The sequence below is a fragment of the Mycobacterium sp. ACS1612 genome, from assembly GCF_001667505.1.
Lineage (GTDB): Bacteria > Actinomycetota > Actinomycetes > Mycobacteriales > Mycobacteriaceae > Mycobacterium.
On the sequence record NZ_LZHZ01000018.1, the window covers coordinates 1 to 53351 of the forward strand.

Genomic DNA, 53351 nt, shown 5'->3' on the forward strand with positions numbered 1-53351 from the left:
TTGGCCAGTTTCTTGACGATCTCGGCGTCGGTTTTGAGCGCCTCACCCACCAGCGAGGCTTCCACCTCGTCACGATCAGCCACCGAGACGTGGCACGGCAGCGCGTTGATGGCGTTGGCGATGGCCGTGACGTGGTCTTCGCCGATTTGCCCGCCCGCCAGCGCGGCGGCCACATAGGGCAATACCGGCGGCAGCGGTGGGCCGCACAGTTGGCGGCGCTCGGTGAGTTTGGCCGCGGTTTTCATCCGGGCTTTGACCTGACCGGGGGTGATCCGCAACCGCGCGGCCAGACTGTTGACCATCCTCGGCGCCATCCTCGGTTCATCGGGCGGGTCAGCGATCTGACCGAAGAACCGATACATCAATCCCCGATTGGTCCGCTGCTGAGTTTCCAACCGTTCGCTGAACCCGGCCCTGAAATCATTGCCGACTTCAGCCGAGCACAACTCCCGCATCTGGGCATAGGCAGCATCAACCTGATCAGCCAACGCGTCAAACCGCTGCCGCGCCGCCTCCCCGCTGATGAATTCGCCCATGACCCAACGCTATCCACCCCCGCCGACCAACCACAGTGCTCAACCCACCACCTGTGGACGAACGCGCACCTGGGGACAACCATCCAAAAATGTCACACCCCAGTGCTAGGCCGCGCAGGGGATGCTCGCCGCCAGCGAGGTGCCGACACCAACCGGGCTGTTCACCCAGAGGTGTCCGCCGACCGCTTCGACCCGGTCGACCAACCCGATCAAACCCGACCCGTTCGACGGGTCGGCGCCGCCCGTGCCGTCATCCTCGATGACCAGGTCAAGGTTGCCGTCGGACGCCTTCACCGTCACCTTCACCTCGTCGGCGTGCGCATGCCGAACAGTGTTCGTAAGCGCCTCAGCCACGACGTAATATGCCGCGACTTCGACCCGGTCCGGCAACCGGCACGGCACGTCCAGGTCGAGCTCCACCGGCACCGTCGACCGGCACGCCAGCGACCGAAGTGCCGGCGCCAGACCGCCTTTGGACAAGATGGCCGGATGGATGCCGCGCGAGATCGCGCGCAACTCCTCGGACACATCGCTGAGCCCCTGTACGATCTCGTTCAACTCGGTGCGCAGTTCACACTGATCCATCGGCAGCGACTGCTCCGTCACCCGAGCCCTCAACGCCAACGACACCAGCCGCTGCTGGGCCCCGTCGTGCAGGTCGCGCTCCAACCGCTTGCGCGCATCGTCGGCCGCCGCCACGATCCTCATCCGCGACGCGGTCAGGTCCGCCTTCGCCTGCGCATTCGCGATCGCCATCGCGACATACTTCGCGAAGTCCGCCAGCCGCGCTTCCGTCTCAGCCGGAAACGGTTGCGCACGAGACGAACTCACCACCGCCACGCCCCACTCCTGGCCGTCGACGATGATCGGCGCGGTTCTGCCGCCGACCAGTACCGTCGAAGCCACGTCACCATCCGACTCGTCGTGCGCCGCCACCAGCACCGCACTTCCGTCGAGTTCGTAACGGAACAACGCTGCCTGCTGCACGCGCAGCGCATACGCCAATTCCTTTGTCACCGTCGCGAACACCTCGCCCGGGGGGAGGCCTTCCGCCACGGCGGTGGCGACGCGGCGGAGTGCCGTCTGCCGCTCGGCTGTCCGCTCGGCCTCCGCGGCCCTGGCCCGCGCAACACCGGCCAACGAGTTCGCGATCAGCGTGATCACCAGAAAGACACCGATCACCACCCAGTTACGCAGATCCGTTGCGTCGAAAGTGTCGTCCGGCCAGTCGCGGAAGTAGCCGAACCCGAACGCGCTCACCACCGAAGTCACCGCGGCCAATCCGGTTCCCCACCCGATCGCCACCACCAGTGCGCCCAGCAGGTACACCACGCCGAAGGTGTCCATCGGCGCCAGACTCCGGAGTACGACGACAAGAACCGTCTCGCCCGCCGTCGCCGCAGCGGCAACCACCAAGCCCACCCACATCGGCGGCGCGGTCGGGCGCACCAGCAATGAGAGCAGGTGGCCGCCGGGCCCGCGCGTGGACATGCCCTCTGCATAGCTCCGTGCACTGCCAACTGCCTGTGAATAGGCTGTGGGACAACTGAATTGGATGTCAAGTGGCGCTAGCGGTAAACACGAATGGCCGCCAGCGCGGACGACACGCCCATCACGATCCGCCATCGTCTAATGGCATGGACACCAGCACCGGCGCACGTCTGGTCGGCCATGTCGTCGCCACCGCGATCCTCGTCGCGGCCGCGGTGGCAGTCACCTGGCAGGTCCTTTTCACCGGCCCCGCTATGGGGGCTAGCAGGTATGCCCAATGCCGGATACCCGGTAGCGGCGTTAGGGGGGCAGCCGTGCAGACAATGCCCCGGTTTCACACGAGAGTTGTGAGCAAACAACGAATTACGTTGCCGTCAGGAGTGCCGAATGCACAGTAGCACCGCAACACCCGAGTCCGGGGCCATTCGCGATGAGGCGCTGGCCGCGAGATTCGAACGTGACGCTGTCCCCTTGCTGGACTCCTTCTATCCGCAGGCCATGAAGATGACCCGCAACCGCACCGAAGCAGAGGATCTGCTTCAGGAGACCGCAGCCAAGGCTTTCGCCGGCTTCCACGGATTCCGCGACGGCACCAACCTCGGCGGCTGGCTGTACCGCATCCTGCTCAACACCCACATCAGCGGCTACCGCAAACAGCAGCGCAGGCCGACCCAGTGGCTGACCGACGAGATCACCGACGGCCAACTGCTGGCCGAAGCCAGGCACACCTCGACGGGTCTACGCTCCGCCGAAGACCAGGTGCTGGATTTGATGGGCGACACCGATGTGCGGGAAGCGATGCGTCAGCTGCCCGAAAAGCTGCGCACGGCGGTGTATTACGCCGACATCGAGGGCAGGCGATTCAAAGAGATCGCCGAATTGACTGGCGCCCCGATCGGCACCGTGATGTCACGACTGCACCGCGGCAGGCACCGGCTACGCACGCAGTTGGCCCACGTCGCAAGGGACCGCGGCTACGGCCTCACAGACGTCGCGTGATCAGCGCGGCGGGTCGCCCCGCCACGCGAAACTGTTGACGTACTTGCCCATATCCAAGGCGATTTGGAGATTGGCGCCCGACGGTTTGCCGCTGCCGAAGTCGGGACCGAACTGACGGAACGGTCCGACCGCGGCAGCGATCAACGCCAAGTCGTTCTTGACCGCAACCATCACCAGCACACGCATCTTCAGATAGCTGCTGTTGGCGCCCTGCGGCCAGCAGTCGGCGGCCTCGCCGTAACCCGGTTGGTAACCAACCATCGCGTTGGGAATCTTGTAGGCAGTGCGTGCGTCCGGAAACGTCCGTCTGATAAGGCTTTTGGCAATTTGCTCCGGCGACCGGTTGGCCGCGGGCTCGCTGAACAGCTGCAGCGTGCCGCCGTCACCTGCTTGCAGATCAGCCGTCACCCCGTTGGGCTTCGTGCTCACCTTGTACGCCGTGCCCTCGGCGGGGTACGACACCGAGAACGCGCCATCGGCTGCAGTGAACCTGGGATTCGTCTCCACGGGCGTGCCCGTCGGGGGGTGTCCGCAGCTCGGCGGGCACATGTATCGGGCAGGGGGCTTGCTTCTCAGCATCGTCACACCGACAAGCGCCACGGCGACGACGGCGATCGCGCTGAACCAGATCAGCAGCACGCGGAAACGCGAGTGACGCACCGGCGCAGCAGCGTACGTACCCGACGGAACTGCGTAGCCGGGGAAGAACTTCGACTCGCTCATCAGGCGCCGGACTCCTCATCGCTGCGCACCGGTCGCTGGTAACGCCGTGCCGACCGCGACGACCGCGACGACGCTCGCGTCGCGACACCGCACGCCGGACAGAACGCCATATCCGGGACGACGTGCCCGCAATGCGGGCACAGCAGCGGCTCGTCGGACTGAATCTCGTCGTGCGCTTCATGCAGCAACGCAAGATGCAGTCCGAGGCGCAGTAGGAACAGCGCCACCGCGGCCAACACCAGATAGATCACCAGCATCAGCACCTGCGGGAAGTGGGAGACATCGATCAAACCCAGACCCACGTACACCGCGAGCACGGCCACTGCGAAGAACACCAGCAGCGCACGCACCACGCCGGGACGTTGCTTCTCCTTACTCGGTGGCCGCTTGAACCACAGCGCGGCGCCGATCAATCCACCGGCCGCCGCCGCGGTAAGGGGTACCGCCACTCCCCTGATGCCCGCCTCGACGAGCAGGCTGTCCATCGGCCGCTTGCTCACCACCCCGGTGCCGAACTGCGGGGCCAACCGCGTCAGGGTCGCGGCCGCAGTCATGGACAGCGCACCCAGCGCCCCAATCATGAAGCCGTCCAACGCTTCCCGGGTCGGCGGGCCCAGCAGCCGAACGATCACCGCGGGCATCAGCATCAGGATCACCCCGCCAAGCGGGACGGCGATGCCGGTGCTCAACATGCGGGTCCCGACTACGCCCGCGCCCATGGCGATTCCGTACGACCGGGCCACCATCATCCCGGTCAGCATCACCCATCCCACGCCCAGCACCACGCCGATCACCACCGCAAGCACCCATGTGCGGGCAGGCAGGTCGTTGAATCCGTCGGACTCGCGCATGTAGAGCACGAACAGGAACGGGAAGCCCAGCGCAGAGACAGCGACCAGCGCGCCGGGCATCCGCAAGACCGCGAACGCGACCAGCGCCACCACCACCAACGCGAGGCCGATCCGGAAGATGTTGCGCGACCGCGGCGGAAGGTGCGGAAACAACGAACTCGCCAGCGCCGGCTGCAGCAGGTGTTCGCCCGGCGCCGCGCCGAAGTCGCGGATGCGCAGCCAGTCTGGGCCTTCGCCAGGACGCGGGGTGAGGTGACAGCCGCACAGCCCGCAGTACTCACCCGCCGGGACGTCGACCTTACAGATCCGGCACTCTTCGGTCGGCACCTGCTCGTCGGCAGTGCTCATTGGCTCACCCTCTGCACGACGAGCAGGTTGCGCACCAGGTTGTCGATGTCCGGCGTGCCGAGTCCGGTGACCAGGTCGAAGCCGGGGGCCGCGGTGTCGACGGCATTACCACCGAGCGTGACGTCACGGAAGCCGGGCAGCGGCGCACCGGCCGCCGTTCGATACAGCAGCGGGTTGAGGTCGCCGAGTTCGCGGCCGCCGTTGGCGAGCAAATACTGATTCATCACCGCGGCCAGACCCGCCCAGATCGGCGCCGACTGCGACGTGCCGCCACCGACGAGTTCCTGTTGGTTGAACACGATCCGCACGCCGGTGAACGGGTCGGCGACGGCGGCGACGTCCGGCGTCACTCTGCGGTCCGGGTCCTTGTCGGGCACCACGCCTTTCTGCCATTCCGGCCGGTCGAACAACGACGACACCCCGCCGCCGGTGCCTTGCGACAGCGGTACGTCGAACCAGGCCTGCTCGGCTTGCCACACGCCGTTCGCGTCCGTCGACAACGTGGTGCCGCCGACGTCGACCATCTCCGGAAGCGACGCCACGGAATCCAGACCCACATCGCTGGCTCCCGGTGGCGACGACCAGTCGTCACCGCCCTTGCACTCCAGACCCGCGAGGTCGCCGCTGGCGTTGAACGCCGTCGTGCCATGCGAATGCGCGGTCCGCAACGCCGACCGTGCGGGCGCCATGTCGGCGGCGGTGATCAGCTTGTCGCAACCCCAGCCGATGGAGAAGCTCCAAATCGCCCCGGGGAACTGCCGATCCGCATCCTCGAGCATCCGGCCGATCTTCTCGTAGCCGGCGTCGCCCTCCACAGTGGCTCGGGCGTTCCACACAACCTTTCGCGCGTCGGGCGCGACGGCGTGGGCGACCTCGAGATCCATGGTGGTCTCGCCGCGCGCTTCCTCCGGCTTGCCGCCGACCACGACCGGGGTGAACTTCGGCAGGTTGTATGTGGTGGCGAACGTGTCGAGGTCGGACTGCTCGAACCCGTCGAACGCGAAGAAGACGATCGTGGTGCCCTTACCGGTGTAGCCCTGTGCGGCCAACTTGTCGGCGTTGTAAGTGGTCAGCAACCGCGCGGGCGTCAACCCCTTGTCGGGCACATCGAGCGGCAGGATCGACGGCCGCGACGTGTGGTGCGGGGTGTAGCCCAGGATCCGCCCGAACTCGGTGACCTCGCCGCGAAGCGCTTCGGGAATCGACGGCTGCTGCGGCGACGCATAGAACACCTGGCCGCGTTGCCCGCGGTAGTCGTGCACCTCGACGTCGAACGCCTTCGCCACCCGCTCGGCGGCGCCCTCCACCACGGCCCACTCGTCACCCGGCCGCCACCGCACGTCGAGACCGTTGTCACCCGCCCAGCCGTACAGCGCATCCGGTCGACTGGTGTCGCTCAGTGCGGCGGTCAACTGGGTGTCCGCACGGTGAGACGGCCCCAGGTCGGTGGAGCTGGCCAACAGGTAGGCGTACGGCCCGCTGATCAATCCCGAAGTGCCGGACACCGTGGGGCGAAGATCGGAGACGAGCACGAACACCCCAACAGCGACAAGCGCCAGCGACGTGAAATGCCGGGCAACCACAGAAGCCAGCGTACGTCCGCGCTGGCCAGCGGGTGTTCTAGTTATCGCCGGGAATGGCGGTCGGCGCCGGCGGCGCCTTCACCGGCGGTGTGAACAGGTTGCCGCCGGTCGGGTTGATCGACTTCTCCGTCGGCGCCGGCGGCGGCGGGGCCGGCGTCTCGGCCGGCGTGGTCGTCGTCGTGGTCGTGGTGGTGGTCGTCGTTTCCGGCGCCTTTTCCTCTTCCTTCGCGCACGAGGCGGTCAAGCCGACCATCGTGACAATCGCGGCGCCACCGGCGACCGCCGCGATACGGCGACCCATCCGACCCATGATTTCGTCCTTCCCGACGTTTGCCAGCGGTTTTGAAGATCAAACTGGCTGACGAAACTCTACCTAGATGTGGCAGCAGGCGCACAGCGATTGCGCAGCGGGTGCCAAGGTCAAGGGTTGAATGTTGTCGCTCAAGGGTATTACCGTTTGTCGTTTCGTGTCGCCGTGCCCCTACGAAATGGTGGTCGCCGTGTACCAACAGATTCTTGATCCGGTTGCGCATTCTCTGGCGTGGAGCTCTTTGATCGCGGCGCTGCCGCTGCTGCTGTTGTTCGTCATGTTGGGTGCACTCAGGGTGACCGCCTGGGTGGCCTCGCTGGTGTCCCTGGCGCTGGCGATCGCGCTTGCGATTTTCGTCTACGGCATGCCGTTGGGCCAGACACTGCTGGCAGGCACGGAAGGCGCGGCGTTCGGGTTCTTCCCCATCCTGTGGATCGTGATCAACGCGATCTGGGTTTACCAAATGACCGTCGAGACAGGGCATTTCGATGTCCTGCGGCGGTCCTTCGCACAGGTCAGCGACGACCAGCGGGTGCAGGCCGTCATCATCGCGTTCTCCTTCGGAGCATTGCTGGAGGCGCTCGCGGGGTTCGGTACTCCGGTTGCCGTGACGTCGGTGATGTTGATGGCGCTGGGGTTCCGGCCGCTCAAGGCCGCGGCGCTTTCGCTGACCGCCAACACCGCGCCCGTCGCGTTCGGCGCGATGGCCACCCCGATCCTCACGCTCGGCAAGGTGACGAATCTGCCCAGCGACACCTTGGGGGCGATGGTGGGCAGGCAGACGCCGATCCTCGCGCTGTTCGTGCCGCTGGTGCTGGTTGCGATCGTCGACGGTTTGCGCGGGCTGCGAGAGACCTGGCCGGTGGCCCTGGTCTGCGGCGTCGTGTTCGGGATCGCCCAGTACGCCACCTCGAACTTCCTCTCGGTACCACTGGCCGACGTGGTCGCCTCCCTGCTGTCGGCGGCCGCGGTGGTCGGCATGGTCCGGATCTGGCGCCCGCGCACTGAGCATGCGACCGCGGTGATCGCGGGCGGCGCGGCCGACGGACCGACGTCCGAATTCGCGCACCGCGTCGAGAATCCGGACGATCGCGGCGAGGTGATGAAGGCCTACGCGCCCTACGTCATCGTCATCATCGTGTTCGTGATCTGTCAGATCACCGCGGTGAAGAAGTTGCTCGACAAGGCGACTGTGAAGTTCGACTGGCCCGGTATCCATGTCGTCAGTACGACGGGAAAGCCTGTGTCGCTCAACCAGTTCACGCTGAACCTGCTGACCACTCCCGGCACCCAGATGCTGATCGCAGGACTGATCACGATGGTCGTGCTCAAGCTGTCGGTGTCCCGCGCGGTCAAGGCGTACGGCAGCACTTTGTTCCAGTTGCGCTTCGCGATCGTCACCGTCATGTTGGTGTTAGCTCTGGCGTTCGTGATGAACCTGTCGGGTCAGACCATCACCCTCGGCACGTGGATGGCGGGTGCGGGCGGCGCCTTCGCGTTGCTGTCACCCATACTCGGCTGGCTCGGCACCGCCGTGACCGGTTCGGACACGTCGGCGAACTCGCTGTTCGGGGCCTTGCAGGTGACAGCGGCCAATCAGGCCGGGCTGTCCGACGTTCTGATGGCAGCGTCGAACAGTTCGGGCGGCGTCCTTGGCAAGATGATCTCGCCACAGAACCTGGCCATCGCCGCGGCCGCGGTGGGCATGAACGGCAAGGAAGGCGACATCTTCCGTCGCGTCGTGGTGTGGAGCCTGGTCTTCCTGGCGGCGATGTGCGTGCTCTCAGCACTGCAGGCGTCGGTTCTGGCCTGGATGGTGCCCTGAGTCAAACCGGCTGTGCGCCAGGCAGTTTCAGGAGGCCTGGACGGCTGTCAGCGCCTCGTCGAGCGTCGGGAACAGATCGAAGATCTGGTCGAGGCCGGTGAGCTGAATCGGTCGACTGGTGGCCGCGCTGTTGGCGACCACCGCGAACCGCGCGGACTCGCTGACGTTGTTGTGGGTCGCCACCAACGCCTGCAGACCGGCCGACGCCAGGAATCCGACGTCGGTCAGGTCGATGACGAGTCCCGTCGGCTTCGATGCCAGCGCATCCTCGATGGCGGCTTCCAGCGTGGGGACCGTGGCCAAGTCGATATCGCCGTCGACTCGCAGCACCGCGATCCCGTTCTGGTAGGCGAGCGCGGTGGCGATCGCTTCGTCGGCGGGCATGGGGAAAGCCTAGTAGGCAATCGCGGTTGACGATTGGCGACTTCGCCGGTTACCTGCCAGGCGTGGGCGCTAATGTCGGCTCAGTGACTCGTGCACTTCGACCGTGCGCGAGCGGAGTTGGGAGGCTGAATGTCTGAATCGACCACAGATTTTCCCGCTGTCACCACCAAGCTCGTCGGCGAGGATCTACTGCCGCAACTCGTCCAGCACCTGCGTCAAAATCGCACCGCCCTGCGCGAGGAATGGGCGCGCCGCATCACCGAGGCCGAGCTGCTCACCGCGATGTCGCCGGAGGAGATCTTCTCCGAGGCGACCACCGTGTACGACAGCTACGTCGAGGTGCTCGAGACCGGTAGCGTCGAAGCGCTCCAGGACTATGCGCGCGACCTGTCCGAACGCATCATCCCGCGAGGCGTGGAAACCGACGAGGTGGTCGGCATCGTGCTGCTGCTTCGCGACGTGCTGGCCCGCTCGCTGTTCGAGAAGTACCAGACCGATTTCGACCTGCTCAATCGCGTTCTGGACGCCTACGAACCGGCAGCCAACCGCATCGCGAACACCGTGGCCGTCGGCTTTGTGCAGGAGCGCGAGCGCATCATCCGCCAGCAGCAGGAGGCCATCCGCGAGCTGTCCACCCCGGTGCTGCAGGTGCGCGAACAGTTGCTGATCCTGCCGATCATCGGTGTGCTCGACAGCCAACGCGCCCGCCAGGTCACTGAGCAGTTGTTGCGGGCGATCCGCGCCAACCGCGCGAAGGTGGTCGTCATCGATATCACCGGTGTGCCGACCATCGACTCCACCGTCGCCAACCACCTCGTGCAGACCGTCGACGCGTCGGGTTTGATGGGTGCCAGTGTGATCATCACGGGCCTGTCCTCCGACATCGCGCTGACCCTGGTGACGATCGGGCTGGATCTGTCGAAGATGAATGCGGTCGGCGACCTGCAGGGCGGTATCGAAGAGGCCGAGCGGCTGCTCGGCTACGAGGTGACCCGCACCGGCGAACAGAACGGATGACCAGCGCCAAGCGCTAACCCCCATGCCTGTCCCCATTCTGAAACAAGGCGCGATCCTGATCGCTTCGGTGCAGGCTGCCCTCACCGACTCCGACGCGGACCGGCTGCGCCACGACCTGATGGAGCGGGTGAGCCGCTACCGGGCGCACGGCATCATCGTCGACGTGACCGCGATCGACGTGATGGATTCGTTCGCAGCCAGGTCGCTGCGCACCATCGCGCACATGACCCGGTTGCGCGGAGCGGACACGGTGATCGTGGGCCTGCAGCCCGAAGTGGCGTTCGCGATGGTGCAACTCGGTCTCGTCTTCGACGACATGTACACGGCGCTGGATCTCGAAGAGGGCCTCGCGTTCCTCAACCGGCAACTCGAGTCGCGCCAGCCGACGATCGGACGCGACGGTGCCGATTGACGCCGGAATGACTCCGAAAGATGAAGTGATCGACGTCAAGAATTCCGACGACATCGTCGCGGCGCGCCAGGTAGGACATCGGCTGGCGCGCGACCTCGGGTTCTCACTGACCGATGTCACGATGATCGCCACCGCGATCTCCGAAGTCGCGCGCAACATCACAAGTTACGCCGGCTCCGGCGCGATCCGGGTGGGCGTCGAGGAGCGCGACGGCCGCACGGCGCTGGTGGTGCGCGCCGAGGACGAAGGACCTGGCATCGCCGACATCGAACGGGCGCTGGAGGACGGCTATTCGACCGGCAGGGGGCTTGGCCTCGGGCTGCCCGGTGCGCGACGCTTGATGGACCGCTTGGTCATCGACTCGAAGCCCGGCCGCGGCACCGTCGTCGAGATGTGGAAGTGGATCCCGGCAAATGCGTAGACAAGGTCAGATCGGGCCCATCGAATGGGCAACGGCGCGTCGCCCGCTACCCGGCGAGATGGTCTGCGGCGACTACCCGATCGCGGTCGACGTCCCAGGCGGCGCCGCACTGTTCGGGGTGGCCGACGGGCTGGGCCACGGCGCCGCCGCCGAGACCGCGGCGCTGCGTGCGGAAGAAGTGGTGAACCGTTGTCGCAGTGAGCCTCTCGACGTGTTGCTGCAGCTGTGTCACCGCAGCCTCGGCGACACCCGCGGCGCTGCAGTCACTTTGGCGCGCATCGACTTCGGGTTGGGCACGCTGAGCTGGATCGGCATCGGCAACGTGACGGCCGATCTGGTGGCCAAGCGCCCCGGTGGCGCGCAGATCCGGGCGTCCGCGCTGCTGGCAGGCGGCATCGTCGGCTACCGCATCCCGCACGCGCTGACCACCCATCAGGTGTATATCTCGCCCGGTGACCTGCTGGTCATCGCCACCGACGGCATTCTCGAAGACCACATCCAGGACATCGACTTCGCCGCACCCGCGACCGCGATCGCCGAGCACATCCTCGACGCGTACAGCAGGGAGTCTGACGACGCGCTGGTGCTGATCGCGCGTCACCGGGGCACCTCGTCATGACCGACCCGAAGACGAACGCCGACTTCCATGCCCAATACGCGGCCGCATTGAGCGCCTACCTCGCCGACAAGGGCGAGGACACCCTTGCTGTCGGCCACGAGTTGGGTCGCCGCGCATTGGCCGAGCAGATCAGCATGCTGGAGATCATCGAAAACCACTCCCGCCTCGTCGAGAGCGCGGGTACGAAGGCCGACGCATCCGTTGCGCTGCAGTTCTTGCTGCAGACCCTTGCGGCGCTGGACGTCGCGACGCGCGGATTCATCGACGGCACAAGACGATACGAACAACAGCGGGCCCGCGCCGAGGATCTGGCCGACCGCGACGAGTTCCGCACCGCGTTGGTCAACTCGCTGCAAGAGGGCTTCTTCGTGGCCGACGCAACGGGGGCGGTCACCGAGATCAACGAAGCTTTCACCGACATCACCGGCTACGGGCCCGAGGGTCTGCCGTATACGTGGCCGCCGCCGTGGATGGGCGACGACACCGCGACGCGCGACCAGTTGGCGCAATTACTCGCGCATGGCGCCCTGGAGGCGGAAGCGCCGGTCCGGCACCGCGACGGGCGCCTCATTTGGGTGGCGATGAGCGTGAACGCAGTCGCGTCGCCGAATACCGAACACGGCACCTTCGTCGGCACCATCCGTGACATCACCGCCGCGCGGGCGGCGACCGTTCGCGACCGGGCGGTGGCCCGACTGGCCACCGCGGTGAGTGTCGCCAAGAGCGTCGGCGAGGTGCTGTTCAGCACGCTCGACGAGTGCCGCACCGCGCTTCGAACGGCGCGGGTCGTGGCGGTCATGTGGTCGACCGACGAGCAGGATCCGAGCGTGCACCAGTCCGGCAAGCCCCCGGTGCTGCACTGGCACGACCTCGACCCGCGGCTGCGTCGGTGTCTCGACACCGCACGCACCTGGCTGCCGCTCACCGTCGAATCCATCGGCTGGACAACCGATTCCGATGTCGCGCACGGCATGGTGGCCACCCTGTCGCGCGACGCCGCGCTGTGGCTGGAGTTCGACAGTCCGCGCGTCGTCGCCGCCGAGGACACCCAGCTGGTGACCGCCCTTGTCGGACATTTGAGTCTGGCCATGCAGCACGTCAGGCAGTTCGAGCTGGCCCGCGACACGTCGTTGACGCTGCAGCGCTCGATGCTCGCACCGACCGAGCTGCCCCCCGGCTTCGCGGTGCGCTATGAGCCTGCCGTGTCGCCATTGGAGATCGGCGGCGACTGGTACGACGTGTTGCCGGTCGCCGACGACCGCATCGGCATCATCGTCGGCGACTGCGTCGGACGGGGGTTGGCCGCCGCCGCGGTGATGGGTCAGCTGCGCAGCTCGGCCCGCGCGCTGCTGCTGACCGGCGCATCGCCGTCGACCCTGCTCGAGCAACTCGACGCGGTTGCCGGTCTCATCCCCGACGCGTTCTGCACCACCGTGTTCGTGGCGATGCTCGACACCCGCTCCGAGACGCTGACGTACAGCAGCGCGGGCCATGTTCCCGCGGTGCTTGCCGCACCCGCCGCGGCGCCGGTGATGCTGACCGACGCCAGATCGGTACCGCTGGCCGTGCACAGGGACGAGCCGCGGCCGCAGGCCACCGCCGCACTGACCGGTGGATCGACTCTGCTGCTCTACACCGACGGTCTCGTCGAGCGTCGCCACGAGTCGATCGACAAGGGGATCGCCCGCGTCGCCGAGGCGATGGCGCAGACGATGCAGCTGCCGGTCGACACAGCCGCCGAAGTGATACTCGACAGACTGGCCCCCGACGCTGGCTACGACGACGACGTCGCGATCGTCCTCTACCGCCATCCCGGTTCGACGCTCGTGATCGAAATCGACGCGGCGCCAGCGCGGTTGACCGATATCCGGCATCAGCTCCTTGCCTGGCTGCACTCCGCTGGAGTGTCCGAGACGTTGGCAGGCGACATCGTGTTGGTGGTCAACGAGGCGTGCAGCAACAGCGCGGAGCACGCGTACCGGGGACAGCAGGTGGGCCCGATGCGTGTCGAGGCCACGCGCGACGCCGATCACATTCACATGCAGGTGACGGACTCCGGGTCGTGGAAGACGCCGCCTGCGGATCCAGGAACCCGCGGCAGGGGCATTCTGTTGATGCGGTCGCTGAGCGAACAGGTCGACGTCGACGGCACCGCGCACGGCACAACCGTGCGCATGCGGTTCGCGGTCGGATAAGTTCAGGCAGTATCCGCTCGAGGTGTCGGAGGTGCAGGTGACCAGCGTTTCCGGCGCCGGCGCGCGCCGACCAGCCCCGCTGAGCATCCGGCTGCCCGCCATTCCCGCGAGCCTCGCCGTCGTCCGCAATCACCTGCGTGGTTGGCTGCCGACCACCGCCGTGACCGCGGCCGCCGCCGCCGACGTGCTGCTCGCCGTCGGAGAGGCCGCGTCGAACGTCGTCGAACATGCGGTGCGCGGCGCGCCCCGCGCCGTCACGTTGGAGGTGACGGGCCGGGTCACCGAAACCGGACTAGCGTTGACGGTCAAGGACAACGGCCGCTGGCACGCGCCGCCGAGTTCGAGCGCCCATCGCGGGCACGGCAGCAAGTTGATGAAGGCACTCGTCGACAAGGTGACGATCACACCGTCTCCACAGGGAACCACGGTGGAATTGCACAAGGAGCTCCATCCATGACAACCAGTCAGTTTCGAATGTCCGCAGCGGAGGCCGAGCAACCGCCGGTCGTCACCGCCCGCGGGGATATCGACCTGGCCAATGTCAACGAGTTCTCCGACGTGCTGACCGCCGCTGCCGCGGGCAGCGACGCGCTCACCGTGGACCTGTCCGAGGTGACGTACTGCGACAGCGCGGCGGTGCGGGCTTTGTTCTCCGTCGCGGCGACCACCAAGCTAAGCCTCATCGTGCCCGCATCAGGGTCGATCACGACGCTGCTGAGCATCTCCGGGCTGGACCGGGTCGCGACAGTGGCGACCCGCGACTGATTCCCGCGACTCCCGATGGCCCCCGCTGACTTTCGCCCCCAGTCACATCCCCAGTTGGTGGCGTTGATGCACCGCATCCTCGAGCGGATGCAGGCCGATCTCGTCGATGCGCTCGGGTTCGCGATCGTCATCCACGACAAGCGCCACGATGAACCGCCGTCCGTGCTCGCGTCGGTCGGGGTCGGCGCAGACTTCGCCTCCGTGCAATTCGAAGGCGTCGGCGGACCCGTGCCCGATGCGCTGGCCTACCAGGTGCCGGTGCTCAGCATCGACCTCTGGGCCGACGACCGCTGGCCACAGCTCACCTCGGCTGCCATGAACTCCCTTGCACCACAGCAGGAATCCTGCTGGGAGGAGTGCCGCGGCGTTGCGGCCGTGCCGGGCGTCTGGGCCGACGACGCGACGGTCGTGGTCTGCTGTGTGCTCAAACAGCCCGCCAGCGCCGCCACGGTGACCAGCCTGATCACCTACGAGCAACTGGTGTCGGCGGCGCTGATCACGTCGGCCGCCGAAAACACCTCGGCCATTGCGGATATCATCACCGTGCTGCAATCACGCGGGGCAATCGAACAGGCCAAGGGCGCGTTGATGGGCCTGGTGCGGTGTGACGCCGAACATGCGTGGCGGATGCTTCGCCGCGCCAGCCAGGAGTTCAACGTCAAGCTGCGTGAACTGGCGGTGGCACTCGTCGAACACATCAGCGGTGCACCCGCCGAACAACCCGACACCGGAACGCCGATCACCCCCGACGAGCGTACCCGCGAGGCGGCCAGACTGATGTGGGCGGCGTTGTCGAAACCACCGGAGCCGCCGTCATCCGAGTAATTCCGCGCCCTGACTCGCCCTGGTGCGCGCGATCGTCGGCGCGTTGTAGCCGGCGTCGCGGACCGCTTCGCGGATCGCGTCGGCGATGTCGGCGACATTGGCGACCGGGGCCAGCGCGATGACGCAGCCCCCGAATCCGCCACCCGTCATCCGGGCCCCCAGCGCGCCTGCCGCGACGGCGGTGTCGGCGATCAGATCGATGTGGTCCGTGGTGATCTCGAAGTCGTCGCGCATCGACGCCTGCGACGCGGTGAACAGCCTGCCGATCGCGGTGTAGTCGGATTCCTCCAGGGCGGCAACGACTTCCAGCACACGCTCGTTGTCGGTGAGGATGTGGCGGGCGCGCCGGGCATCGACGGGATCGGCGACCGCGGCCAGTGCCGCCACGCCGCTGTCCTGCACCTCCCGCAGCGACGACACACCCAGGTCCGCAGCCGCCCGTTCGCAGGACGCCCGGCGTGACGCGTACTCGCCGCCCGCGTGTTGATGCGGTGCGCGCGAATTGATCAGCAGCAGGGCGACCTCGGCGGCATCCGGGTCGAACACCACGGGGCGCACCGCCGGTTCTCGGAAGTCGATCAGCAACGCCTTGTGCGGCGCGCCGCACAGGGACGCCAGCTGATCCAGCATGCCGGTGGGTGCACCCACGTAGTCGTTCTCGGCCCGCTGGGCGAGCCGCGCAAGCTCGATCCGGTCGAGGTCGATGCCTGCGGCGGTGGTCAAGGCGCCGAGGACCGCACATTCCAACGCGGCCGAAGACGATACGCCGGAACCCATTTCGACGTCACTGGCGATCGTCATGCTGCCACCCAGGATGCGGTGCCCCGCCCGCGCCAGCGACCAGACCACCCCCGCGACGTAGGCGGCCCATCCGCTGACGTCACCAGGTGCGGTGGCAATCGGAATTGAAACGGTGCCGTCCTCTTGATCGCTTCGCACTGTCAGTTCGGCGCCCTCGTCAGGTAGATAGGTGACGACTGTGCGTTCGGGCAGGGCGATCGGCAGCGCGAAACCCAGGTTGTAGTCGGTGTGTTCGCCGATCAGGTTGATCCGGCCAGGCGCCGCGTACCGGATCGCAGTCATGCGCCGACCTCACAGGCTCGGTCGGACCATTCAGTACTGATGATTCGCTCGCAAGCTTCGCTCATGCGAGCGCCCGCAGTCGCTCGGCCACACTCTCTGGGGTGACGTCGCTGATGAACGCGTCCATCGCGGACTCGGAGCCTGCGAGGAACTTCAACTTGGTGGCACTGCGCCGCACCGACATCAGCTCGACGTGGAAGTAGCCCTCCCGCTGATCGGCGGAGCCGGTGTACTGGTGCAGCGCCGAAATATAGGGCAACGCAGTGGGATACATGCGGTCGAAGCGGGAAAGCACGTCCAGGTAGATGCGCGCGAAGCCGTCGAGTTCGGTGTCGGTGAGGTCGACAAGGTTATGCACGAAGCGATTCGGGTAGATGTGCACCTCCACCGGCCATCTGGCCGCAAACGGGACGAACGCGGTGAACAAGTCGGTCTTGGCGATGACTCGGCTGCCGTCGGCGACCTCGCGGGTTAGAATGTCGGTGAAGAGGTTGCCGCCGGTGCGGTCCGCGTAGGCACGGGCCTCGCGCATCATCTCCGCCGCGCGCGGTGGCAGATACGGATAGCCGTAGATCTGACCGTGCGGGTGTGTCAGCGTGACGCCGATCTCCTCACCGCGATTCTCGAAGCAAAACACGTAGGCGATGCCGGGACGGGCCATCAGGTAGGCAGTGCGGTGCCGCCATGCCTCGACGACGAGGCGGGCATGCTGTTGGGTCAGCCCGCTGAACGAACCGGTGTGGTCACTGGAGAAGCAGATCACTTCGCAACGGCCATGCCCCGCAGCCGATTGGAGCAGATCGCCGTTGGGTGTCGGCAGTGTGAAGGGCGCGGCGCCCGCGCCGGACAGGCTCGGGAAGCGGTTCTCGAAGACCGCGACGTCGTAGTCGGCCGCGGGGATCTCACTGGTCAGCCCGGTCGGCCCGGGGCACAGCGGGCATTGGTCGGCCGGCGGTTTGTAGGTCCGGTCCTGCCGCAGGGCTGCGATGATCACCCACTGGCCGGTCTGGCGGTCGAACCGCAACTCCGACTGCTGCTCACCGCGCGGCGGTAGCGGGCGGCGGTCCGGCACCGGCGCAGGCGTGTGACCGGGCAGCGCGAACAACAACAGTTCGCGGCCGTCGGCGAGCGGCCACCTGGCTGGGTCGGTCATGGGAGCACCGCGGCGATCGTGAGGCGCCCGACGTGTTGTTCGATGATGCCGCGGTCGGCGACGGACAGCCCGTCGTCGACGATCAGGTTGTCGACACGTCGCATCCTGGCGAACACATTGGTCCCCACCTCGCGGTACTTGGTGTGATCGGCCAGCACGGTGAGCTGTGCACCAATCCCGATCAATGTCCGATTCGTCTGTGCCTCAGCCATATTCGGTGTCGTCAAACCCGCCTCCGGATCGAACCCGTGCACGCCGAGATACGTGCCGTCCACCCGGAACGACCCGATCGCCGCATCGGCGACCGGTCCGACGAGCGCATCCGACGGGGTGCGGACACCGCCGGACAGATACACCTGCGGGGCGTCGGCGGCATCACCTCCGGGATCGGTGAGCAGCTCGAACACGCTCAGCGAGTTCGTCACCACCGTTATCGACGACCGGTGCCGCAGCCTGCGCGCAAGTTCGGTGGTCGTGGTGCCCGCGCTGATCGCGATCGTCATACCATCCTCGACGGTCTCGGCGGCCACCGCCGCGATCGCCGCCTTTTCCGCGCGTTGTTGGCCGGCCTTCACCGACGACCACGGTTCCTCACCGCGGTTGTGTCTGGCCACCGCGCCACCGTGCACCTTGCGCAGCAGGTTCTGCGCGTCGAGTGCGTCGAGGTCACGCCGGACCGTCATCTCCGACACGTCGAGTTCGGCGGCCAGGCCGGCGACGCGGACCGCCCCGTCGGCGTTCAACGCGCGCAGGATCGCGTATCGGCGTTCGGCGGCGAGCATGAAACCGCACAATATCAAACACAATTTCCCGGTTTGGCCCAGATTGCCCGGTTGGTGCTGTTAGTTTCTGGTTGTTTGTGACCGAACCTGTGCTTACTCCGACTCAAAGGAGTTGATTACCGCAGATGACCGAGAACGTGCTGCGCCTCAACCTCGGCTGGCTCGACTACATGCTCGTGGCCATCTATTTCGTCTTCGTGCTCGGCATCGGCTTCATTGCCCGCAGTCAGATCTCGACCAGCCTGGACTTCTTCCTGTCCGGTCGCCGGTTGCCCGCCTGGGTCACCGGCCTGGCGTTCATCTCGGCGAACCTCGGCGCCGTCGAGATCATGGGCATGTCCGCCAACGGTGCCCAGGTCGGGTTGTCGACCATGCACTACTACTGGATCGGCGCGATCCCGGCCATGCTCTTCCTCGGCGTGGTGATGATGCCGTTCTACTACGGCTCCAAAGTGCGAAGCGTGCCCGAGTTCATGCGGCGGCGCTTCGGCCCTGGCGCTCACCTGGTCAACGCGATCAGCTTCGCCACCGCTCAGGTGCTGATCGCCGGCGTCAACCTGTTCCTGTTGGCAACGGTGATCAATGCGCTGCTCGGGTGGCCGCGTTGGTTGTCGCTGATCGTCGCGGCGCTGGTAGTGCTCAGCTACATCACACTGGGCGGCCTTTCCGCGGCGATCTACAACGAGGTGCTGCAGTTCTTCGTGATCGTAGCGGCGCTGGTGCCGTTGACCATCTTCGGGCTGATCAAAGTCGGCGGCTGGAATGGCTTGAAGGACAAGGTCATCGACACCATGACCGACGGCAAAGTGACCGCAACGACAAGCGAGCAGCTGACCACGTGGCCCGGCACGGCGCTGTCCGGTTTCTCCAGTCCGGTGTGGTCGGTGATCGGCATCGTGTTCGGCCTTGGATTCGTGTTGTCATTCGGTTACTGGACCACCAACTTCGTCGAGGTGCAGCGCGCGATGGCGTCGGATTCCATTTCCGCGGCGCGACGCTCGCCGATCATCGGATCGTTCCCAAAGATGTTCATTCCGTTCGTGATCATCGTGCCCGGCATGATCGCCGCGGCATCAATCGGCGACATGATCCGGCTGAAAACCACTGGCGAGGGCGACATCACGTACAACGACGCGATGTTGCTGATGATCCGCGACATCCTGCCCAACGGCTTGCTCGGCGTAGCGATCGCGGGTCTGCTCGCCTCGTTCATGGCGGGCATGGCCGCCAACATCTCGGCGTTCAACACGGTGTTCAGCTACGACATCTGGCAGGACTACGTCGTCAAGGACCGACCGGACAGCTACTACATCGCGGTCGGCCGGATCGCCACCATCGCTGCGACGATCCTGGCCATCTTCACCGCGTTGATCGCGGCGGGCTACTCGAACCTGATGGACTACCTGCAGACACTGTTCGGGTTCTTCAACGCCCCGCTGTTTGCGACGTTCATCCTCGGTATGTTCTGGAAGCGGATGTCCTCGACCGCGGGTTGGACCGGCCTGGTGTCCGGGACACTTTCCGCCATCTTCGTTTTCATCCTCTCCAAGGTCGGTGTGATCAGCCTGCCCGGTCAGGGTGTGCCGTTCGTCGCCGCGTCGGTGGCCTTCGTCGTCGACATCGCCGTCAGCATCGCCGTCACCATGGTCACCACGCCGAAGCCGGCCAGCGAGTTGGTCGGCCTGGTGTACTCGGAGACGTCGAAGGACGTCTTCTCCGATCCGGAGAGTGCCGGAAAAGCCTGGTACTACAAGCCCGTTCCGCTGGCCGGGCTCTCCCTTGCCCTTGTCATCGTGCTCAACATCGTCTTCCACTGATTAGAGGAAACCCAGATGCGACACCTGTTCGACGTTCGCAACATCATCGGTGCGCTGCTCGGCATCTACGGCATCGTGTTGACCATCGCCGGCTTCGCCCCCGGTCTGCTCGGTGACCACCACAGCTCCGCCACCGACAATCCCGTAGACCTCTACGTCGGCACCGATGCCAACTGGTGGGTGGGACTGGTGCTGATCGGCGTGTCGGCCGTGTTCATCGGTTGGGCGCTACTGCGGCCGGTGAAGATTCCCGAGTCGGACTCGGAGCCGACCGAACCGCGGCAGCACTAGGTGCCTCGGCGCGCCACCGCCGCCTCGAGTTGCTCTTCGTAGGCGCCCTCGTCGCGTCCGAGCGCGATGGTGGCCGCCACCATCGCGACGGTGCTGATGGTGATCAGTACCGCGTCGAGTTGGCTGACGTCCAGGTTCTCGCCGAGCACCACCGCGCCGAGCAGCACGGCGATCAGCGGCTCGAGCACCAGCATCGTCGGCACTGACGTCTGCAGTGATCCCGCGTGAAAAGCGGACTGCTGCAAGAACGTTGCGAAAACCGCGATCAATACGAGCAGATACGGCACCGGCGTGATGAGCAACGCGTGCAGACCTTCGTAGATCAGCACGTGCATCAGCAGCTTGGTCAGCACGGCGACGACACCGAACAACACCCCGACCGCCAGCGCGAGCAGCACGGCCCGTTTCCATCCCAACGTGCGGGTCGCCACGATGACGCAGGCGCCGACGGCGGCCGTGCAGATCACCGCGACCAACGCCGACAGCGGCAGCGACGCCTCGTAGTCACCGGGTCTGGTCTTGGCCAGCACCACGAACACCGCGAGGGCCACGGTCAACACCAGCGCCCACACCCATTCGCCGCGAGTGACGCGCCTGCGGGCCATTCGTGCGCTCAACGGCAACGCGAACAGCAGCGCGGACACCAGGATCGGCTGCACCAGAAGCAGCGAACCCTTCGCAAGCGCCAGTGCCTGGAAGCCGTAGCCGGCGACCGCGGCCGCGGTGCCTGCCCACCACAGCGGCCTGCGCAGCAGTGTCAGGAACATCACCGAACTCACGCCGTGCTCCTGGGGCACGTCGACGGTGGCGCGCTGACGCACCACAATGCCGATCGCCAGAAAGACGGCGGCGAGCAAGGCGAACAACACCGTCAGACCATGGCCTACCAAGCGTCGAGTTCCTTTCAGGCCACGGCCACCACATGAATAAGAACAACATATTCGTCGGGGCCGCCCAAGCGCGAGGCGATCTCGAGATGGTTTCGAACTTGCCTGGCCGGGGCATAGAACCGCGCATGAACGTGCGACGGTTGATTCTGCTGGTGGGTGCGGTCGTGTTGGTCGTCGGGGTGATCGGACTGCTGATGCCCGTATCGGTGCCGGGGCCCGACGGTGGCGACATCGGGTGCGGTAATGCGTTGGCTCAGGACTCGTCAGCCGCGCAGCAGGCCGACAATCAGAACCCGGCCAACCTGCCGATCATCAATCAGGTCGTCCCGCACACCAACTATGCGGCCGAATGCTCCTCCGCGGTTTCCAGCAGGCGCTCATGGACGATCCCGGTGGCCGTCATCGGCCTGGTTGCGATTGCCGGTTCGTTCTTCGTCGGGGGCAGGACTGGCGCCAGGACTCCCTAGCTGGCCTCGCGGTTGTCGACCAGATGCACGTGCGGCTGACGCGGCTCCTCGGGAGCGAGACGGTCGTTGACCCGCTCGACCACCGAGTCCACCCGGTTGACGGCTCGGTCGCAGAGGTCTCGCACGCGGTCGCCCGCGGCGTCCACGTCGTCGGCCGCACTCAGTAGGTAGGCCCTGACATTGACCCGCAACCGCTCACCCGCCCGCCGCACCCGACGGCGCAACCGGTCGTCGATCTCGACGGTGACGTAGGGCAACACCTGAAGCTTCATTCGCGCCTCCCCTTCGTGGATGCCTGGCCTCAGCGTACTGGGCATCGCAGGCGGGAGGGCTCGGCGGCGGGCTACGAGCCGGAGTCGCCGCTGTCGGCGCTGTCCTTGTCCTCCTGCGCCTTCTGGATCGCGGCCCTGCCCTCCGGGCTGCCTGCCGAATTGCCCGGGTCCTTCGCGGTCGCGACGGTGGCGTTGCAGTTCAGGTAGACCAACACCGTGTCGGTGACGGGGCTGAAATCGTCGCCCTTGATCCAAGGCGCCGACTGGGAGTGGCTGACTATGCAGTCGTCATCGGAGAGGGTGTCCCCGGCCCGACTCGCGATGACGGCCTTCTTGCCCGCATCGCTGATGGCTTTCGAAGCGTCGCCGTAGGTCTGACCGCTGTAGTCGTCGGCGGCGGCGACCCCGGAACCGAAGAACGCCAGCGACGTCGCCGCCGCACCGACAACGGCGATCCCGTAAACGCCGAACTTCCTCATGTGCGTCCTCCGTGTGATGTACCTGTGGTTGTCCTTCCGAGACACTGGGTGTCTGGTGGTCAGGACGTTAGAGTCACCGCCTGGCAGGACGCTGGTAAGAAATATGCAATCTCCTGCCAATTTCAGGTCGCCCTTGACGCCCGATTTGGACCGTCAGGTCTAACCGACCAGCGACTTACGCGTTGACTACCTGCTTTTTTGGACGATATAGTTCAGTTCTCTACACAGATAGGACACAGCATGATGTCTGGCCGTACGGCTCGTCGCCTCGCCGCAACCGCGGCCATGGGCGCCGTCATCGGAATGGGCGCACTGACCGCCTGCGGTGAGGGCGAAAAGGCACCCGAGACCACCACCCCCACCACCACGACCACCACCAGCGCGACGACGTCGGCCCCCGCGCCTGCGCCCGCGCCTACGGAGAAGTCGATCAACCCGACCGGTGGAAACCTGTTTTCGCCCTCGGTCAAGGCGCCTTCCGCGCCGACTGCCATTCCTGGCAACAAAGAGAACACCGGATAGGTCGATCTCGTCCAATTCGCGACGCCGGCACCGTCAGCGCACTGCGGTGCCGGCGGTCGCGTAGGACGCCACATGGCCGATGGCCATGTTCAACGCCGACTGCATCAGCCGCGGGTCGCGGCCGGTCTGCGACAGCAGATAGCCGCCTTCGACCGCCGCAAGTAGCCCTGTCGCAAGGGATTTCACGTCGATGTCGGCGACGAGCGCGCCGGCCTCACGCATCCGCTCCAGCGCTGCGCCCAGCAGGTCGCGCCATTGCGTGAAGTGTTCGGCAAGCGAAGCCCTTGCCTTGTCGTCGGTATCGGACAGTTCGGCGGCCAGCGAACCGAGTTCGCACCCCCACAGCCCGCGTCGAAGCGCACATCTCTGCACCATCGCGTCGCGCCAGGTGTACAGCCCGCGGAAGGAATCCACCTTCTCCAACCGAAGCCGCTGCCACGACAGGATCTCGTCGGCGCGCATCGTGATGACCTCGTACACCAACTCCGATTTGTCCTCGAAGTGTTGGTAGAACTGGGATTTACTCGTCGCGCTTGCCGCCAGCACGTCGTCGATGGTGGTGGCTGCCACGCCCTGCACATGCATCAACTCCGCGGCCGCAAGGACGATCCGGTTGCGGGTAGCCGCGCCGCGTGCTGTCAGCTTCGGCCGCGTTGCAGGATCGGTCGCCGGCACCCATTCACTTTAACCCTGCGGATTGGAACGTTTGGTCCGATATCGCTTGCGGGAGCGGACGCCCGGCGGTTTCCTCGATGGTCAGGATCGTCGCCAGCGACGCGATCGCGGCCACCACGACGTAGTACGCGGGTGCGACGGCGTCGCCCGTCTCGGCGGTCAGCCAGGTGACGACGTAGGGCGTGGTGCCGCCGAACGCGGCGACGCAGACGTTGTAGCCGGTGGAGAAGCCGCTGTAGCGGACCCGGGTGGCGAACAGTTCGACGCCCGCGGCGACCGCCGTCGACGCATACACCGCCTCGATCACCGCCAAGCCACAGTGTGCCGCGATCGCCGCCGCCACCGAACCGGAATTGAGGAGAAGGAACAGCGGATAGCCGAGCACCGCGAAGGCCGCCGCGCCCGCGATCAGCATGGGCCGTCGGCCGACCCGGTCCGACAGCGCGGCCAGCGGGAGGATCAGCACCAGCGCAACCAGACTGGCCAGGGTGATCGAGACGAACGCCGTGGTCTTCGAGAACTGCAGCGTCCTGATGAAGTAGGTGGGCAGGAACGTGAACACGACGTAGTAGCCGATGTTGTAGATGATCATCAGCCCGATCACCTGAAGGATCGGCCGCCACGCGGTGCCGACCGCCTCCTTCAGCGGCGACTTCGCAACCTGCTTGGCCTTGCTGAGTTCGGCGAACTGCGGGGTGTCGTCGAGTCGCAGCCGGATGTACAGGCCGACGAGCCCCAGCGGGCCCGCGAGCAGGAAGGGGATGCGCCAGCCGTAGCTCTCCATCGCGGCGGCGGGCAGCAGCGCCTGCAGCAGCGTCACGGTCACCGAGCCGATCAGGAATCCGAGCACTCCGGACCACACCATGAACGTGACCGTCAGGCCGCGGCGTCTGTCCGAGGCGAATTCGGCCAGATACACCGCGCCGCCGCCGTACTCGCCGCCGGCCGAGAAGCCCTGCAGACACCGGAGGAACAACAGCAACAGCGGCGCGGCGACGCCGATCGTCGAGTAGGTGGGCAGCAGGCCGATCGCCAGCGTCGCGCTCGCCATCAGCAGGATGACGAGCGCGAGGACTCGCTGTCTGCCGATCCGGTCACCGAGCGGTCCGAACACGAATCCGCCGACAGGACGCATGAAGAACGCCGCCGCGAAGATCGCGAACGTGTTCAGCAGCGCCGCTGTTTCGTTTCCGGAGGGAAAGAAATTCGCCGCGATGAAGGTGGCCAGGAATCCGTAGATCGCGAAGTCGAACCACTCCACCGCGTTGCCGATCGATGCGCCGGTCACTGCCTTGCGAACATCCTGTGGCACGAAGACTCTCCCGAAAGTAAGCGTCCCGCTGAGCAATTCGCTTACGGGAGCGCAGGTCGCCTCCCTGACAAGATAACCGGCTCAGTTCGTCCAATAGGGCCGAGTCATCAGGACGAAGAGCACAAGCACCGCCAGCGGAGCCAGCAGCGGCACCCACGGCAGTTGGAACGGAAGCGACACCGCGGCAAGGCCAGCTGCGGTGAAGCCTGCGGCGCCGAGCACACTCGGTGCCGCCACCGCCGCGGTGTGCCGCAGCACCAGATACGCCGCCGCACACAACCCGGACGTCGCGGTCAGCACCGGCGGGGCATCGGCGAGCACGAGCACTGCGACAGTCGCCAGCACCGCGAGCGCGGGGGCAGGACGAAAAACGCTGCCCGCCAACACCGCGACGGCGGCGAAGACGGCGGCGAACAAGGCCGTCCTGTCCGCCTGCACCGCCGCCGACGCGACCATCAACAGCCCGAACGATGCCGAGACCGCACGCGCCTGCAGTGTCATGTCAACGCCGCCCTCCGACGCACCGAGCGGCGCCGGTCGGGCACCAACTGCATCGCCTGATCGAGGGTGGCGTCGCCGTGCCACGCGACCACGTCGACTCCGATGGTCCGCATATCGCGGTACATGAACGACCGCTGCAGCGACCACATCCGGGCCACCGGGCCGTCCTTGTCCTCTTCGAACGGGGCGCCTTCGAGCACGTCGACGGCCACCACGGTGTGACCGCGTTTGCGCAAATCGATGAGTGCGAGTGCGAATTCGGTGTCGAGCAGGGTGGAGAACGCGACCACGATCGCGCCGGGCGGGACCGCTGCCCTCGGCGCGAGAGTGCCTGGTGTGTCCTCGAATCCGTCACCGGCGGTCAGCATGGCGTCCAGGATTCGGTAGAACTGCCTGCGTCCGATGTCGGCGCCCAACCACCGCGGGTGGCGGTCACCGAGCACGACGACACCCGCGCGGTCACCGCTGCGCAGCGCGCTCTGCACCACTTGCACGGCGCCGCGGGCGATCCGGTCGGTTGCGGCGGTAGCCGGACCCGGCGGTTGGGGGTAGCCGTCGATCATCACCACCACGTCGGCGGCGCGGTCGGTCAGGCGCTGCGTCACGTGCAGACTGCCCCGCCGCGCGCTGACGGGCCAGTTGACGGTGCGCAACTGGTCGCCGGTCACGTACCGCCGGACGTCGGCATATTCGACGCCAGGACCGATGCGCCGGGTCAGGTGGGTGCCGAGGCGGTCGAGCAGTTCGGTGCGCGGCAGCGCGGTGGACTGCGGGGGCGCCAGCGGGAACACGAACACGTTCGCGGCGTCGGCTACACCCGTGCCGTGCAGAAGCCCGCCGCGGGCAAGGACATTCACGCGCGCGACGACGGGATAGCGGCCCCACCTGTCGGCCGTGGCGGTCACGCTCTGACGGTGCGAGGATTCGACGGTGTGCAACCGCATGCCGTCCACCGCTTCGAGCGTCAGGCCAATTGCTGTCTCGGCGTTTTCACTCGTGGCCCACACCTCGACCCTGGTGTCTTCGGATTCGAAGCAGCGCTGGGCCGACGGCTCGGCATGCACATGCACCGTCGGGACCTCGCGTTGCCATCCGATGGACGTCAGCACGCCGACCAGCGGTGCCGCGAACGCGACAAGCTGCCAGTAGCCGCCGATCACCGCGACCGCGAGGGCGGCCGCAGCACACGTCACCAGGGAGCGTGTCAAAGCCGAAGGCCGCCAGCGTAATTCGACGTCGACCGTGCGGGTTTCAATCATCCCTTGGTCCTCGGCACCGGCAGCCTGCGTAGCAGTTCCTCGACGACATCCGACCCGTGCACGCGGCGCACCCACATCTCCGGTCGGAGGCTGATCCGGTGCGCCATGGTGGGCACGGCCAGCGATTTCACGTCCTCGGGTATCACATAGTCCCGTCCGAGCAGCAACGCCCGCGCGCGGGACAGTTGCACCAGGTCGAGTTCCGCGCGTGGGCTGGCGCCGACGGCCACCTGCGGATGCTGACGCGTCGCGGTCGCCAGCGACACCACATAGCGCAGCACGTCGTCGTGCACCGTGACCTGCTCCACCGACTCGCGCATGGCGAGCAGATCGTGGGCGTCGACCACCTGTTGCACGGTCGGTTGCGCTGACCCGCGGTCGAGGCGCCGCCGCAGCATGGACGCCTCCTCCTGTTCGGACAGGTACCGCAGTTCGAGGCGGATCGCGAAGCGGTCGAGCTGCGCCTCCGGCAGCGGGTAGGTGCCCTCGTACTCGATCGGGTTGTCGGTGGCCAGCACGATGAACGGGGCCGGAAGTCGGTGCGTGACGCCGTCGATGCTGACCTGGCCCTCCGCCATCGCCTCCAGCAGCGCGGCCTGGGTCTTCGGCGGTGTCCGGTTGATCTCGTCGGCAAGGAGCAGGTTGGTGAAGATAGGTCCCCTGCGGAATTCGAAACGGCCTGATTGCATGTCGTAGACGGTGGAGCCGAGCAGGTCGGCGGGCAGCAGGTCCGGGGTGAACTGGACGCGGGTGAACTCCAGACCCAACGCCGCCGCAAAGGACCTGGCGATCAGCGTCTTGCCGAGGCCGGGCAGATCTTCGATCAGCACGTGGCCGCCCGCGAGCACCGTGGTCAGGATCAGGGTCAGCGCACCGCGTTTGCCGACCACCACCTGGCCGATCTCGTCGAGCACCGCTTCACAGTGCGCCGTGGTAGTGGCCGCGGGCAGCCCCGTCATACTTGCTCCAACCGTCGCAGGATCTCGTCGAGCGCGGCCCGACCCGGCCCTGGCTCGCTGTCGCCGGTGCGCGAGACGTTCTGTGGGTCGACCCACGCCCACAGTTCCGCGCCGAACAGCATGGTGCCGGTGGCGTGAAAGGCGTTGCGGTTCCTTGCCTCTCGTTGCCCGGTGGCCAGCTCGAACTGCCGTGCCAGCATCGGGCGCAGGTGCCGGTCCCAGTCCCTGCGGGTCGACTCGGATCTGCCGACCAATGTCTCGGTCCGAGAAAGCCAGCGGCGCAACGACTCCGCGGCGTCATTGGTGGTCGCCGAATCGTGGTAGCTCGGTTCACGCACCAGGTAGAACCGGAGGGCGAGAAACACCAGCGCGACCATCGTGCCGACGACGCCAAGCACCCACTCCCGGTCAAGCACCGCGACCGCCATCACCTCGGCGAGTAACACGACGAACAGACCGGCGGCCACAAGCTTTTTCATGCCATGCTCCGCAGGTCGGTGAGCACCAGGCGCAGCGCGTCGACCGCGTCGTCGCGGTGGCCCTCGTTCATCACGTGCGGTGAGAACCGTGCTTCCTCAAACAACTCGACAAGTCGCGTCGCGCTGTCGGCGTTGAGCGCGTGGCGACCGACCGCCCGGGCCAACACCTCCGACGGGGTGTCGCAATCCAACGGGGCGGCGCCGGGCACGCGGGTGAGTTCACGTTCCATCGCGGCGTAACACGCGATGATCGCTTCGCGGGGCTCACGGCTGAGGTCGCCGATCTCGGCGAGCCCGACTTCGGCTGCGCGCGCCAGTGATTCGGCGGCGCCCGGTTGACTGGGCCGGTCGGGGGTGGGGCCGGAGGAGGGCGCCGGCGACGGTAGCCGGCGCTGCCGCCGCGAGGCGACGACGGACCCGACGACGATCAGCGCCATCAGGATCACCATCGGCGGAACCAGGTAGCCGATCACGTCGTGCCCCTGGCTGTCAGGCGAATCTAATTGCGGGGCGGTCGGATTGGTGGTCGGCGGCGCGGTTCCCGGATCGGCGACCTTCGGGGTGCCCGACGGCGGTTGGCCCGCGGGGCCGCCGACGTCCAATCGCATCAGCATCATCATCAGCAGCACCCAGGCGATGATCACCGCCAACGCGACCAACGAGAACCGCCACGTCGGGCGGCCCATGGTGACACCGCTGAGCGGCAGCGTGCCCGGCCCCGGTCGCCGCGCCTGCCCGTTGCGCAGACGCACCACGACCGCGACGCCGATGATCGCGACCGAGATGCACAACAAAGCGATGTCGACGATCAACGCCACCGGGCTTCCCGGCGACCGCTCCCGGTCGACCGCCTTGGCGCTGCCCGGCAGGTAGCCCCGCAGTGCCCACGCTGTGACGAACAACAGCACGATCACCGCGACCGCTCGCGCCGTCGGCTTCTCCATACCGTTTCCATCCTGCCCGTAGGTGGACCCCCGCGGCGCTCGTTTGGAGGGCTATCTTTGGCGCTGTGACCAGCACGCTGCAGGACCCCCGAGTGGCGTCCGCCCTCGACCGGATGTACGCCCAATCCACCGAACAGTTCGCCCAGCTTCGGGAGAGGCCGGGCGACTTCGAGCGGCTTGCCAAGGCCAGTGCGCAGGAACGCGCCGACGCACTCAGCGACTTCTATTTGCCCGTCACCCCAGAGGCGGGCCGCCTGCTGTACACGCTGGTGCGCGCGACCCGGCCGAGCACCGTCGTCGAGTTCGGCATGTCGCTGGGCATCTCGGCCATCCACCTGGCGTCCGCGGTACGCGACAACGGCACCGGCCGGGTCGTCACCACCGAACTCAGCGCGGCCAAGGTCGCGACCGCCAAACAGACGTTCGCCGCGACGGGCCTCGACGATCTGATCACCGTGCTGGAAGGCGATGCGCTGAAGACTCTCGACGGGGTCGCCGGTTCGGTCGAGTTCGTGCTGCTCGACGGTTGGAAGGAGGCCTACCTTCCGGTGACCAAGCTGCTCGAGCCCAAGCTGTCGGCAGGGGCGCTGATCGTCGCCGACAACACCTCAATGGACGATGCCAAGCCGTATCTCGACCACGTCCGCGACCCTCAGAACGGCTATGTCAGCGTCAACTTCCCGGTTCGTGGGGGCGACGACAGCATGGAGATCAGCTGCCGCGCAGTCACTTAGACCTCAGCTGCGCTTTCGCCTCCTTGACCGCCGCCGCGGCGTCGCGGCTGGCCTGCTTGCCCTTTTCGTAGGCGTCTTCGGCGGCCGCCAACGCGGTCTCGGCATCCTCCAGTCGCCTGCGGGCGTCGTCGCGACGCAGCCTCGCGGTGGCGACGTCGGATTGCAGTTCGGTCAGCGCCGCGTCCGCGTCGGCCTTGGCGCGTTCGGCGGCGGCGAGGGCGGCACGCGCCTGTTTGCTCTCGTCGGCCTTCGGTTCGGGCTCGGACACTGCAGCGGGCTTCTCACCACGCGGCTTACGGGTAGGCGTGAAAACCATTGCAGTGTCGCCGAATTCGCCGAAACCCGACCATTGCTCGGCCTTGGTCAGCCTGCCGAGGCGGGCCGCGACGTCGGGGTCGGCGACGGCAGCCTGCAGGGTGCCGGTCACGTCGTCGCGCACTGCGGCGGTGGGGTCGGTCAGCTCGGCCTCCTCGAATGCGGCACGGGCCAGGTCGTCGACGAGGCGGCGTTGTTCGCGGGACAGCTCGCGGATGCGGTCACCCGCCATCGACGAGTGGGCGTCCTTCAAGCGTTCACCGAGATCGGCGAGGCGGGTCCTGGTATCGGGCTCGCGGACCGCCAGCCGGTTGACCACCCAGGCCGCGGTCGTCGGCTTCCGCGCGGCGGAGATCGCCTTGGCCGCGTCGGCGTCCCCGCGCTTCTTGGCCGCTGCGGCCAGCTTCGTGCGCAGCGGGGTGAACTCGTCGGGCTTGGCCTCGTACAACTGGTCGAGCTCGTCGCCCATCCCGTCATGATAGGGACCAGCCTGGCTCACGGCCCCTGGCCGACCTCGCGCAACCAGCGCGCGGTGATCTGCCGGTAAGCCTGCTCGCCGATGCTGCCGCGACGGCCGTCATAGACGTGGTCGGCGTAGGGCACCGCCACCAATTCCACGTCGACCCCGGCCGCCTTCGCCCGGTCGACGAACCGGTAGGTGCCTGCCACCGGCACCAGGTGGTCGGCCTCGCCGATGACGATCAACGTGGGCGGCGCGGCCGCGGTCAGGTGGCTGTCGGATGCGATGGCCGCGTAACGGCCAGGGAACTGGCGCGGTGAGCCGCCGGTGTACGCGCCCACCATCTCGCGGGACTCGCCACCCAGCGCGGGATCCGGGTTGTCGTAGAAGCCGACGGGGTCGACGACGGGATAGACCGCAGACACCGCCGCCACCTTCGGCATGGTGCCCCCGCAGGACGAGTGCAGCCGCCCCGCAGCGGCGAGGTAGGCGGTGTTGATGGCGAGGTTTCCGCCCGCCGAATGTCCCGACACGGACAGCCGCGCCGGATCGCCGCCGTATTCGTGTGCGTTCGCGACCACCCACCCCAGTGCACAGCCGATCTGGTCCTGCGTGACGTTCCACAGGTGCCGGTCGGCCGATGACAGCGTGTAGCCGACGCTCACCACCAGCCAGCCCTGCTCGGCGAACCACCGCAGGTCTGTGCTTTGGGCTGTCAGGTCGCCGGCGACCCACCCGCCGCCGTGGATGTATACGAAAACCGGTGCGCGAGAGGTGGTTTCCCGGGGGCGGAAGACCGCCAGTCGCAGCGGCGTGCCCTCGTAGGTGCCATAGGTCGCTTCCTCGTCCGGCGCCGCGTATCTGGGCACCCCGATGCCGAATGTGTCGATCAATCGGATGTCGGCGCCGGCGTGTTCGACCGCCGCGATCATTCTGGCGTCGATGACCGCTGCGCCCGCGACGGTGAGGGCGGCAACGACAGCCAGTGCGGCGCCGATGCGACCGCGACGCACCCACCAGTGGATCAGCGCGAGGACCCCGCCTGCGACCGCGGCAACCGTCAGCCAGGGCAGGTACCAGGGCACGTAGGCGGTCGCCAACCCGAGGTAGGGCACGCGATAGAGGTAGGTGCCCAGCACGGCCACCGCGGTCGGCACCACCAGCAGGGCCGCGACGGTGATCACAACAGGCACGATTCATCTTGGTCCACAGCGTTGGATGTAACGATGTCTTCCGTGGACAGTCGTCGAGGTCTTCGCCCCGCGATCGTGATCGGCGCATTGGGCGTGGTGTTCGGCGACATCGGCACCAGCCCCATCTACACCCTTCAGACCGTCTTCGATCCTTCAGACCCGCATCCGGTGCCGATCTCCACTGCCAACGTGTACGGCGTCGTGTCCACGATCTTCTGGTCGGTGATGATCATCGTCACGCTGACCTACATCACGTTGGTGATGCGCGCCGACAACAACGGCGAGGGCGGCATCATGGCGCTGATCACGCTGCTGCGCCGATGGACAGGAAACCGCAGCCGCCGAACCGCGATGATGCTTGCGGCGCTGGGAATATTCGGCGCGTCGCTGTTCTTCGGCGACAGCATGATCACCCCCGCCATCTCGGTGCTGTCCGCTGTCGAGGGTCTCAAGGTCATCAACCACGACTTCGAAGACTTCGTCGTCCCGATCACCGCGGCGATCATCGTGGCGCTGTTCTCTGTGCAGCGGCACGGCACCGCGACGGTGGGGCGGTTCTTCGGACCGGTGATGATCCTCTGGTTCACCGCGATCGGCGCATGCGGAGTCCACGGGATCGTCGACAACCCGGACATTTTGAGAGCGTTGTCGCCGACGTACGCTGCCACATTCCTGTTGAGCCACTTCCACATTGCGTTCTTCTCGCTGGCGGCGATCGTGCTGTCGGTTACTGGCGCTGAGGCGCTCTATGCCGACATGGGCCACTTCGGCCGCAAAGCCATCACGGCCGGTTGGCTCGGCCTCGTGTTGCCAGCCCTGACGTTGAGCTACTTCGGCCAGGGGGCGTTGGTGCTCGCCGACGAGTCGAAGGTGCGGGCGCCATTCTTCCTGCTCATTCCTGAGTGGGCACAGATTCCGATGGTGCTGCTCGCGACGGCGGCCACGGTCATCGCGTCGCAGGCGGTGATCACCGGCGCGTTTTCGGTGGCGTCGCAGGCGGCCCGGCTCGGCTACCTGCCGCGGTTGCGCATCGAACACACCTCGGCGTCCACCATCGGCCAGATCTACGTGCCGTGGATCAACGGCGTCCTGACGGTGATGGTGCTGATCCTGGTGTTCGCGTTCCGTAGTTCGGCCGCACTGGCGTACGCGTACGGCATGGCCGTAACAGGCACGATCACGATCGTTGCCATCCTGTTCTTCTACTACGCCAGGACCCAGTGGCGTTGGTCGCTGTGGGTGGTACTGCCCCTTGGCGGCTTCATCCTGCTGGTCGACGCGCTGTTCTTGGCGGCGAATCTGACCAAGGTGTTGCACGGAGCGTGGCTGCCGTTACTCATCGCAACCGTCTCGTTCACGGTGATGACGACATGGCAGAAGGGTCGCGAAATCGTCACGCGGGCAAGGGAAAAGGCCGAGGGCCCGCTGCGCGAGTTCGTCGACGGGCTGCGGGATTGCCAGCCACCGCTGGTCCGGATGGCAGGCACCGCGGTGTTCCTCAACCGGGGCAACGAGACAGCGCCCTTGGCGATGCGGGCCAATGTCGAGCACAACCGCGTGCTGCATCGCCACGTGGTGATCATGTCGATCGACACGGTGCCGGTCCCCCGGCTGCCCGACGGCGAGCGGATGACCATCGACGACCTCGGCTACAAGCGCGACGGCATCATCCACGTCAGCGCCTGCTACGGCTACATGGAGCGGCCGGACATCCCGCACGCGTTGACACTGCTGGACCCGGCGCACACCGAAGGCCATATCGACGTCGAGACGGCGTCGTATTTCCTGTCCAAGCTCGAACTGGTGACGGGAGAGGAGCCGACGATGGCGCCATGGCGTAAGCGGCTATTCATCGCGACCTCCTACATCACCTCCGATGCCGCCGCGTATTTCAACCTGCCGTTGGACCGCACGGTGGTCATCGGATCGCGCATCGAGGTCTAAGAGTCGTCGTCCTTCTCGCCCTTGTCGTCTTTCTCGTCCTTCTCGTTCTTGTCGTCCTTTTCGTCCTTGTCGTCTTTCTCGTCTTTCTCGTTCTTGTCGTCCTTGTCCGTCTTCTTGCCGGTTTGACCCAATTCGATCGTGGCCCAGTGGCCCGGGGACACCAGTACCGACCAGTCGCCGTCACGGCGGCCGAGCTTGAGGACACCGTCATCGATTTCCCACTTGGTGTCGTCGTCGTAGGTGTCTTCTTGTCCGTCGATGTATGTGAGTTTGAACGCCATACGTCCGGATACCCACATTCGCCTCGACTCAGCCCAACGGCGACAGTCCCGCAGGGCCGAGCATGTAGGCCCGGTGTCCGCACGGCCCGGCGGTGGCGATCTCCAGGACGGACTTGCCGACCTGCTCGGCGGTGAGCGCGGGTGGTAGCGACTGCACGAACTGTTCGACGTCCACTTCCTGCCGCGCCGCGTAGGCCGCCACCGCTTTCGCGCCGAGTGCAGTGGCAGGCGTCAACGACGGCAGCACCGACACGAAGTCGATGTCGAGGCCGGCCCGTTCCGACTCCAGCGCCGCGTACTCGGTGATCATCCTGACGGTGGCCTTCGCGCCTGCGTAGCCGCCGCTGAGCGGCGACCCGTTGACCGCCGCCCCGCTGGACACCGCGACCACCGTGCTGCCTGGCGCGAGCGGTCGCAGCAGCGCTTCGCGGATCCAGTGAAACGCCTGGGCCACATCGACATTCCAATTCAAGCTGAACGACTCCCACGTCTGCTGTTGCAGCGGACTCATCTGCGGTGCGGCACCTGCGCACAGCACAACGGTGCGCGGTGCGTACTGGTCGATGAGCCGGTGGGCGGTGGCCGGGTCGGCGGCGTCGGCGGTGACTGTGCCGCCGCTGCGGGCGACACCCACGACGTGTGCTCCGGCGGCGGTGAATGCCTCCGCGATGCCTCGGCCGAATCCTCTGCTGGCGCCGGTGACGATCGCGGTCGATCCGGCAAGGGCGATGGTGTGTTGGGTCATACCGACTCAGAGACACCGCACCGCGCGAATTCATCTGGAGCCGGCCGATGAATTCGGCCCGCCGCAGGCATCTGTATTGGGTGTATTGGGGAACATGCTTCGCAGAGGAGGACGCTGTGCCCGCCCAGCAGGAATTCATCGATCAGGCGGCGCCTTATCGCGCCGAGTTGATCGCGCACTGCTACCGGATGCTCGGCTCGGTGCAGGACGCCGAGGATCTGGTCCAGGAGACGTACCTGCGCGGCTGGCGGGGGTACGAGGCTTTCGAGGGACGGGCGGCGTTGCGGACATGGCTGTATCGCATCGCGACCATGGCGTGCCTGCGGGCGCTGCAGCATCGCGCCCGCCGGGTGTTGCCCGCCGGACTCGGCGCGGGCTCCGTGGACCCGGACGTCGACATCGATGCGAGCAGGGCCGGATATCCGTGGCTCGAACCGATACCCGACACGTTCACCCCCGAGGTCGCGGCGGCCACGCGGCAGAGCATCCGACTGGCGATCGTCACCGCGCTGCAGGAGCTTCCTGCGAGGCAACGCGCGGTGTTGATCCTGCGGGACGTGGTGCAGTTCAGCGCCGCCGAGGTGGCCGAACTGCTCGAGACGACACCCGCGGCGGTGAACAGCGCGCTGCAGCGGGCACGGGCCCACCTGGCCGAGGTGGCACCGAACGACGACGACGTCACCGAACCGGAGGACCGTGAGTTACTCGCGTTGGTCGAACGCTATTGTGCGGCGTTCGAAAACGGTGACATGGCCGCGTTGACTGCGCTGCTGAAGGATGACGTCAAACTCGAAATGCCGCCATTTGCAGTCTGGTTCAGGGGCCGGGATGCGGTGACACGATTCCTCTCTGCGCGGGCGTTCACCGAAGCGGGTGCTGTGCTGATGGTGCCCACCTCCGCCAACGGGCAACCCGCGGTCGCCGATTACCGCCGCGACGCCGCGGGGGCGCTGCGGGCGCACGCGATCCATGTGCTCACCGGAGGCCGGGACGGACTATCGGCCATCACAGTGTTTCTCGACCCGAACCTGTTCGGCGTGTTCGGGCTTCCGTCTATGCGTTAGACGGTCAGCGCCGGAACACGACCCAGCGCATCGCGGTGTACGTGTAGAGCGCCTCGCACGCGCCCGCTGCGATCCGCGCGGCGTGATACTCGATACCCAGTGCCACCAGCCCCTTGGTGACACCGAGGATGAACGCGAGGTAGTTCACCGCGGCCACCACCACGTAAACCGCGAATTGCGGCCCCACTGCGCTGTGTGAGCGGAAGTTGAAGATGCGGTTCAGGAAGTAGGTCAGCGTGCATGCGCATGCGTAAGCCATCGTCACCGCGGTGGCTAGTGGCACCCGCAGACCGCCGTGCAGCACGGTGAGGAGCACCAGGTCGACAGCGAAGGTGCAGCTGTTGAGCAGGACGAAGATCAGAAAGGTCGGCGCCACAACGGAAGCCCGCCGGAACGGAAGGCGCATGCGCACCTTGCCACGTTGGCATCTCGAGGTGGCCGGCGACTGAGCGCCGGGCGAACGTCAGGTGATGCCGAACCGGGTGAGCAGGTCGCTTGTCCGCCATCCGATCAACGCGACGAAGAGCACCAGCAGCGCTACCGACGTCGACGCCTGGATCAGGATGCGCCGCTCGCGAGGGGCGTAGGCGTATGCCGCCGCGACCACCGCGCCGGTGACCAATCCGCCGATGTGGCCCTGCCAGCTGATCTGCTGTCCGCCCAGCGCCGGGATCACGAACGTGAACGCGAGGTTGAGCACGATCAGCCCGACCACCCAACCGACGTTCAGGTTGAGCCGCTTACTCACCACGAAGTAGGCACCGAACAACCCGAACACCGCGCCCGACGCGCCGGCGGTCGCGGCGCCCAGCGGCGAGAGCAGGTACACCAGGACCGAACCGCCCAATGCGCTCAACGCGTACAGGGCCGTGAAACGCATTCTGCCAAGCCAATTTTCGAGCGGCACGCCGATCACGTAGAGCGCGTACATGTTGAACAGCAGGTGCGCGATGCCGTAGTGCATGAAGGCCGACGTCACCAGCCGGTAGTAGTCGCCGTCGGCGACGGCGGGTGCGAACAGCACGAGTTGGCGCTGAAGGCCTGGTGTCACCGCTTCCAGCACAAATAGCAGCACGTTGACGGCGATCAGCGTGTAGGTGACGACGGGGGTGCGGGCGCCTTGGCGGGCACCGGCCACCGTCTGCGGCTGACGCACCGATTGAGCGCCCGCGTTGACGCATTCGGCGCACTGGTGGCCTACGGCGGCGTTTCGCATGCACTCCGGACAGATAGGTCGGTGGCAACGCGTGCAGCTGACGTAGGTGACGCGGTCGGGATGTCGGTAGCAGGTCGGCGGCGCCTGCGGCGGGGGCGGATACGTCACAGCGTGCCGAACAGTTCGATCCAGTTGCCGTCGGGGTCGGCGACGAACATCCAGCCCATGCCGGGCACGGGTGCGAACTCCGTCATCGGTTCGACGATCTCGTAGTCGGAGGCGGCGAACGCCTCGGCCACCGCGCGCAGGTTCTGCACGCCGATAGTGAAGTACCTGACGCCGGCCTGGGCGCGACCGCCGCCCGACGCGACCGGTTGCGGTGGCGGCGGGTCGTAGGTCACCAGCTTGACCACGTTCTTCCCGAGCGAATACCGCCGTTGCGATCCGCCCGGGAATTCGACGTCGCCCTGGCACTCCAGTCCGAGGAAGCCCTCGTAGAACGCGATCATGGCGTCGGAGTTCGTCGTCACGAGGCCGACTTCGATTCCGGGCGAGAGCAGGTCGAACCGCACGGCCACGAGACTACCTATGGCCGACGACCGTCCCTGTGGCCGCTAGGTGCAGGGAATGCCGTGCGGTCCGCCGATCCAGTGACCGGGCGGCGAGTGCCACGGACAGAAGTTCGCGACTTCTCCCGGTCCCGGCCATACGTCGACATCCGGCACCCAGTCTCCTGGCCCGGGGATCCACGGAATGTTCGGGCCCCAGCCCGGATCAGCCTGGCCGGCACCGGCACCGAGTCCGATGGCGCCAACGCCCAGCGAAGCGGCGACGGCAACTGCGGCTGCAACTTTCTTCAACATCATCGTTGCCCCCTCTCGGTGCAGGGCTCACTGTCGACGATACGTCCGGCATGAACGAATCGGCACCGGCCGTTGGCCGCGAATTTCACGGGCTTGACCCGCCGTACGCTCAGCGCGTGGAAGAGATAGCCAAAACCGACATCCTCGCAGCGCTGGACGACAGCGGGAGGCGGTTCGTCTCGATGGTCCGCGGACTTGATCCGGGTCGCGCCGCGCGACCGGTACCCGGGCTTGGCTGGACGGCCGCGGAGACTGCAGCGCACGTGGTGACCGTGCTCGGCAGGCTACTCGGCGATCGTCGACGCGGCGCCACGAACCAGGAGGTTGCCGAGCTGAATGCGACCTGCCTCTCCGAGTACACCGACCGGGACATCAACGATGTCGCCGACCACCTCGATGCGAATCTGCGTACGGTGATCGACCGCGTCTATCCCAGAGTCGACTTCGATCGTCAGTATCCGTTCCACGGTGGATCAACGATCTCGGCCGGCGGTGGGGCCCGGTGGATCCTGTGCGAGCTGCTCGTCCACGGCTACGACATCGCCGCCGCAAGCAATGATGTGTGGGAGATACCGGCCGCGCAGGCATCCATCGCAATTCGTGGCCCTGCTGAGTCGATGAACCGGCTGCTCGAGAGCGCGACCTCTACCCGGCTCCGAGTGCATCTGGGACACGACGACACAGTTGAATTCGTCTCAGCCACAGGACATTTGCCCGGCGGAGACGAACCGGTCGACGCGAAGCCCGACGAGTTGCTGCTGGCTTTGTTCGGACGGATCGAGGTATCCGATCCGCGGTTGGCCGCGGTTGTCGCCGAACTGCCGACGATGTGAAGCGAAGCCCGGTGCAGCCTCACGCACCGCGGGCACCGCGTTGAGCACCTGCATCGCGGTCGCCACGTTGGCTGACCGCACTGTTCGGCGATGCCGGCAGGCCGGCTGAAACTCGCCAGCGATATGAAGTGTGTCCGCATCGACGGATCGCCTTCGGTGGTCAATGTCCAGCCCTTCTTCGGGGCGCGGTCAGTGGTCGGCGTACTCACCGCCGACGAGCGCTGAGATCATTTCGGCGCCGACCGCGCGCGTGCCCCATTGGATGACTCGGTACGGCGTCACAACGAGGCACGCTACCGCGCCGCGAATAACAATTCGGTCACTATGTGGATCACGATCAATTAAGGGTGCCCGGCAAATCCTGAGAGTTTTCAAGATCTCCGAGCCGATCTGCCGATCCGCTTATCGAATAACGACCATTTTGAGGTCTATCTCACCCCGTTGAACTGTAACGTTTACACCCCTCCATCATCGGCTGCGCCAAGCCGGTTTAGGCACTTTTGCATTCGGCTACCTTGGTTTTCAGGGACGGGGGAAACAGCGACGAATCGCAATTCGAAGGAAGAAATTGATCATGAAATTCAGTGGTATCACTGCGCGCCGGCGCGTCGCCGGTGTCGCCGCGGGCTGCCTGCTTGGGGGCGTAGCTGCAGCAACCATCGCCGCACCCAATGCGGTCGCGGCGCCGGACTGCTCGGCAGCCGGCGTGTCCAACATGGTCAGCTCGACGCTGGGCTCCGCCCGCGGTTACCTGAACACCCATCCGGGTGCCAACCAGGCCGTCGGCGCGGCGTTCAGCCAACCGCGCGACCAGGCGTCGGCGACGCTGCGCGGTTACTTCACCGCCAACCCACAGGAGTACTACGACCTGAAGGGCATCCTGGCGCCGATCGGTGACACCCAGCGTCAGTGCAACGTGTCGGTGTTGCCGCCGGAGCTGGCCTCGGCCTACACCGAGTTCATGGCCGGTTAGCCCATCACACGACGACCGCCCGCCGCAGCCCCTCGCTGTGACGGGCGGTTTTCGTTAGCACGGCTTGCGACTACTCTGTGGGCATGAAGCCGACAAGAGCCGCCGTCGCGGCAGCGCTCGTCTTGGTTGGCTGCGCGGCATCCCCGGCGGTCGCGTCCGCCGATCCCACCCCGACACCACCGCCGCCGCCAGGACCCACGACCACCATCAACGGTGACGGCACCTTCGCGGTCGGCAAGGACATCCAGCCCGGAACCTACGCCTCGGCAGGCCCCGTCGGCGACGGCGCCTGCTACTGGAAGCGCACCAACGGCACCGACATCGTCGACAACGCGTTGTCGAAGAAGGCGCAGATCGTGCAGATCGACCCCACCGACACGTCGTTCACCACCAACGAATGCCAGCCCTGGCAATTGACCGATCAGCCCGTGCCCCAGAGCGGCCCTGGTGACCTGATCGGCGCGCTCGGTCAGTTGGGCCAGATCATCGCCCGCAACCCGGGCACTCCCCCGCCCGCCAATCCCGGCGGCTAGCGGATCTTTTCGCCGTACACCCGCTCGACCGTCATCGCCATCAGCACGCGGCGGTCGGACACCATCACCGCGCGGTACTCGTCCCAATCCGGATGTTCACCTGCGGCCGCGCGGTAATAGTCGACGAGCGCTTCGACCTCCTGGCCGTGCGGGTCGCTGCCCGGACCCGTCAACGTGACCGTGCCCTCGGCCGTCGCCCACGCCCAACCGTCGGAACTGGTGACCTCGAGCGCCGCACGGGGATCGCGGCGCAGGTTGGCGGTCTTGGCGCGGCCTTCGGTCATCGACACGTAGATGACGCCCGCGTCCCGGTCGTAGTACGGGGTCACCGGCGACAGTTGCGGCAGGCCGTTGGTCTTGATGGTGGCCAGCACGCCGAGCCTGCTCTCGGCGATCAGCGTGTGGGGGTCGAATGTGATGGTGGTCATGTCAACCGGCAACTCACGATTGCTCCTCCGCTATTCCGTACCCTGGCGACGTGGCCGATCTGCATCCCGGCATTGCCGCCCTCGCGCCTTTGATCGGCACCTGGTCGGGCCGCGGCGACGGCGAGTACCCGACGATCGAACCATTCGGCTATCTGGAGGAAATCACGTTCAGCCACGTACCGTTTCTTGTCTACGGCCAGCGCACCAGGGCCGCCGACGACGGCCGTCCGCTGCACGCCGAGACCGGATACCTGCGGATGCCGTCGGCGGATCGCGTGGAACTCGTGCTGGCCCATCCCACCGGCATCACCGAGATCGGAGAGGGCACGCTGACGACGGCCGGAAACACCATGGAACTGGAGTTGACCGCGACGGCGATCGGCCGTACCTCGTCGGCCAAAGAGGTCACCGCGCTGAGCCGTTCGATCCGTGTCGACGGCGACCAGTTGACCTACACGTTGCGGATGGGCGCCGTGGGCCTGCCCCTGCAACATCACCTGGCGGCGACGCTGCGGAGGAACGCCGCATGAGCGACGGCAGGATCCGCGTCCCCGCCGACCTGGACGCCGTCACGGCGATCGGCGAGGAGGACCACTCCGCGATCGATCCGGCGTCCGTCGACCGCATCTGGCAGGCCGCCCGGCACTGGTATCGCGCGGGCATGCATCCCGCGATCCAACTCTGCCTGCGGCACAACGGCAGGGTGGTGCTCAACCGGGCGATCGGCCACGGCTGGGGCAATGGACCCGACGATCCGCCCGACGCCGAAAAGACAACTGTCACAACGGAAACCCCGTTCTGCGCGTATTCCGCCGCCAAGGCGATCACCAGCACCGTCGTGCACATGCTGGCCGAGCGCGGCGTGTTGTCGCTCGACGACCGGGTGTGCGACTACCTGCCGAGCTACACCAGCCACGGCAAGGACAGAACCACGATTCGGCACGTGATGACGCACAGCGCGGGAGTGCCGTTCGCGACGGGACCCCGACCGGACCTCAAGCGGATGGACGACAGCGCGTACGCCCGGGAGATGCTCGGCAATCTGAAGCCGATCTACCGCCCCGGCCTTGTGCACATCTATCACGCGTTGACCTGGGGCCCCCTGGTCCGAGAGATCGTATCGGCGGCCACCGGCAAGAACATTCGCGAGGTGCTGGCAACCGAGATCCTCGATCCGCTCGGCTTCCGATGGACGAACTACGGCGTCGCCGACGCCGACGTCGACCTGGTCGCCCCGAGTTACCCGACCGGCAAGCCCCTGCCGCCGCCCATCGCGGCCGCGTTCCGCACCGCGGTCGGCGGCACGATGCACCAGATCATCCCGTACTCGAACACCCGGCAGTTCCTCACCGGTGTGGTGCCGTCGTCCAATACGGTGTCCACTGCCGACGAACTGTCCCGCTTCGCCGAAATCCTGCGCCGCGGAGGCGAACTCCACGGAGTGCGGATCATGTCCGCGGATACCCTGCGGGCTGCGACGAGGGAGTGCCGCAGGCTGCGGCCGGACATCGCGACCGGGCTGATGCCGCTGCGCTGGGGCACCGGGTACATGCTCGGCTCGAACCGGTTCGGCCCGTTCGGACGCAACGCACCAGCCGCGTTCGGGCATACCGGGCTGGTGAACATCGCGGTGTGGGCCGACCCCCAACGCGGACTGGCGGCCGGCCTGATCAGCAGCGGCAAACCGGGCAGGCACCGCGAGGCGAACCGCTATCCGGCGCTACTCGACAGGATCACCGCGGAGTTTGCCCGGACACCGGTCAATGTTTAAGAATCGGCCGATCGGGAACAGCCGAGGTAGCCGCCGGACCACGCGAAATGGCCGACGGTTTCAGTCATGTTGGAGGTAAATCGTGTCGGGCCAGTCCGCAGCCAGTCAGTGCACCATCGAGCGCAGGCTCGTCGATGAGATCGAGGTGCTTTCCGTAGCGGGCGTGGTCGACATGCTCACCGCTTCGCAAGTCGAGGAGGCGATCGCCACCGCCGCCAAGGACGGACCGCGTGGGGTCGTCGTCGATCTTTCCGCCGTTGACTTCCTCGCCTCAGCGGGCATGGGCATTCTGGTCGCAGCGCGCGAAGAGTTGCCCGCGGACATGCGATTCGCGGTCGTCGCCGACGGTCCCGCCACCAGCCGACCGCTCAAGCTTGTCGGAATCGCCGAGGTCGTCGGCCTGCATGCCACACTCGATGAAGCACTTGCCGCGTTAGCGGCATAACTGGGCCGCGAACAGGGTAGCCAGCAGGCCGAGATGTCAACTTCTGAAACGCTCTGCAACAGCCCACAGTTCGCGCGCATCGACGCCGCCGCTGACCCCGCGACCGCCTCTGCCATCCGACGTGAGTTCTCGGAGTGGTTGCATCACCACTTCGCGCTCGACGCGGCGAAGGCGTGCGATGTAGTGCTCGCCGTCAACGAGGCGATGGCCAACGCCGCGGAGTACGCCTACGCGACCGCCGACCAGCCCGGCGTGATGCAAGTCCGGGCCCACTACGACGAGAATGCGGCCACACTGACGGTGACCATCGAGGACCAGGGTGCTTGGCGGGACACCGATCCGGGCACCCGGGAACTCAAGCGGGGCCGGGGAATCCCGCTTATGCAGGCGTTGGCCGACCAGGCCACCGTTGACACGTCGCCCAGCGGCACCCGCGTCAGCCTGGAATGGACCGGGGTCGACGCGGCCCGCTAGAACTGCGGTAGCCGCACCACCTGGACGAAGAATTCGTCGATCTGCCGCACGGCGCTCATGAACTGGTCGAGGTCCACCGGCTTTGTCACGTAAGCGTTGGCGTGCAGCTTGTAACTACGCAGAATGTCTTCCTCCGCCGAGGACGTGGTGAGAACCACGACCGGGATGTGGCACAGGTCGGGATCGGATTTGATCTTCTCGAGCAATTGCCGCCCGTCGTACTTGGGCAGGTTGAGGTCGAGCAGAATCAGATCCGGGCGTGGCGCGTCGGTGTACGCACCACGTCGGTAGAGGAAGTCCAGTCCCTCCTGGCCGTCGTGCGCGACGTGCAACGTGTTCTTGATCTTGTTGTGTTCGAACGCTTCCCGAGTGATCAGCTCGTCACCCGGGTCGTCCTCGACAAGTAGCACGTCGATCGCCCGGCCCTCCCCGGCTTGTGACGTCATTCAGTACTTCCTTCCAGCGTGGCCGCCGGCTGCGGTTCCGGTTCGGCCGTCGGTTGAACGGGCAGGGTGAATTGAAACCGGGTACCCGCGGTGTACGAGGAATCAATCCAGATGTTTCCGCCGTGGTGTTCGACGATTTTCTTGCACAACGCGAGACCAATGCCCGTGCCACTGTAGGCGTCGCGGCCGTGCAGGCGTTGAAAGATCACAAAGACCTTGTCCGCGAATTCCTGCGGGATACCGATTCCGTTGTCGGACACCGTGAAGATCCAGTCGGTTTCGTCGTCGCGGACCCGCTGCTCACACTCGACGACGATCTTGGGCGCCACCCCTTCTCGGCGGAACTTGACCGCGTTGCCGATCAGGTTCTGCCACACCATCGCCAACAATGTCGGGTCCCCGTCGATATGAGGCAAACCCGCTGTGGGCGTGACGATTTGGGCGCCGGATTCCTCGATTGCCGTCGACAGGTTGCCGAGGGCCGCGTTCAGTGTGGCATTCAGGTCGACGTCGGTGTACGTGGCGTTGAGCCGCCCCACCCTGGAGAAGGTGAGCAGATCATTGATCAGCACCTGCATGCGTTTGGCACCGTCGACCGCGAAGCCGATGTACTCGATGCCGCGCTCGTCGAGTTTGTCGCCGTAGCGCTTTTCGAGTAACTGGCAGAAAGAGGCCACCTTGCGCAGCGGTTCCTGAAGATCGTGGGATGCGACGTAGGCGAACTGCTCCAGTTCTGCGTTCGAGCGCCGCAATTCCATGGTCTGCTCGTCGAGTGCCGCGCTGGCCGACTTCGACGCGTCGAGTTCGTCAACAATGCGCTGCCGCATGTCTTCGACGTCGGCCGCGATGCCGCCAATGTCCCTGGGGCCGCTGATCGCAATGCGTTCGCCGAAGTTTCCTTCGGTGATCCGCCTGCACGACGCGGCCAGGGCCGCCAACGGCCTGGTGACCACGTTGCGCACCAGCACGGCCAACAACACCGTCATTGCCAAGAACGTGACGATCACACCGATGAGCACCGCGTTGCGCCAGTTCCGTGCCGCCTGCAAGGCCTCGACGCCTGCTTGTCGCGCCGCACCCAGGTTCTGATTCTGCACGTCGAACAGCGCTCGCAGACGGTCGAATTCGGCCTTGCCGCGTTCGGCGGTAGCGTTGTCCACCACCGACGGCCTGCCCGGGGTGACGGCGGCGATCAACGGGTCGGCGTAATTCGTTCGCCATTGAGCGGCAGCCTGTTCGATGGCCTCGAGGTCGGCGACCGCTTCACGGTCATAACCCATGCGCGCGCGGATGCCGTCTGCCGCCGCCTGTTCGGTGCGCTGGCCGGCCAAATACGGTTCGAGGAACTGCCGGTCGGCCGCGATCGCATATCCTCGCAGCGCGGTCTCCTGATCGCGCAGCGCCGCCTGTAGCTGGTAAGCGGCCACCCGCGCGGGCTGGATGCTGTCGATCAACTCGCTGGACACCCGGTCGGTGCGGTACAGCAGGATGCCGCCCGCGACGGCGCCTGCCAGCACCACCGCGCCCATCACCGACAACAGCAGGTTCTGCCAGCCTTGGACGGTCAACCGTTGCGATTCCGTGGGTGCCGTCATCGCGGCGCCCGCTCGACACGCACCACCGCGATGTCGTCGGTGTGCCCGCCGTGCGTCCGCGCCCGCGCTTCCACCTCGCCGATCAGTGCGTCCACGAACGCGGCGCCGGGCAGCGCGGCCAGTGAGCGGGCCAGGTCGAGCAGACCGCCCTCGCCGAGACGTTCATTGCCCCGGCCCGAGTGGCCCTCGAACAGGCCGTCGGTGAGCAGCAGCAGGCCGTGGCCGTCCGGCAGTTCGAGTTGGTTGACCGGCCATTCGCGTGCGCCGAGGCCCAGCGCGGGCCCCGCGGGCGGTTCGATCCACCGCACGTCGTCTTTTCCGTGCATCAACATGCCGGGATGCCCAGCGCGCACGGCATCGAATCGTCGGCTGTCCGGGGCGAACGCCAGGCTCAACAGCGTGGCGAAGATGCCTTTCGACGGGCGTTCGGTGAGCAGGATCCGCTCCAGCTGATGCATCCGCTCGTTGCCGCGCAGCCCCGCGAACGTCAGCGCGCGCCAGCCGATGCGAAGTGCCACGCCGAGGGCCGCCTCGTCCGGCCCGTGCCCGGCCACGTCACCGACCATCACGTGCACCGTCCGGTCCGGCGTCTGGACCACGTCGTAGAAGTCGCCCCCGAGCAGCGCATACGCCCGGCTCGCGCGGTACCGAGCGACGACGTCTACGCCCGGGTCGTCGAGCAGCAGCGGCGAGGGTTGCAGACCGCGCTCGAGGCGAGCGTTCTCGCCGGCCCGCAACTGGCTGGCATGCAGTTCGACCGCGGTCAGCTCGGCGCGTTTGCGCTCGATCGCATACAGCAGCGAGCGACGCAGGGTTTCCGGATCCACCCGGCCTTTGACCAGGTAGTCCTGCGCGCCGGAAGCGACGGCGGAGACACCGAAGTGCTCGTCGTTCAGCCCGGTAAGCACCACGATCGGAATGGCCGGATCGCTCTTGCTGACCCGCTCGAGTGCGTTGATGCCGGTGGCGTCGGGCAGGTTCAGGTCCAGCAGCACACAGTCCGGGCGGCGGCGCACCAACAACCGCTCGGCTTCGGAAATCGAAGGCGCCCAGGCGAAGTCGATATCGACGGCGGCGTCGGCGATCAATTCCTCCACCAGGAGGGCATCGGCCCGGTCGTCCTCAACCAGCAGCACCGAGAGTCGGCCGATGCCGGGCGCGCGGGCGACTGCGGAGGTGTCCTGCGGGTAGTGCGGGGCGCGCATCGGTTATCACGTCCTTTTGCGTAACGTCACCCCGGCCGCGCTGACCCTTCTTCAGTGAACTCCCCGACCATACAGAGTCGGCCCGGACAGTCTCATCCGACGCTCACAGATTATGCGGTAGCGCCCTTTGGCAGTACGCTTTGCCGCGGTTCCCCGTCGCCCAGGAGAGAGAATGCCCACGCAGTTCGCCTCACGGAGCGTTTCCGCGCAGCCCTTCCGCAGTGGTCGTGCTATTCGCCGGGTGCCCGGAATGACCGCAGGTCAGTGCTTCGAAATCGAGGTGAGCCCCGAAGTCACCGGCTGGGTCATCCGTATTCCGGAGATCGGCGGTGTGACTCGTGCCAGTCACCGGGTCGCCGTCGCGGTGGCCGCCCGCAAGTACATCGCCGCGCACACCGGCATCCCGATCGGCTACATCACGGTCGTCGTGCGCGATTGAGCCCAAGAAACATGACAAGAGGGGCGCCCGATGGGGGCGCCCCTCTTGCTTTTGGGGGGGTCTTGATCAGCGGCCGTTGCCGAAGCTCGGTGTCACCGAACCGACCGTGGCCTGCTGCTGGATGTCATGCACCCACTCGTGGTGAGCTACGTCCGCCTGGGCGGCTCCGGCGAAGCCGAGGACCGCGGCGGTCAGTCCGCTGGCAATGACTGTGGCAAATCCGAACTTCTTCATTGTGGTGCCCTCTTCTGTGTGTGCCTTCTTTGTTTTCAACCGGTCTGACTGCTTAAACACACAGGTCAAGGCTTTAATTCCGATGGCAGTAATTGATCGGCGGTTGGCAGGAATCGAGCCGTTTCAGACCAACGGCCGGTTCTCCCGCACACCCCGATAGATGCCCCAGCGGACGATGAGCGGCATCAGCACCCGGTCGAACGACCACGCCGGGAAGGTGAACGCGCGGCCGTTCGGGGCGAACACTTCCAGACCGTCTGGCTGGATGCCGACGACTGAGCCCCACCGCCGTTTGGGCGGGCGGTAACTGCGCATCGGCCTGCCTGCGAAGGACGCGCGGACATTGTGCGCGAGCAGCCCGTCGGCCCTGTTGCGGGCCGAACTGCGCAGCGGGTCCGTTGCGGCGACGTCGCCGACCGCGAACACATCCGGGTGTCCCGGCGCCTGAAGCTGCGGGGTGACCCGCACGAAGCCGTCGTCGTCGAGCAGTTCGGTGGGCAGCCATCCGGTGTTTGGTCGGACCCGGCCGATCGCCCACAGCACCGCGTCGGCGGACGACTGCGGCTGCCTGGTGCTCCATTGCACCGGATCGCTGGTGATCCGGTCGCAGGCGAAGCCGTCGGGGATCACCGCGCGGTGCCCCGGGTGCAATTGCACGCCGGCCTCGTCGAGCCTGCGCTGGACGCGCTCCCAGGCGCGCGGGTGGTGGTCGACGAGGGCCCGTTCGTTCGGGAAGTACAGGTCGACCCGCTTACCGGGCCACGTCCTGGCGACGTTGACGGCGCTGCTGATCGCGGCGGCTCCGCCGCCCACCACGATCACCGACTCGGCCCTGGCGAGCCGGTCGTGCGCGGCGCGAAGATCCGCCGCGATCTCGTCGGCGGATTGGAAGTCGGGTCTGCGCCAGAACCCGTTGCTCACCCCGGTCGAGATGACCAACGCGTCGTACGCCTCGGCGGACGTCGAGCCGTCGTCGTGGCGCACAAGGACTTTGCGCGCCGCCAGGTCGAGGCCGGACATGGTGCCGTGCACGGTGCGGACCCGGTCGAGCCCGCGGAACTTGTCGAACGTAACCCAATTGGCGCGCGCCCACTCCTGGGGCCGCGACAGTCGCCAGCCGAGTTCCTGTCCGCTGACCAATGCCGGTTTGGCCGAGATTCCGACCACATCGGCGTGCCGAGCCAACCGGATTGCGGTGAGAACGCCGCTGTCACCAAGCCCGGCGATCACGACCCGACGCTTTTCCATTCCGACACGCTGACATAGAAAGAGGGGCACCCGCTACGGGATGCCCCTCTTCAAGATTCGTTGGTCAGCGGCTCTGGTGCACGCTGGTGTCGACGTGCGGCACGGACACCTGAGGCTGGATGTCGTAGATCCAGTCGTGGTGGATGTTGTCGGCCTGCGCCGGACCTGCCAGGCCGACAACGGCGGCGGCGAGGCCACTGGCGATGATGCTGGCGAATCCGAACTTCTTCATTTCGATGCCTTCTTCTGTCTGTCCCGTCGGCCAGTTTTATAACTGCCTTGGCCGATCTGACTGGTTAAACCAGCTGCTCAACGGATTAATTCCGCTGGCAGTAATTGATCGCTGGTTGGCAGGATCCTGCGGGTTCAGGCCGGACCGACAACGTGATTTTGCATGTGGTCGAACACCACTTCGGTCCGCACGCCCGCGACTTCTCGTCGCTTCGTCAGCGAGTCGAGCACGAAATCCCGCAGCGCCTCGGTGGACTCGACGGCGACGAGGATGAGCAGATCCTCGGGTCCGGTGGTGACGAACACCTGCAGGGTCTGCGGCAGGCCGATCACGAAATCCCGGAAACCCTGGATGATCTCGCGGGACTGCGGGCGGAGCCGGACGGTGATCATGCCCTTCACCGGCCTGCCCATCTTGGCCGTGTCGGTGCTGGCGTGAATGCCAGTGATCACCCCGCGCGACCGGAGGGCACGGACCCGTTCCAGCGTGGTCGACGGAGCGACGCCAAGCATCTGCGCGAGATCCCGATTGCTGCGCCGACCGTCGGTCTGCAACGCGGCGACGATCGCCGAATCAAGTTCGTCCACTGGCGCTCCCAATGCTGATCTGCCGAATTATATTCGGTGATCGGCTGGCTGAGCCGCTAGAGCGAATACCTTTTCCGGCCATGACTGCTCAACTGATCGAAACACCGCCTGTCCTTGTCACCAAGATCGCCGTCGTCGTCCGCGATGACCTTCCGGTGTGGCAGAAGCTGAACATGACCGCGTTCTTGGCCAGCGGGGTGGCAGCCGCCGCGCCGGAGGCCATCGGCCGCAACTACGCCGACGCCGACGGGACCGGGTACACACCGATGTTCGGACAGCCGGTGCTGGTGTTCGCCGCCGACAACGCGCGCCTGGCCCGCACCTTGGAGCGGGCGTTGTCACGCGGCGTGGTCCCGACGGTGTTCACCACCGAGTTGTTCTCCACCGGCGACGACGACGCCAACCGGGCGGCAGTGGCCACGGTGCGCCGCGAGGACCTCGACCTGGCAGGCCTTGCCGTCCGCGCCGACCGTAAGACCGTCGACAAGATCACGTCGGGTTTGCGGCTGCACCCGTGATCAACTGTCGCGCGAGCGCGGGCAGGTCGTCGGCAACGTACGCCGGCTGCGGCAGGGCGTCTAGCCGCAGCGGCGCGTTGCCGGGCCGGGTGATCAACGCCCCGGCAAAGCCCGCGCTCTGCGCCCCGATCAGGTCCCACACGTGCGCCGCGACCATGAGGCAATCGCCCGGCGGCACCTGCAGATCGCGGCACACGTAGTCGTAGACGTCTCTTGCCGGCTTGAAAGTGCGGCATGCGTCAACACTGAGCTGCCGCTCGAAGTAGCCGCCGAGGCCCGCGTTCTGCAGCGGACTGAGCCCGTCCGGATTGGGCGGCGAGTTGGTCAGCGTCACGAGCCGAAAACCGTTGTCGCGCAGCAACTCGAGTCCCTCGATGACGTCGGGATGCGCGGGCATGGTCAGCATCGCCTGCTTGAGTCGGGCCAGGTCTGCGTCGGTGACCGGCTTGTCGTGTGCTTCACCGAGCATCCGCAGTACACCCTGGCCGAGGGTGAAGAAGTCGAGGTAGTTTTCCGTCAAGGCGGCGGTCATCGAATACGTCACGAGTTGACCGAACCACGTCCGCACCATCGGTGTGTCACCGAAGACCTGCTCGAAAACGGTTGACAGTGGGTCGAGTTGGATCAGGGTCTCGTTGACGTCGAACACCAACACTTTCGCGGTCATCGGTGGCCACGCTCCTGTAGCACCCAGCCGTTCCCGTCCGGATCGACGCCAGGGACGTATCCGCCCGCCCACTGGCCGTCGCGAGAGTCGGTCACGCAAACGCCGATTTGGATTGAGGTGCTGGACCCTTCGGGCGTCAGCTGGATGACCCGGAAGGACGGTGCGGGCGCGTAGTCGACATCGAGGCCGAACCCCACCCTGTCGCGGTAAACCGGCAGGATCACGACTTCAAGTAGCGCCTTCATCGGACCTCAGACTTTCTGCAGGATCTCGTCGACGACGAGACCGCGGTCGACTCCGTGCGGTACCACGTTCTGGCCGGGTTCCAGGTGCAATTGTTCGCCGTCGAGGTAGACGTCGATCTTGTCAGGCTCGAACGACAGCATGTTGCTCACCCTCGCCACCTCCGGCCACGCCTCGATGTACGACCATACAGCGCGCTTGTGGGTACCGATTGTGTAATAGCTGGCTAATCCCTTGTAGGGACAAAAGGTTTGGTGCTCGATGAGCTCCAGCGCCGATTCGTCCACGTCGTCGCGCGGCACATACCAACGCGGCGCGAAGCCGGATTCGTAGAGGGCCAGTGGTCGATGGGTGTCGGCGATGATGTGATCGCCGTCGCGCACAACGAGGTGGCGTGAGGTGGAACGGATGTCGATGCGATGGTAAAAGTCGGCGGCGTGTCCGCCGATGCGCTCGTCTTCCTCGTAGAACGCATCCATCGCTCGCCACGCGAACGCCACGCGGCCGGCCAGTACGGCGGCATGCTGCGGCAGCGAGTTATGTTCCCACGCCGCATGATTCGCCTCGCGTCCGCCGCCGTGAACTGTGAACCACTGGGTGTCACCCAGATCCCGATGCGGGGTCACCCTGTCCTCTGATTTGAGGGCGTTCGGTTCGATATCAGTTTTCGGGAAGTACGCCACAGGATATCGACCGGGCTCGTGCAGGAGCACAACATCCTCACTGTCGACGATGACCTGGTCGCCGAATTTGACGCGCATCCTGCGGCGCAGCGGTTCGGCGTACAGGATCCGCTCGGGCATCGGCTGCGGAGTCAAGAAATGCCCGACCGAGGCGGTAGCGAGTGGGCCTTGTTGCCACGCGAGTCCCATGACCTCGTCCTCTCACAAATGGGTTGTATGGCCCAGTATTGTGGGCGCATCAACCCAGTCCTGTCCAGGGGTGATTACGTCAGGACCTACGGCGCGGCGCGAAGGAGCGTACGTAGTCGACCGCGGCGTTGACCGCAGCGCGCATCGGTTCGACGGTGTCGGAGGCGTACGTGAGCATCGCCCCGCCCTGGTGAGCGATGACCAGTGCCGTCGCGAGATGGCGTGGATCGGCGTCCTCGCGGAGATCACCGCGGTCACGCATCATGGTGAGCCCCGCGCGGAAAAGCTCGATCCACTGGTCGTATCCGGCGGCGAGATCGTCGTGGATCTGCTGGTCGGCTTCGAGTAGTTCCCCGGCCAGCGCGCCGTACACGCACCCGCCACGGCGGTACACCTTCTCAGCATCGACCACACAGGCGGCCGCCCATGCCTGCAGTGCGTCGAAACTGTCCAGCCGCCCCAATTGCGGCTGGGTATGGAACCGCTGCACGTCCTCGATCCTGGTGGCGATCACTTGACGGGTCAGGTCGCGCTTGTCGTCGAAATAGTGGACCAGTTGCGATCCGCTGACTTCAGCGGCGGCCCGTACGTCCTCGAGGCTGGTGCCCCCTACGCCACGTTCGAACATCAACTCCGCGGTGGCGTCGACGATGCGTTGCCGTACCGCGAATCCTTTGCGGGTGAATCTGTTCTCGCCGACCTCGGCGTGGCCGACTGGTTTGCGGGCCGACCTGCCACGCGGCCGGCGCGGCGGGCGGGGTGAGCGCTCGGCCGGATCCTTGGCGAAGATCCGCAGATAGTTGACCGCGTACCGAACCGCGTCGGCGTGGGGCCATTCCTCTCGGTAGGCGTATGCGACGGTGCCCCCGCCCTGATGAGCGGTGACGATCACGATCGCCACCCCGCGCGGGTCGGCGTCGGCGACCAGAAGGCCGCGGTCCTTCATGCCCGCAACGGCCTCCGCGAGCAATTCCACCCACTTCCAGTAGCCGGCCGCGAGCGCCTCACGCGTGGCCGCGTCAGACTTCATCAACTGTCCGGCCAACGCGTGGTAGGTGGGCGTCCCCTCGTAACCGATCTGCCTGAGGTAGCGCATGTTGAGGTCGATCCACCGCTCGAAGTCGTCGAACGACTGCAGGCCACCGAGTTTGGGCTGCCGGTGGAAGTCCAGTACAACGTCGGTCTGCCTGCCGATCACCGCTCGAATCAACGCCTGCTTGTCCCCGAAGTAGTGCGCCAGCTGAGACCCGCTCACCGATGCCGCCTTACGTACGTTCGCCATGCTCAGCGAGGACAGCCCGTTGGCCAGAATGAGTTCGGCGGCGGACATCACGATCCGCTCGCGGGTGGCGCGCCCTTTTGCCGTCAACGGTCGGTCGTCGGCGTGCGCCACGGCGTCAGATTAACTGCCTACGCTGTGATTGTGGGCCAGCTGGCCCATTCCTGTGGGAGTCGCCGGTGTTACGTTGAAGATCGAACCGCTGACATGAGGAGGCAGCATGACTGCCAGGCTGGTTTCCGTGAACGTCGGCATGCCGAAAGACGTGTCCTGGAACGGTAAGACGGTCCGCACCGGGATCTGGAAAGCCCCGGTCGACGGACCCGTCATGGTTCGCAGGCTCAACATCGACGGCGACGGCCAGGGTGATCTCGCCGGTCACGGC

67 protein-coding genes and 1 pseudogene (1 of these 68 running past the window's edge) are annotated in these 53351 nt (G+C 66.4%); 27 read left to right on the plus strand and 41 right to left on the minus strand.

The annotated features are described in order from the left end of the window. Together A5724_RS05685 and A5724_RS05690 are read right to left on the minus strand one after the other, a co-directional pair. Positions 1–536, minus strand: a 536-nt coding sequence (locus tag A5724_RS05685; RefSeq protein ID WP_156752151.1) for a DUF222 domain-containing protein, incomplete at its 3' end; no start/stop codon positions are given. 105 nt (positions 537–641) lie between these two features. Continuing rightward, a complete protein-coding gene (locus A5724_RS05690) occupies positions 642–2027 on the minus strand; it encodes a DUF4118 domain-containing protein (RefSeq protein ID WP_067797578.1) in 1386 nt (461 codons plus the stop codon). A 387-nt stretch (positions 2028–2414) separates the two neighbouring features. On the opposite strand from A5724_RS05690, the gene A5724_RS05695 reads away from it, so the two are divergent. Next, positions 2415–3026, plus strand: coding sequence for a sigma-70 family RNA polymerase sigma factor (locus A5724_RS05695; protein WP_067797580.1), 612 nt, complete (start codon positions 2415–2417; stop codon positions 3024–3026). On the opposite strand, the gene A5724_RS05700 is transcribed toward A5724_RS05695, so the two are convergent. The 4 genes from A5724_RS05700 to A5724_RS32890 are packed head-to-tail and all read right to left on the minus strand — an operon-like array spanning position 3027 to position 6841. Continuing rightward, positions 3027–3749: a hypothetical protein gene (locus A5724_RS05700; RefSeq protein WP_067797583.1), complete on the minus strand. Its 723-nt coding sequence runs from the start codon at positions 3747–3749 to the stop codon at positions 3027–3029. Then, on the minus strand, positions 3749–4948 hold the full coding sequence (locus A5724_RS05705; protein ID WP_067797586.1) for a zinc ribbon domain-containing protein: 1200 nt from the start codon (positions 4946–4948) through the stop codon (positions 3749–3751). The genes A5724_RS05700 and A5724_RS05705 overlap by 1 nt, the downstream gene beginning before the upstream one ends. Continuing rightward, entirely contained in the window at positions 4945–6531 is a 1587-nt protein-coding gene (locus A5724_RS05710) for a protease pro-enzyme activation domain-containing protein (protein ID WP_067797589.1), read from the minus strand. The genes A5724_RS05705 and A5724_RS05710 overlap by 4 nt, the downstream gene beginning before the upstream one ends. Positions 6532–6568: 37 nt before the next feature. After that, complete coding sequence (locus tag A5724_RS32890) at positions 6569–6841, minus strand: hypothetical protein (RefSeq protein WP_082964882.1); 273 nt, start codon at positions 6839–6841, stop codon at positions 6569–6571. 190 nt (positions 6842–7031) lie between these two features. On the opposite strand from A5724_RS32890, the gene A5724_RS05720 reads away from it, so the two are divergent. Continuing rightward, positions 7032–8666 carry an L-lactate permease gene (locus A5724_RS05720; RefSeq protein ID WP_067798293.1) on the plus strand — a complete coding sequence of 545 codons (1635 nt, stop codon included), beginning with the start codon at positions 7032–7034 and terminating at the stop codon, positions 8664–8666. Positions 8667–8693: 27 nt separating this feature from the next. Here the strand turns inward: A5724_RS05720 and A5724_RS05725 are convergent, their stop codons facing one another. Next, positions 8694–9050, minus strand: a complete 357-nt coding sequence (locus tag A5724_RS05725; protein WP_067797596.1) for an STAS domain-containing protein — start codon at positions 9048–9050, stop codon at positions 8694–8696. Between the two features lie 129 nt (positions 9051–9179). Between A5724_RS05725 and A5724_RS05730 the strand changes: the two genes are divergently transcribed. The 8 genes from A5724_RS05730 to A5724_RS05765 are packed head-to-tail and all read left to right on the plus strand — an operon-like array spanning position 9180 to position 15304. Beyond that, positions 9180–10067, plus strand: a complete 888-nt coding sequence (locus A5724_RS05730) for an STAS domain-containing protein (protein WP_067797599.1) — start codon at positions 9180–9182, stop codon at positions 10065–10067. Positions 10068–10089: 22 nt separating this feature from the next. After that, entirely contained in the window at positions 10090–10479 is a 390-nt protein-coding gene (locus A5724_RS05735) for an STAS domain-containing protein (protein ID WP_067797602.1), read from the plus strand. A 7-nt stretch (positions 10480–10486) separates the two neighbouring features. Continuing rightward, positions 10487–10900, plus strand: a complete 414-nt coding sequence (locus tag A5724_RS05740; protein WP_067797605.1) for an anti-sigma regulatory factor — start codon at positions 10487–10489, stop codon at positions 10898–10900. Then, positions 10893–11519, plus strand: coding sequence for a SpoIIE family protein phosphatase (locus A5724_RS05745; RefSeq protein WP_067797609.1), 627 nt, complete (start codon positions 10893–10895; stop codon positions 11517–11519). The genes A5724_RS05740 and A5724_RS05745 overlap by 8 nt, the downstream gene beginning before the upstream one ends. Beyond that, the gene (locus A5724_RS05750) at positions 11516–13714 is read left to right on the plus strand and encodes a SpoIIE family protein phosphatase (RefSeq protein ID WP_067797612.1); all 2199 of its coding nucleotides are present in this window, start codon (positions 11516–11518) and stop codon (positions 13712–13714) included. The genes A5724_RS05745 and A5724_RS05750 overlap by 4 nt, the downstream gene beginning before the upstream one ends. Positions 13715–13751: 37 nt before the next feature. Continuing rightward, on the plus strand, positions 13752–14171 hold the full coding sequence (locus A5724_RS05755; RefSeq protein WP_197518567.1) for an ATP-binding protein: 420 nt from the start codon (positions 13752–13754) through the stop codon (positions 14169–14171). After that, positions 14168–14479, plus strand: a complete 312-nt coding sequence (locus tag A5724_RS05760; protein WP_067797618.1) for an STAS domain-containing protein — start codon at positions 14168–14170, stop codon at positions 14477–14479. Before A5724_RS05755 ends, A5724_RS05760 begins: the two co-directional genes overlap by 4 nt. Positions 14480–14494: 15 nt before the next feature. Further along, positions 14495–15304 carry an ANTAR domain-containing protein gene (locus A5724_RS05765; protein WP_067797621.1) on the plus strand — a complete coding sequence of 270 codons (810 nt, stop codon included), beginning with the start codon at positions 14495–14497 and terminating at the stop codon, positions 15302–15304. On the opposite strand, the gene A5724_RS05770 is transcribed toward A5724_RS05765, so the two are convergent. From A5724_RS05770 to A5724_RS05780, 3 genes are all read right to left on the minus strand, one after another. Beyond that, complete coding sequence (locus A5724_RS05770) at positions 15293–16387, minus strand: galactokinase (RefSeq protein WP_067797623.1); 1095 nt, start codon at positions 16385–16387, stop codon at positions 15293–15295. The genes A5724_RS05765 and A5724_RS05770 overlap by 12 nt on opposite strands. 61 nt (positions 16388–16448) lie before the next feature. Beyond that, the gene (galT, locus tag A5724_RS05775) at positions 16449–17540 is read right to left on the minus strand and encodes a galactose-1-phosphate uridylyltransferase (RefSeq protein WP_067797626.1); all 1092 of its coding nucleotides are present in this window, start codon (positions 17538–17540) and stop codon (positions 16449–16451) included. Then, positions 17537–18322 carry a DeoR/GlpR family DNA-binding transcription regulator gene (locus A5724_RS05780; protein WP_067797628.1) on the minus strand — a complete coding sequence of 262 codons (786 nt, stop codon included), beginning with the start codon at positions 18320–18322 and terminating at the stop codon, positions 17537–17539. Before A5724_RS05780 ends, galT begins: the two co-directional genes overlap by 4 nt. Before the next feature lie 125 nt (positions 18323–18447). Here A5724_RS05780 and A5724_RS05785 point away from each other — a divergent pair, with 125 nt between their 5' ends. Then, complete coding sequence (locus tag A5724_RS05785) at positions 18448–20139, plus strand: sodium:solute symporter family protein (protein WP_067797631.1); 1692 nt, start codon at positions 18448–18450, stop codon at positions 20137–20139. 15 nt (positions 20140–20154) lie between these two features. Further along, complete coding sequence (locus tag A5724_RS05790) at positions 20155–20430, plus strand: hypothetical protein (RefSeq protein WP_067797634.1); 276 nt, start codon at positions 20155–20157, stop codon at positions 20428–20430. On the opposite strand, the gene A5724_RS05795 is transcribed toward A5724_RS05790, so the two are convergent. Continuing rightward, positions 20427–21320 (minus strand): DMT family transporter, encoded by an 894-nt coding sequence (locus A5724_RS05795; protein WP_197518568.1) that lies wholly within the window; start codon positions 21318–21320, stop codon positions 20427–20429. The genes A5724_RS05790 and A5724_RS05795 overlap by 4 nt on opposite strands. 125 nt (positions 21321–21445) lie before the next feature. Here A5724_RS05795 and A5724_RS05800 point away from each other — a divergent pair, with 125 nt between their 5' ends. Next, positions 21446–21787, plus strand: a complete 342-nt coding sequence (locus tag A5724_RS05800; protein WP_067798299.1) for an aminopeptidase — start codon at positions 21446–21448, stop codon at positions 21785–21787. Here A5724_RS05800 and A5724_RS05805 read toward each other — a convergent pair. Beyond that, complete coding sequence (locus tag A5724_RS05805; RefSeq protein WP_067797639.1) at positions 21784–22059, minus strand: hypothetical protein; 276 nt, start codon at positions 22057–22059, stop codon at positions 21784–21786. The genes A5724_RS05800 and A5724_RS05805 overlap by 4 nt on opposite strands. Before the next feature lie 71 nt (positions 22060–22130). Continuing rightward, a complete protein-coding gene (locus A5724_RS05810) occupies positions 22131–22538 on the minus strand; it encodes a hypothetical protein (RefSeq protein ID WP_067797642.1) in 408 nt (135 codons plus the stop codon). 240 nt (positions 22539–22778) lie between these two features. On the opposite strand from A5724_RS05810, the gene A5724_RS05815 reads away from it, so the two are divergent. After that, complete coding sequence (locus A5724_RS05815) at positions 22779–23060, plus strand: hypothetical protein (protein ID WP_067797644.1); 282 nt, start codon at positions 22779–22781, stop codon at positions 23058–23060. Positions 23061–23093: 33 nt separating this feature from the next. Here A5724_RS05815 and A5724_RS05820 read toward each other — a convergent pair whose 3' ends face one another. The 7 genes from A5724_RS05820 to A5724_RS05850 all read right to left on the minus strand — a co-directional run bounded on the left by A5724_RS05820 (position 23094) and on the right by A5724_RS05850 (position 29189). Next, positions 23094–23735 (minus strand): TetR/AcrR family transcriptional regulator, encoded by a 642-nt coding sequence (locus tag A5724_RS05820; protein WP_082964883.1) that lies wholly within the window; start codon positions 23733–23735, stop codon positions 23094–23096. Between the two features lie 4 nt (positions 23736–23739). Further along, positions 23740–25047, minus strand: coding sequence for an MFS transporter (locus A5724_RS05825; protein ID WP_067797647.1), 1308 nt, complete (start codon positions 25045–25047; stop codon positions 23740–23742). Between the two features lie 81 nt (positions 25048–25128). Continuing rightward, positions 25129–25548, minus strand: coding sequence for a hypothetical protein (locus A5724_RS05830; RefSeq protein WP_067797650.1), 420 nt, complete (start codon positions 25546–25548; stop codon positions 25129–25131). After that, on the minus strand, positions 25545–26807 hold the full coding sequence (locus A5724_RS05835) for a DUF58 domain-containing protein (RefSeq protein WP_067797653.1): 1263 nt from the start codon (positions 26805–26807) through the stop codon (positions 25545–25547). Before A5724_RS05835 ends, A5724_RS05830 begins: the two co-directional genes overlap by 4 nt. After that, positions 26804–27766 (minus strand): MoxR family ATPase, encoded by a 963-nt coding sequence (locus tag A5724_RS05840; RefSeq protein ID WP_067797656.1) that lies wholly within the window; start codon positions 27764–27766, stop codon positions 26804–26806. Before A5724_RS05840 ends, A5724_RS05835 begins: the two co-directional genes overlap by 4 nt. Then, complete coding sequence (locus A5724_RS05845) at positions 27763–28245, minus strand: hypothetical protein (RefSeq protein ID WP_067797659.1); 483 nt, start codon at positions 28243–28245, stop codon at positions 27763–27765. The genes A5724_RS05840 and A5724_RS05845 overlap by 4 nt, the downstream gene beginning before the upstream one ends. Continuing rightward, on the minus strand, positions 28242–29189 hold the full coding sequence (locus A5724_RS05850; protein ID WP_067797662.1) for a DUF4129 domain-containing protein: 948 nt from the start codon (positions 29187–29189) through the stop codon (positions 28242–28244). Before A5724_RS05850 ends, A5724_RS05845 begins: the two co-directional genes overlap by 4 nt. Positions 29190–29254: 65 nt before the next feature. On the opposite strand from A5724_RS05850, the gene A5724_RS05855 reads away from it, so the two are divergent. After that, a complete protein-coding gene (locus A5724_RS05855; RefSeq protein WP_067797665.1) occupies positions 29255–29923 on the plus strand; it encodes an O-methyltransferase in 669 nt (222 codons plus the stop codon). Here the strand turns inward: A5724_RS05855 and A5724_RS05860 are convergent. Together A5724_RS05860 and A5724_RS05865 are read right to left on the minus strand one after the other, a co-directional pair. Beyond that, positions 29916–30707 (minus strand): hypothetical protein, encoded by a 792-nt coding sequence (locus tag A5724_RS05860; RefSeq protein ID WP_067797668.1) that lies wholly within the window; start codon positions 30705–30707, stop codon positions 29916–29918. The two genes, A5724_RS05855 and A5724_RS05860, sit on opposite strands and share 8 nt — an antisense overlap. A gap of 26 nt (positions 30708–30733) precedes the next feature. Next, entirely contained in the window at positions 30734–31891 is a 1158-nt protein-coding gene (locus tag A5724_RS05865; protein ID WP_067797672.1) for an alpha/beta hydrolase, read from the minus strand. A gap of 33 nt (positions 31892–31924) precedes the next feature. Between A5724_RS05865 and A5724_RS05870 the strand changes: the two genes are divergently transcribed. Next, entirely contained in the window at positions 31925–33835 is a 1911-nt protein-coding gene (locus tag A5724_RS05870; protein WP_082964884.1) for a potassium transporter Kup, read from the plus strand. On the opposite strand, the gene A5724_RS05875 is transcribed toward A5724_RS05870, so the two are convergent. Beyond that, positions 33832–34116, minus strand: coding sequence for a hypothetical protein (locus A5724_RS05875; protein WP_067797677.1), 285 nt, complete (start codon positions 34114–34116; stop codon positions 33832–33834). The genes A5724_RS05870 and A5724_RS05875 overlap by 4 nt on opposite strands. A 28-nt stretch (positions 34117–34144) precedes the next feature. Then, positions 34145–34861 (minus strand): SDR family oxidoreductase, encoded by a 717-nt coding sequence (locus A5724_RS05880; RefSeq protein ID WP_067797681.1) that lies wholly within the window; start codon positions 34859–34861, stop codon positions 34145–34147. A gap of 116 nt (positions 34862–34977) precedes the next feature. Between A5724_RS05880 and A5724_RS05885 the strand changes: the two genes are divergently transcribed. Further along, positions 34978–35925 (plus strand): sigma-70 family RNA polymerase sigma factor, encoded by a 948-nt coding sequence (locus A5724_RS05885; RefSeq protein ID WP_067797684.1) that lies wholly within the window; start codon positions 34978–34980, stop codon positions 35923–35925. Positions 35926–35929: 4 nt separating this feature from the next. Here the strand turns inward: A5724_RS05885 and A5724_RS05890 are convergent, their stop codons facing one another. Genes A5724_RS05890 through A5724_RS05905 form a run of 4 tightly spaced genes read right to left on the minus strand, consistent with a single transcriptional unit; the run spans position 35930 to position 37947 of the window. Next, the gene (locus tag A5724_RS05890) at positions 35930–36331 is read right to left on the minus strand and encodes a GtrA family protein (RefSeq protein ID WP_067797687.1); all 402 of its coding nucleotides are present in this window, start codon (positions 36329–36331) and stop codon (positions 35930–35932) included. Positions 36332–36388: 57 nt separating this feature from the next. Continuing rightward, positions 36389–37249 carry a rhomboid family intramembrane serine protease gene (locus A5724_RS05895; protein ID WP_082964886.1) on the minus strand — a complete coding sequence of 287 codons (861 nt, stop codon included), beginning with the start codon at positions 37247–37249 and terminating at the stop codon, positions 36389–36391. Further along, entirely contained in the window at positions 37246–37659 is a 414-nt protein-coding gene (locus A5724_RS05900) for a VOC family protein (protein WP_067797693.1), read from the minus strand. The genes A5724_RS05895 and A5724_RS05900 overlap by 4 nt, the downstream gene beginning before the upstream one ends. 36 nt (positions 37660–37695) lie before the next feature. Continuing rightward, positions 37696–37947, minus strand: a complete 252-nt coding sequence (locus A5724_RS05905; RefSeq protein ID WP_067797697.1) for a hypothetical protein — start codon at positions 37945–37947, stop codon at positions 37696–37698. 47 nt (positions 37948–37994) lie between these two features. Here A5724_RS05905 and A5724_RS05910 point away from each other — a divergent pair, with 47 nt between their 5' ends. After that, complete coding sequence (locus A5724_RS05910) at positions 37995–38777, plus strand: maleylpyruvate isomerase N-terminal domain-containing protein (protein ID WP_067797700.1); 783 nt, start codon at positions 37995–37997, stop codon at positions 38775–38777. On the opposite strand, the pseudogene A5724_RS34405 reads toward A5724_RS05910, so the two are convergent. Next, a pseudogene (locus A5724_RS34405) lies at positions 38775–38959 on the minus strand (dihydrodipicolinate reductase); the annotation flags it as partial. The gene A5724_RS05910 and the pseudogene A5724_RS34405 overlap by 3 nt on opposite strands. A gap of 392 nt (positions 38960–39351) precedes the next feature. On the opposite strand from A5724_RS34405, the gene A5724_RS05915 reads away from it, so the two are divergent. Both A5724_RS05915 and A5724_RS05920 read left to right on the plus strand, forming a co-directional pair. Continuing rightward, positions 39352–39750 (plus strand): heme-binding protein, encoded by a 399-nt coding sequence (locus A5724_RS05915; protein ID WP_067797703.1) that lies wholly within the window; start codon positions 39352–39354, stop codon positions 39748–39750. 83 nt (positions 39751–39833) lie between these two features. Beyond that, positions 39834–40283: a hypothetical protein gene (locus A5724_RS05920; protein WP_067797706.1), complete on the plus strand. Its 450-nt coding sequence runs from the start codon at positions 39834–39836 to the stop codon at positions 40281–40283. On the opposite strand, the gene A5724_RS05925 is transcribed toward A5724_RS05920, so the two are convergent. Beyond that, entirely contained in the window at positions 40280–40711 is a 432-nt protein-coding gene (locus tag A5724_RS05925; protein WP_067797709.1) for a PPOX class F420-dependent oxidoreductase, read from the minus strand. The two genes, A5724_RS05920 and A5724_RS05925, sit on opposite strands and share 4 nt — an antisense overlap. 50 nt (positions 40712–40761) lie before the next feature. Here A5724_RS05925 and A5724_RS05930 point away from each other — a divergent pair, with 50 nt between their 5' ends. From A5724_RS05930 to A5724_RS05945, 4 genes are all read left to right on the plus strand, one after another. Continuing rightward, on the plus strand, positions 40762–41241 hold the full coding sequence (locus A5724_RS05930) for a peroxynitrite isomerase (RefSeq protein ID WP_067797712.1): 480 nt from the start codon (positions 40762–40764) through the stop codon (positions 41239–41241). Beyond that, positions 41238–42482, plus strand: coding sequence for a lipase LipE (gene lipE, locus A5724_RS05935; RefSeq protein ID WP_067797715.1), 1245 nt, complete (start codon positions 41238–41240; stop codon positions 42480–42482). Before A5724_RS05930 ends, lipE begins: the two co-directional genes overlap by 4 nt. Positions 42483–42564: 82 nt before the next feature. Beyond that, on the plus strand, positions 42565–42927 hold the full coding sequence (locus A5724_RS05940; protein WP_067797718.1) for an STAS domain-containing protein: 363 nt from the start codon (positions 42565–42567) through the stop codon (positions 42925–42927). 33 nt (positions 42928–42960) lie between these two features. Continuing rightward, positions 42961–43401: an ATP-binding protein gene (locus A5724_RS05945; protein ID WP_067797722.1), complete on the plus strand. Its 441-nt coding sequence runs from the start codon at positions 42961–42963 to the stop codon at positions 43399–43401. Here the strand turns inward: A5724_RS05945 and A5724_RS05950 are convergent. Genes A5724_RS05950 through A5724_RS05960 form a run of 3 tightly spaced genes read right to left on the minus strand, consistent with a single transcriptional unit; the run spans position 43398 to position 46647 of the window. Next, complete coding sequence (locus tag A5724_RS05950) at positions 43398–43847, minus strand: response regulator (protein ID WP_067797725.1); 450 nt, start codon at positions 43845–43847, stop codon at positions 43398–43400. The two genes, A5724_RS05945 and A5724_RS05950, sit on opposite strands and share 4 nt — an antisense overlap. Further along, a complete protein-coding gene (locus A5724_RS05955) occupies positions 43844–45442 on the minus strand; it encodes an ATP-binding protein (RefSeq protein ID WP_067797728.1) in 1599 nt (532 codons plus the stop codon). The genes A5724_RS05950 and A5724_RS05955 overlap by 4 nt, the downstream gene beginning before the upstream one ends. Then, entirely contained in the window at positions 45439–46647 is a 1209-nt protein-coding gene (locus A5724_RS05960; RefSeq protein ID WP_067797730.1) for a PP2C family protein-serine/threonine phosphatase, read from the minus strand. Before A5724_RS05960 ends, A5724_RS05955 begins: the two co-directional genes overlap by 4 nt. A gap of 250 nt (positions 46648–46897) precedes the next feature. Here A5724_RS05960 and A5724_RS05965 point away from each other — a divergent pair, with 250 nt between their 5' ends. Next, on the plus strand, positions 46898–47086 hold the full coding sequence (locus A5724_RS05965; RefSeq protein ID WP_067797733.1) for a long chain fatty acid-CoA synthetase Faa4p: 189 nt from the start codon (positions 46898–46900) through the stop codon (positions 47084–47086). A 66-nt stretch (positions 47087–47152) separates the two neighbouring features. Here A5724_RS05965 and A5724_RS34135 read toward each other — a convergent pair whose 3' ends face one another. The 4 genes from A5724_RS34135 to A5724_RS05975 form a co-directional block, all read right to left on the minus strand. Beyond that, positions 47153–47320, minus strand: a complete 168-nt coding sequence (locus tag A5724_RS34135) for a hypothetical protein (protein WP_197518570.1) — start codon at positions 47318–47320, stop codon at positions 47153–47155. Positions 47321–47443: 123 nt separating this feature from the next. Continuing rightward, positions 47444–48568: an FAD-dependent oxidoreductase gene (locus A5724_RS05970; protein WP_067797736.1), complete on the minus strand. Its 1125-nt coding sequence runs from the start codon at positions 48566–48568 to the stop codon at positions 47444–47446. A 64-nt stretch (positions 48569–48632) separates the two neighbouring features. After that, complete coding sequence (locus A5724_RS34140; protein WP_197518571.1) at positions 48633–48800, minus strand: hypothetical protein; 168 nt, start codon at positions 48798–48800, stop codon at positions 48633–48635. A 134-nt stretch (positions 48801–48934) separates the two neighbouring features. Continuing rightward, positions 48935–49387: an Lrp/AsnC family transcriptional regulator gene (locus A5724_RS05975; RefSeq protein WP_067797739.1), complete on the minus strand. Its 453-nt coding sequence runs from the start codon at positions 49385–49387 to the stop codon at positions 48935–48937. Positions 49388–49467: 80 nt separating this feature from the next. On the opposite strand from A5724_RS05975, the gene A5724_RS05980 reads away from it, so the two are divergent. Then, positions 49468–49905, plus strand: coding sequence for a DUF2000 domain-containing protein (locus tag A5724_RS05980; protein WP_067797742.1), 438 nt, complete (start codon positions 49468–49470; stop codon positions 49903–49905). Here the strand turns inward: A5724_RS05980 and A5724_RS05985 are convergent. From A5724_RS05985 to A5724_RS06000, 4 genes are all read right to left on the minus strand, one after another. Beyond that, positions 49877–50572 (minus strand): haloacid dehalogenase type II, encoded by a 696-nt coding sequence (locus A5724_RS05985; protein WP_067797745.1) that lies wholly within the window; start codon positions 50570–50572, stop codon positions 49877–49879. The genes A5724_RS05980 and A5724_RS05985 overlap by 29 nt on opposite strands. Beyond that, positions 50569–50817 (minus strand): hypothetical protein, encoded by a 249-nt coding sequence (locus tag A5724_RS05990; protein ID WP_067797749.1) that lies wholly within the window; start codon positions 50815–50817, stop codon positions 50569–50571. Before A5724_RS05990 ends, A5724_RS05985 begins: the two co-directional genes overlap by 4 nt. A 6-nt stretch (positions 50818–50823) precedes the next feature. Beyond that, the gene (locus tag A5724_RS05995; protein WP_067797753.1) at positions 50824–51687 is read right to left on the minus strand and encodes a DUF427 domain-containing protein; all 864 of its coding nucleotides are present in this window, start codon (positions 51685–51687) and stop codon (positions 50824–50826) included. Between the two features lie 79 nt (positions 51688–51766). Beyond that, complete coding sequence (locus A5724_RS06000; protein ID WP_067797755.1) at positions 51767–53080, minus strand: TetR/AcrR family transcriptional regulator; 1314 nt, start codon at positions 53078–53080, stop codon at positions 51767–51769. A 106-nt stretch (positions 53081–53186) separates the two neighbouring features. Between A5724_RS06000 and A5724_RS06005 the strand changes: the two genes are divergently transcribed. Further along, a protein-coding gene (locus tag A5724_RS06005) for an MOSC domain-containing protein (RefSeq protein ID WP_067797758.1) crosses the window boundary here: on the plus strand, positions 53187–53351 show its start. Its footprint extends 1542 nt past the window's final position; 165 of the gene's 1707 nt are visible here — the first part of the coding sequence; the start codon lies at positions 53187–53189; its stop codon lies off the right edge, out of view.

Excerpts from the sequence above, each read along its gene's own strand:
- A5724_RS05690 (WP_067797578.1), bottom strand. The coding sequence starts at position 2,027 with ATGTCCACGCGCGGGCCCGGCGGCCACCTGCTCTCATTGCTGGTGCGC.
- A5724_RS05695 (WP_067797580.1), top strand. The coding sequence starts at position 2,415 with ATGCACAGTAGCACCGCAACACCCGAGTCCGGGGCCATTCGCGATGAG.
- A5724_RS05700 (WP_067797583.1), bottom strand. The coding sequence starts at position 3,749 with ATGAGCGAGTCGAAGTTCTTCCCCGGCTACGCAGTTCCGTCGGGTACG.
- A5724_RS05705 (WP_067797586.1), bottom strand. The coding sequence starts at position 4,948 with ATGAGCACTGCCGACGAGCAGGTGCCGACCGAAGAGTGCCGGATCTGT.
- A5724_RS32890 (WP_082964882.1), bottom strand. The coding sequence starts at position 6,841 with ATGGGTCGGATGGGTCGCCGTATCGCGGCGGTCGCCGGTGGCGCCGCG.
- A5724_RS05725 (WP_067797596.1), bottom strand. The coding sequence starts at position 9,050 with ATGCCCGCCGACGAAGCGATCGCCACCGCGCTCGCCTACCAGAACGGG.
- A5724_RS05730 (WP_067797599.1), top strand. The coding sequence starts at position 9,180 with ATGTCTGAATCGACCACAGATTTTCCCGCTGTCACCACCAAGCTCGTC.
- A5724_RS05735 (WP_067797602.1), top strand. The coding sequence starts at position 10,090 with ATGCCTGTCCCCATTCTGAAACAAGGCGCGATCCTGATCGCTTCGGTG.
- A5724_RS05740 (WP_067797605.1), top strand. The coding sequence starts at position 10,487 with ATGACTCCGAAAGATGAAGTGATCGACGTCAAGAATTCCGACGACATC.
- A5724_RS05745 (WP_067797609.1), top strand. The coding sequence starts at position 10,893 with ATGCGTAGACAAGGTCAGATCGGGCCCATCGAATGGGCAACGGCGCGT.
- A5724_RS05750 (WP_067797612.1), top strand. The coding sequence starts at position 11,516 with ATGACCGACCCGAAGACGAACGCCGACTTCCATGCCCAATACGCGGCC.
- A5724_RS05760 (WP_067797618.1), top strand. The coding sequence starts at position 14,168 with ATGACAACCAGTCAGTTTCGAATGTCCGCAGCGGAGGCCGAGCAACCG.
- A5724_RS05765 (WP_067797621.1), top strand. The coding sequence starts at position 14,495 with ATGGCCCCCGCTGACTTTCGCCCCCAGTCACATCCCCAGTTGGTGGCG.
- A5724_RS05770 (WP_067797623.1), bottom strand. The coding sequence starts at position 16,387 with ATGACTGCGATCCGGTACGCGGCGCCTGGCCGGATCAACCTGATCGGC.
- galT (WP_067797626.1), bottom strand. The coding sequence starts at position 17,540 with ATGACCGACCCAGCCAGGTGGCCGCTCGCCGACGGCCGCGAACTGTTG.
- A5724_RS05780 (WP_067797628.1), bottom strand. The coding sequence starts at position 18,322 with ATGCTCGCCGCCGAACGCCGATACGCGATCCTGCGCGCGTTGAACGCC.
- A5724_RS05785 (WP_067797631.1), top strand. The coding sequence starts at position 18,448 with ATGACCGAGAACGTGCTGCGCCTCAACCTCGGCTGGCTCGACTACATG.
- A5724_RS05790 (WP_067797634.1), top strand. The coding sequence starts at position 20,155 with ATGCGACACCTGTTCGACGTTCGCAACATCATCGGTGCGCTGCTCGGC.
- A5724_RS05800 (WP_067798299.1), top strand. The coding sequence starts at position 21,446 with ATGAACGTGCGACGGTTGATTCTGCTGGTGGGTGCGGTCGTGTTGGTC.
- A5724_RS05805 (WP_067797639.1), bottom strand. The coding sequence starts at position 22,059 with ATGAAGCTTCAGGTGTTGCCCTACGTCACCGTCGAGATCGACGACCGG.
- A5724_RS05810 (WP_067797642.1), bottom strand. The coding sequence starts at position 22,538 with ATGAGGAAGTTCGGCGTTTACGGGATCGCCGTTGTCGGTGCGGCGGCG.
- A5724_RS05815 (WP_067797644.1), top strand. The coding sequence starts at position 22,779 with ATGATGTCTGGCCGTACGGCTCGTCGCCTCGCCGCAACCGCGGCCATG.
- A5724_RS05830 (WP_067797650.1), bottom strand. The coding sequence starts at position 25,548 with ATGACACTGCAGGCGCGTGCGGTCTCGGCATCGTTCGGGCTGTTGATG.
- A5724_RS05835 (WP_067797653.1), bottom strand. The coding sequence starts at position 26,807 with ATGATTGAAACCCGCACGGTCGACGTCGAATTACGCTGGCGGCCTTCG.
- A5724_RS05840 (WP_067797656.1), bottom strand. The coding sequence starts at position 27,766 with ATGACGGGGCTGCCCGCGGCCACTACCACGGCGCACTGTGAAGCGGTG.
- A5724_RS05845 (WP_067797659.1), bottom strand. The coding sequence starts at position 28,245 with ATGAAAAAGCTTGTGGCCGCCGGTCTGTTCGTCGTGTTACTCGCCGAG.
- A5724_RS05850 (WP_067797662.1), bottom strand. The coding sequence starts at position 29,189 with ATGGAGAAGCCGACGGCGCGAGCGGTCGCGGTGATCGTGCTGTTGTTC.
- A5724_RS05860 (WP_067797668.1), bottom strand. The coding sequence starts at position 30,707 with ATGGGCGACGAGCTCGACCAGTTGTACGAGGCCAAGCCCGACGAGTTC.
- A5724_RS05870 (WP_082964884.1), top strand. The coding sequence starts at position 31,925 with ATGTCTTCCGTGGACAGTCGTCGAGGTCTTCGCCCCGCGATCGTGATC.
- A5724_RS05875 (WP_067797677.1), bottom strand. The coding sequence starts at position 34,116 with ATGGCGTTCAAACTCACATACATCGACGGACAAGAAGACACCTACGAC.
- A5724_RS05880 (WP_067797681.1), bottom strand. The coding sequence starts at position 34,861 with ATGACCCAACACACCATCGCCCTTGCCGGATCGACCGCGATCGTCACC.
- A5724_RS05890 (WP_067797687.1), bottom strand. The coding sequence starts at position 36,331 with ATGCGCCTTCCGTTCCGGCGGGCTTCCGTTGTGGCGCCGACCTTTCTG.
- A5724_RS05905 (WP_067797697.1), bottom strand. The coding sequence starts at position 37,947 with ATGATGTTGAAGAAAGTTGCAGCCGCAGTTGCCGTCGCCGCTTCGCTG.
- A5724_RS05910 (WP_067797700.1), top strand. The coding sequence starts at position 37,995 with ATGAACGAATCGGCACCGGCCGTTGGCCGCGAATTTCACGGGCTTGAC.
- A5724_RS05915 (WP_067797703.1), top strand. The coding sequence starts at position 39,352 with ATGAAATTCAGTGGTATCACTGCGCGCCGGCGCGTCGCCGGTGTCGCC.
- A5724_RS05920 (WP_067797706.1), top strand. The coding sequence starts at position 39,834 with ATGAAGCCGACAAGAGCCGCCGTCGCGGCAGCGCTCGTCTTGGTTGGC.
- A5724_RS05925 (WP_067797709.1), bottom strand. The coding sequence starts at position 40,711 with ATGACCACCATCACATTCGACCCCCACACGCTGATCGCCGAGAGCAGG.
- lipE (WP_067797715.1), top strand. The coding sequence starts at position 41,238 with ATGAGCGACGGCAGGATCCGCGTCCCCGCCGACCTGGACGCCGTCACG.
- A5724_RS05945 (WP_067797722.1), top strand. The coding sequence starts at position 42,961 with ATGTCAACTTCTGAAACGCTCTGCAACAGCCCACAGTTCGCGCGCATC.
- A5724_RS05950 (WP_067797725.1), bottom strand. The coding sequence starts at position 43,847 with ATGACGTCACAAGCCGGGGAGGGCCGGGCGATCGACGTGCTACTTGTC.
- A5724_RS05955 (WP_067797728.1), bottom strand. The coding sequence starts at position 45,442 with ATGACGGCACCCACGGAATCGCAACGGTTGACCGTCCAAGGCTGGCAG.
- A5724_RS05960 (WP_067797730.1), bottom strand. The coding sequence starts at position 46,647 with ATGCGCGCCCCGCACTACCCGCAGGACACCTCCGCAGTCGCCCGCGCG.
- A5724_RS05965 (WP_067797733.1), top strand. The coding sequence starts at position 46,898 with ATGACCGCAGGTCAGTGCTTCGAAATCGAGGTGAGCCCCGAAGTCACC.
- A5724_RS34135 (WP_197518570.1), bottom strand. The coding sequence starts at position 47,320 with ATGAAGAAGTTCGGATTTGCCACAGTCATTGCCAGCGGACTGACCGCC.
- A5724_RS05970 (WP_067797736.1), bottom strand. The coding sequence starts at position 48,568 with ATGGAAAAGCGTCGGGTCGTGATCGCCGGGCTTGGTGACAGCGGCGTT.
- A5724_RS34140 (WP_197518571.1), bottom strand. The coding sequence starts at position 48,800 with ATGAAGAAGTTCGGATTCGCCAGCATCATCGCCAGTGGCCTCGCCGCC.
- A5724_RS05980 (WP_067797742.1), top strand. The coding sequence starts at position 49,468 with ATGACTGCTCAACTGATCGAAACACCGCCTGTCCTTGTCACCAAGATC.
- A5724_RS05985 (WP_067797745.1), bottom strand. The coding sequence starts at position 50,572 with ATGACCGCGAAAGTGTTGGTGTTCGACGTCAACGAGACCCTGATCCAA.
- A5724_RS05990 (WP_067797749.1), bottom strand. The coding sequence starts at position 50,817 with ATGAAGGCGCTACTTGAAGTCGTGATCCTGCCGGTTTACCGCGACAGG.
- A5724_RS05995 (WP_067797753.1), bottom strand. The coding sequence starts at position 51,687 with ATGGGACTCGCGTGGCAACAAGGCCCACTCGCTACCGCCTCGGTCGGG.